Annotated in this window: 28 protein-coding genes (2 of these 28 only partly in view); 7 read left to right on the top strand and 21 right to left on the bottom strand. The window is 60.8% G+C overall.

The window, feature by feature from the left end; all coding sequences use genetic code 11:
* Positions 1-785, bottom strand: the 5' portion of a protein-coding gene (locus ACILSO_RS05960) for a glycosyltransferase family 2 protein (protein WP_395736458.1). It extends 133 nt beyond the left edge of the window; 785 of the gene's 918 nt are visible here — the first part of the coding sequence; the start codon lies at positions 783-785; the stop codon falls past the left edge of the window.
* Between the two features lie 119 nt (positions 786-904).
* Here ACILSO_RS05960 and ACILSO_RS05955 point away from each other — a divergent pair, with 119 nt between their 5' ends.
* Positions 905-1519 carry a hypothetical protein gene (locus tag ACILSO_RS05955; RefSeq protein WP_395736457.1) on the top strand — a complete coding sequence of 205 codons (615 nt, stop codon included), beginning with the start codon at positions 905-907 and terminating at the stop codon, positions 1517-1519.
* On the top strand, positions 1516-2286 hold the full coding sequence (locus ACILSO_RS05950) for an FkbM family methyltransferase (RefSeq protein ID WP_395736456.1): 771 nt from the start codon (positions 1516-1518) through the stop codon (positions 2284-2286). Before ACILSO_RS05955 ends, ACILSO_RS05950 begins: the two co-directional genes overlap by 4 nt.
* On the opposite strand, the gene ACILSO_RS05945 is transcribed toward ACILSO_RS05950, so the two are convergent.
* From ACILSO_RS05945 to ACILSO_RS05915, 7 genes are all read right to left on the bottom strand, one after another.
* Positions 2262-3086 carry a glycosyltransferase family 9 protein gene (locus tag ACILSO_RS05945; protein WP_395736455.1) on the bottom strand — a complete coding sequence of 275 codons (825 nt, stop codon included), beginning with the start codon at positions 3084-3086 and terminating at the stop codon, positions 2262-2264. The two genes, ACILSO_RS05950 and ACILSO_RS05945, sit on opposite strands and share 25 nt — an antisense overlap.
* Positions 3087-3376: 290 nt before the next feature.
* Complete coding sequence (locus tag ACILSO_RS05940; RefSeq protein WP_395736454.1) at positions 3377-4492, bottom strand: polysaccharide pyruvyl transferase family protein; 1116 nt, start codon at positions 4490-4492, stop codon at positions 3377-3379.
* Positions 4493-4515: 23 nt separating this feature from the next.
* Positions 4516-5361, bottom strand: coding sequence for a glycosyltransferase family 2 protein (locus tag ACILSO_RS05935; protein ID WP_395736453.1), 846 nt, complete (start codon positions 5359-5361; stop codon positions 4516-4518).
* A 146-nt stretch (positions 5362-5507) separates the two neighbouring features.
* Positions 5508-6257 carry a thrombospondin type 3 repeat-containing protein gene (locus tag ACILSO_RS05930; protein WP_395736452.1) on the bottom strand — a complete coding sequence of 250 codons (750 nt, stop codon included), beginning with the start codon at positions 6255-6257 and terminating at the stop codon, positions 5508-5510.
* Between the two features lie 51 nt (positions 6258-6308).
* Positions 6309-14111, bottom strand: a complete 7803-nt coding sequence (locus tag ACILSO_RS05925; RefSeq protein WP_395736508.1) for a beta strand repeat-containing protein — start codon at positions 14109-14111, stop codon at positions 6309-6311.
* A gap of 1303 nt (positions 14112-15414) precedes the next feature.
* Complete coding sequence (locus ACILSO_RS05920; RefSeq protein WP_395736451.1) at positions 15415-18741, bottom strand: autotransporter-associated beta strand repeat-containing protein; 3327 nt, start codon at positions 18739-18741, stop codon at positions 15415-15417.
* Positions 18742-19834: 1093 nt separating this feature from the next.
* Positions 19835-20611, bottom strand: coding sequence for a YdcF family protein (locus ACILSO_RS05915; protein ID WP_395736450.1), 777 nt, complete (start codon positions 20609-20611; stop codon positions 19835-19837).
* 272 nt (positions 20612-20883) lie between these two features.
* Here ACILSO_RS05915 and ACILSO_RS05910 point away from each other — a divergent pair, with 272 nt between their 5' ends.
* The 3 genes from ACILSO_RS05910 (at position 20884) to ACILSO_RS05900 (ending at position 23754) form a co-directional block, all read left to right on the top strand.
* Positions 20884-21654 (top strand): hypothetical protein, encoded by a 771-nt coding sequence (locus ACILSO_RS05910; RefSeq protein WP_395736449.1) that lies wholly within the window; start codon positions 20884-20886, stop codon positions 21652-21654.
* 122 nt (positions 21655-21776) lie between these two features.
* Positions 21777-23075 carry a nucleotide sugar dehydrogenase gene (locus tag ACILSO_RS05905; RefSeq protein ID WP_395736448.1) on the top strand — a complete coding sequence of 433 codons (1299 nt, stop codon included), beginning with the start codon at positions 21777-21779 and terminating at the stop codon, positions 23073-23075.
* Positions 23076-23124: 49 nt separating this feature from the next.
* Entirely contained in the window at positions 23125-23754 is a 630-nt protein-coding gene (locus ACILSO_RS05900; RefSeq protein ID WP_395736447.1) for a hypothetical protein, read from the top strand.
* On the opposite strand, the gene ACILSO_RS05895 is transcribed toward ACILSO_RS05900, so the two are convergent.
* The 11 genes from ACILSO_RS05895 to ACILSO_RS05845 form a co-directional block, all read right to left on the bottom strand.
* Positions 23755-26292: a peptidase MA family metallohydrolase gene (locus ACILSO_RS05895; RefSeq protein WP_395736446.1), complete on the bottom strand. Its 2538-nt coding sequence runs from the start codon at positions 26290-26292 to the stop codon at positions 23755-23757.
* Between the two features lie 24 nt (positions 26293-26316).
* Positions 26317-30507: a cytochrome c biogenesis protein CcdA gene (locus ACILSO_RS05890; RefSeq protein ID WP_395736445.1), complete on the bottom strand. Its 4191-nt coding sequence runs from the start codon at positions 30505-30507 to the stop codon at positions 26317-26319.
* Entirely contained in the window at positions 30491-31084 is a 594-nt protein-coding gene (locus tag ACILSO_RS05885) for a DUF4159 domain-containing protein (protein WP_395736444.1), read from the bottom strand. Before ACILSO_RS05885 ends, ACILSO_RS05890 begins: the two co-directional genes overlap by 17 nt.
* A gap of 95 nt (positions 31085-31179) precedes the next feature.
* Positions 31180-33906, bottom strand: a complete 2727-nt coding sequence (locus tag ACILSO_RS05880) for a hypothetical protein (protein ID WP_395736443.1) — start codon at positions 33904-33906, stop codon at positions 31180-31182.
* Positions 33907-33925: 19 nt separating this feature from the next.
* The gene (locus tag ACILSO_RS05875; RefSeq protein WP_395736442.1) at positions 33926-36124 is read right to left on the bottom strand and encodes a hypothetical protein; all 2199 of its coding nucleotides are present in this window, start codon (positions 36122-36124) and stop codon (positions 33926-33928) included.
* Complete coding sequence (locus tag ACILSO_RS05870) at positions 36121-38136, bottom strand: BatA domain-containing protein (RefSeq protein WP_395736441.1); 2016 nt, start codon at positions 38134-38136, stop codon at positions 36121-36123. Before ACILSO_RS05870 ends, ACILSO_RS05875 begins: the two co-directional genes overlap by 4 nt.
* Positions 38133-39020 (bottom strand): DUF58 domain-containing protein, encoded by an 888-nt coding sequence (locus ACILSO_RS05865; RefSeq protein WP_395736440.1) that lies wholly within the window; start codon positions 39018-39020, stop codon positions 38133-38135. Before ACILSO_RS05865 ends, ACILSO_RS05870 begins: the two co-directional genes overlap by 4 nt.
* Before the next feature lie 12 nt (positions 39021-39032).
* Entirely contained in the window at positions 39033-40016 is a 984-nt protein-coding gene (locus tag ACILSO_RS05860) for an AAA family ATPase (RefSeq protein ID WP_395736439.1), read from the bottom strand.
* Positions 40017-40028: 12 nt separating this feature from the next.
* Positions 40029-42896: a hypothetical protein gene (locus ACILSO_RS05855; protein ID WP_395736438.1), complete on the bottom strand. Its 2868-nt coding sequence runs from the start codon at positions 42894-42896 to the stop codon at positions 40029-40031.
* Positions 42897-43051: 155 nt separating this feature from the next.
* A complete protein-coding gene (locus tag ACILSO_RS05850) occupies positions 43052-44350 on the bottom strand; it encodes a DUF1501 domain-containing protein (protein WP_395736437.1) in 1299 nt (432 codons plus the stop codon).
* A gap of 20 nt (positions 44351-44370) precedes the next feature.
* Positions 44371-46536 (bottom strand): DUF1549 domain-containing protein, encoded by a 2166-nt coding sequence (locus ACILSO_RS05845; RefSeq protein WP_395736436.1) that lies wholly within the window; start codon positions 46534-46536, stop codon positions 44371-44373.
* A 188-nt stretch (positions 46537-46724) separates the two neighbouring features.
* Between ACILSO_RS05845 and ACILSO_RS05840 the strand changes: the two genes are divergently transcribed.
* Together ACILSO_RS05840 and ACILSO_RS05835 are read left to right on the top strand one after the other, a co-directional pair.
* Positions 46725-49523, top strand: coding sequence for a zinc-dependent metalloprotease (locus tag ACILSO_RS05840; RefSeq protein ID WP_395736435.1), 2799 nt, complete (start codon positions 46725-46727; stop codon positions 49521-49523).
* 118 nt (positions 49524-49641) lie between these two features.
* Positions 49642-50976: a carbon-nitrogen hydrolase family protein gene (locus ACILSO_RS05835; RefSeq protein ID WP_395736434.1), complete on the top strand. Its 1335-nt coding sequence runs from the start codon at positions 49642-49644 to the stop codon at positions 50974-50976.
* Positions 50977-51053: 77 nt separating this feature from the next.
* Here ACILSO_RS05835 and ACILSO_RS05830 read toward each other — a convergent pair whose 3' ends face one another.
* Together ACILSO_RS05830 and ACILSO_RS05825 are read right to left on the bottom strand one after the other, a co-directional pair.
* On the bottom strand, positions 51054-51920 hold the full coding sequence (locus ACILSO_RS05830) for a tetratricopeptide repeat protein (protein WP_395736433.1): 867 nt from the start codon (positions 51918-51920) through the stop codon (positions 51054-51056).
* 62 nt (positions 51921-51982) lie between these two features.
* Positions 51983-57671: the 3' portion of an Ig-like domain-containing protein gene (locus tag ACILSO_RS05825; RefSeq protein WP_395736432.1), read on the bottom strand. Its footprint extends 4067 nt past the window's final position; the window shows 5689 of its 9756 coding nt (coding positions 4068-9756); its start codon lies off the right edge, out of view; it ends in the stop codon at positions 51983-51985.

Raw genomic sequence — 57671 nt, 5'->3', positions numbered from 1 at the left:
ACCTTAAAATAGACGAGCCCGGGAAGATACCACCAGACTTTCAACCGGCCGAAGCCGCTGAGGATGTCCCACCAGGAAAGGCGAGGATCGGCCCATGACCAGTAAGTGGCGGAGTCGTTGAACTGAGCCACGCTTTGCGCGGCAGGAACGAGCAGCACCGGGATGCCCATTCGATGGGCGCGCAGGGTGTATTCGATGTCGGAAAAGGTCTGCTTCATCCAATGGGCTTCCGGAAGTCCGACCCGGCGCCAGACGGCGGCAGGAATGGCAACCGTGTTTCCATGCAGCCATTCCAGCGGCATGGGGGCGGCCTCGGGGCCGGGGACGTTTGTCAGCCGTTGAGGCCAGCGTTTGTGCATGACACCGCCTGCGTAGACAAAGGACTCGGGAGTGGTGCGCGCGACGCCGCCGCAGATGGCGCAACGCTCCAAGGCGAGACTAACGAGCATCTCCAATGTTCCGCTCTGGGGCAGTGTGTCATCGTTCAACCAGACGACACAGCCGGCGCCCTGCTGAATGGCGGTCTGCATTCCGAGACGGATGGCGCCGCACCACCAGAGCTGGCCATCCCCAGCGAGGATGTGCACGCCGGGAAAGTCATTCTGCAGCATGCTTCGTGTGCCATCGGTGGAGCCGTCATCGACCACCAGGACCTGAGCCCAGGAGAGCACACCGAGGGTGCGCAGGTGAGCGAGACAACGGGCGGTGGTTTCGCGACGATTGTGCACAGGCAGGATAATCCACACATTTGCGGCTGTGACTGCGTGGTCGGATGCGAACTCCATTCTCACTGCAAATAGAAGCTTGCCAGAAGTGTGGCAAGCAGAGATTAATAAGTCAGATGACCCTCATTGAGCGTGCGATCCATCACTTTTTCCCACGTGCTGGCAAAGCGATTCGAATCGTGCGAACCTTGTTTGCAAAACGGGCTCTTTGGCAGAGCATTCGCACGGGAGTGCCTGTGGACGGCCAGGGAAAGCCGGTGCCATGGATCACCTTTCCTGCGCTGGATTACCTTTCGCGCCTGGACTTTTCCCAAGCGAACGTGCTGGAGTATGGCGGCGGGCAAAGCTCGCTGTGGTGGGCGGCACGGGCCAAAACGGTGACGACGGTGGAAGGCAGGGCCACATGGGCTGAGATGATCCGCAGCCAGGCGCCGGAAAATTTGCGGCTGATCGGTCCGGTGGAGGGAACGAGCTATGTGGAGTCGCCGCTGAAAGAGGGGCGCATGTTTGAGGTGATTGTCATCGATGGCTTTCTCCGTCCTGAATGCGCGAGGGCGTCGCTGCCTTTTCTGGTGGAGCACGGCCTGCTGATGCTGGACAACTCGGACTGGAACGCACCCACGTGTGACTGGCTGCGCACGCAAGGGATGATGCAGATCGATTTTCACGGCTTTGGTCCCGTCAATGATTACACCTGGTGCACGTCTGTCTTTGTGCGACAGAAGAGCGCGGTGCCGCATCTGGGCGCAGGCTGGGCAGCGGAGGTGTATGGCAACCTGGAGCAGACGATGTGAAACCTGAGCCCCTGCCCTACCGCTCCATCTACTCGCGGCGTGACCGGCTTTTCAATCTCGTCCGGCCGGTGCTGGAGTGGTGCCGAATCGACTGGCTGTCGCGCCCTGCGCTGAATGGACTGGACCGTCAGCTCGAAGCGCTGCTGCCGAGGCGTGGAGGATGGTTTGTGGAAGCGGGCGCCTATGACGGGTTTCAGCAGAGCAACACATACTTCTTTGCCAAGATGAAGGGCTGGCGCGGTGTGCTGATCGAACCGCTGCCACCGCTCGCGAGGCGATGCGAGAAACGGCGCAAGGAGTCGAAGGTGGTGTGCTGTGCGCTTGGCGCTCCTGAAAATGCCGGGAGCACGGTGAGGCTGCGTCACGCGGGTCTCATGACGATGGTGCGTGGTGCGCTGGCCGATGATGCCACGGAGCAGGCGCGTGCCAGCAGCGGGCTGCAGGGACAGGGCCTGCCGCCGCTGGAGCAGTTCGTCGAGGCGACGGTGAGAACTCTGACGGACGTGCTGGTAGAAACTGGCACACCCTGTGATTTCGATCTTTTGAGCCTGGACGTGGAAGGCTTTGAAGTCGATGCGCTGCGGGGGCTGGATTTGTCGCGGTTTGTCCCACGAGCGATCTGCGTGGAGGTACGGCATGAAAATCTCGCGGCCGTGATGAAGATGCTGGAAGGTCACTATGAAAAGCCGATCACGCTGACGACGAATGCAAGCTATGCGGACTGCTTCTTTGCCGTCAGAAATCACGGCGGGCCTGCCGCGGCATGAACGGCCTGTAGAGCGGCAGCTACGGCAGAGGGCTGAATGTGCGTGATGCAGTACGGCTCGGAATGGATGCAGCGCCACTGACAGTGATAGCAGTCCATGGCATGATGCAGCCAGACCTGGCGCTGACTGCGCTGCCAAGGGCCGAACATGCCGTACTGGCCACCGCCCAGCAAAAAGACGCCGGGTTTGTCCATGGCGGTGGTGAGATGCGCAGGCGCTGAATCGGGCGCCAGCACCATGTGCGCGGAGCTGATGGCTTGAATAAGTTCTTTAAAATCTGCCGGGTGCACCCATTGTACGGAGGAGACGCCTGCGTCCTGCAAGGGCTGTTCGTATAGGATGTGGTTGACGCCAGGCGGCAGACAAAAAGTGACGCGCATGGCGGGAGCGGATTGCAGAAATAAGGCGATGGCCGTGGCGAGGGTTGCAGGGGGATACTGGCGAATGGTATTACCTGCCAGCGGGCAGACCAGCAGCGTGGGTCCGGTTTCAACGGTGCTGGAAGGCAGGACTGGAAGCATTTCGTGGAAGTCCACCGTGCGGTGAAGGACGCTTTCAACCACGCGGCGGTGGGCTTCGAGTTCGAGACAGCCGTCCGCGGATTCGACGGGATAGGTAACGCGCTGGCAGCGGGGATAGGTGAGGCACACACGCTCTCCAGGTTGGATCCACTCCGAGGCATGGACTTGGCGGGCCTGAGTGAGAGCTGCAATGGCGTGAAGGTAGTCGGAGGGCTGATGGCGGAGGCAGACGAGATGATCGGGTGTGATGGCACGCAACCGTGCGGCATGGCGGACCATGGTTTGCACGAAATCGGGCCAAAAGGATTCACAAAAGGGCGGCAGAACCAGCAAACCCACGGTTGGAAACTCGCGTCGATAAAGAGGTTCAGCAACGGTGGAGACGATCAGAAGGGTTTGTTCAGAGCCGAATTCTCGGATTAGGACGCGAACAGCACCTAGTGAGAGGACGGCATCGCCGAGGCGGTCGAGTTTCAGGATGACTAGACGATAGCAACGTCCCCTGCCCCGCGGCATGAGCCGCAGAAAGGCCAGAACCAGCCAGTAGCAAAGGTGTCGGAGCCAGCGGGTCATGCAGACAGAATAGGGCGCAGGAGTTCCAGATAGCGTGACCTGGTGGTTTCGAGAAAAGCTGCGGGCTGTTCTCTGGCAGGCAGGCGCAGCAGGTCAGCCACACGTTCATCGAACGAATCCCAAACTTCCTGCACAGGATGGACGGTGACGCCCGGGACTTCGGCGGCCATGAGCAGGCGGGTGTCATTTCCGGTGAGCAGCACCTGCTTGCCCATGACGGCGGCGACCACGGCTCCGTGAACGCGATTCACCACGGCCGAGGAGCAGCGCGAGTAGGCGTGCAAGTAATCACGCCAGTCGTCGCTGTGGAAACGAGGGATTTCAGGCAGCAGGCGCTGGGCAAGCTGCAATTCTGTGCGGTCGTGGCAGATGAGGAGGCACGCGTGCTGGCGCGCCAGATCATGGGCAGTTTTGCAGAAGACGGTCTCCCACTTTTGACGCGCCTCAGCACCGCGGTCGGCGAGATCGTAGTGTCCACCATAAGGCATGTAGTTGAGTGCGATGTACTGCCCGGGCCGGCCTTCGATGTTCAATGCGCCAGGCGCAAAGATGGCGGGACATGGAAGCAGAGGAACGTCATGCCCACACTGACTCACGATGCTGTGCGCGAGTTTGTCCCGCACGGTGGTCAGAGAACTCCACCGGGTGAAACGGTCAATGAAGGAGTGACAGTCTGGATCTGAAACGATCTCCGAGCCATCGCTGCCCCAGGCCTGGCAGGAGCCGGCACCGAGATTGAGAAGCGGCGCACGCAGCGAGATCTGTCGCCAGCGCTTTTCGACGAGCGGAGCAAACCATTCGGTTTGTGCGCAGGTGGACCATCGATTTTTCCAGTACATGGGGGCGCCGGATTGCACGAGGAGATCGCAGCTGAGAACCTGGTCTCTTGCGGCATTGGAGGGAAGGAAGTCCACCACGCGGGATAAACGAGCGCGCCAGTCGAATCGGTTCGAGAGGCCACGAGTCATGCGATCGATCTGCTGCCAGAGGCGGCCGCGCACGGCTGCCGGGAAGTGTTTGTGGATGACCGTGGTGTGGAAGTCGCCGAGCACTGACTGCAGCAGGCTGATGATCCCCATGCGCACAAAGTCGTCGCCGACATTATGATTCACGGTGGATATGAAACAGACACGCTTCATCGTTTGAGAAGAGACCGGCACCAGCGACGCAGGCCCTGAAGGGAGAGTGCTTTGGAAGGAAGTCCCACCACCTGAGTAAGATAGGCGCGATCTGCCTCCAGCCAGCCGGTGATTGCGGCAGGATGCTGCAAGGGCGTGGGCAGTTCCCGGACAGCGAGGTCTGCGCGAGGGTCGGCCGAGTTAACGGTATGTGTGGCGTCCGGGCCGAAGCCGATGTTGGAGATGAGATTGGCGGAGGGAATGATGTTCAAACCGCCGAGGCGCAGTTTGGCGAAGGCCCACTGATAGTCCCAGGTGTCAACCTCTCCGCGATAGACAGCGCCTAGAACCTCGCGGCGCCAGGATGCTTCGAAGGGTTCGGGACAGAGCTGACGGAGCAGTGAAGAGTCACGCACTGCGGGCCAGTCTTTCATGGTGACATCGTATGACTGCCAGGCACGACGCCAGGAGGCCCAGCCCCAGATTGGGCCGAAACGGGAGAAGTAGTAACTCTGCCCCGGGGGCTGCATGGCGGTGAGATTGCTGCCGCAGATCTGCATGACTTCCGGATTGTCTTTATAGCGGTCAAGCATGGAGGAGCAGAATGCAAAGAAGCTTGGATGAGGCAGGCAATCGTCCTCGAGGATGATCAACTGCTCATGCAGGCCGAAGGCCCAGTCCAAGGCAGATGAGACTGCTTTCCGGCAGCCTTGGAGTTCGTCCAGAAAACGGGTCTGCACCTTGCAGGGCCAGTCGATGCCGCTCAGGACCTGTTCACGGACCCGGGTGCAACGGGGGTCATCACCCGGGCCATCAGCGGCGACCAGCAGGATCTGGGGACGCGCCTGCTTCAATGCCGCCATGACGCGAGTGGTTGGCCCGAGACGGCGGTGAATCAAAAAGAGCACCGGTATTTGGCATGGAATGCCTGATGACATGAAAGGCTACTCTTCCCGCGAATGATCCGGAGGGAAAGCGCAAGATGATGCCATGGGCGAACACCGCTCCCTTATGGAAGACGGGTGCGGAAGAAACGGCTGGGCTGGCCGTTGGAGAGCACGGGAAACTCCGCGCTGAGATTCTGCATGACGCCGTCATCGCTGATGACCTGTGGTGTCGAACCTGTGACTTCCCAGGTTTGCAAATCACTGCTGAACTCATAGATGTAGTTCACACCCGTGGTGAGGTAGTCGCTGCGGCGGCGGAAGATCGCGCGCATCTTCCCACTCTCACTGTCCTGCGTGGTGCGGTTGCCCACGTCGCTGCTGCCAGCCTTCGGATTGGTCCCAAAAGCAAACTCTGCGTAGTTGTTCAGGCCGTCGCCGTCCGGGTCCGCGCTGTTCACGGCCGCTCCGCTGTTCTGGCTGCTGCCAAAATACGTCTGACGCCACTGCTGCACAGGAGTGGCTGCCGTGATCTGGAGAGAAAATGACACCACAGAACTCGCCCCAGCAGGGTCGGTCGCAATCAACTGCACCATATTGCTGCCGGGTTGCAGCGGAGTGGTGTCGCAGGTCCAACTCAGATTGCCGGTGCTGTCGTCGCGGACAAACTGGCCGATGTTCTGTCCGCTGGACACATGCAGGGCGCGCAGAGTCACGCCGGAGTTGCCGTCGGCGTCAAAGAACTGAGCGCTGAAGGAGGCTTTGTCTCCCTGGATCACGCTCAGGCTGGGGCCAGCATTGATGATCTGGGTGGCACCGGCCCGGGCTCCGAGAAGCAGCAAAACCAGCAGGGCTTTAAGTGGCAGTGTGTTCATGAGATGTATCAGAGTTGAAATTATAAAGGAAAAAGGATGTCTCAACAAGGATTAGGGAGTTGGGATGTCGCGCAGGACGAGGACTTCCAGAGCGCCGCCGGCCGTGGTGGCTGATCCCGTCATCCAGACGACTCCGTTAGGGTCAACCTTCACTTTCTTGACGCTGTCGTTTTTGTTGTTGTCGCCATCAAAGGTTTTCTGCCAACGGATATCGCCAGCGCCCTTGTTGTGCTTGGCCAGATACACGTCCGTGGTTGAGTCGGCATTGGTGGTGTAGCCGCCGATCACTGGATTGCCGATGCCATCGAGAGAAATGGACGTGTTTTCATCATTGCCGCCGCTTGATCCGTTATAGCGTCCCTCCCACAGGAGAGTGCCATCCAGGCCGGAATACTTCAGCGTCATGCCATCGCGCACGCTGGCTGAACGGTAGGAAGTACCGGTGACGAAGACGTTGGCGTCCTCATCCACCACCATGTCCCACGGAGCGTCGGAAGAATTGAAGCTGCTGTTGTAACGCTTGCCCCAGATCAGAGTTCCGTCTTGGGAGGCATACTTGGCGGTGTACATGTCGTAATTGGCGCCCTGTGAGTAGGCGGCGATGATGACGTTGTTTGCGGCATCCATGCCGATGCCGCGGACGGCATCGGGCTTGCCAGCAAAGTTATAAACAACACTCCAGACCTTGGCACCGGAAGCGGCGGCGAGTTTGACCGTCCAGGCGTCGCTGCCGGTGATGCCTCCGAGCGCCACGCTGCCATCTGTGCCAACGACTATTTCGGCCGGAACATCTGAGGTGGTGGTGGTGCGGTTTTGCGTGCTGGTCCACACCACGGAGCCGTCGGTCTGGGCAAGCTTGGCAGCAAAGAAATCATTGCTGGTGGTGGTGCCGAAGGTGTAGCCGCCCACCACGACGTTGGAGGTGCCTTCAAGGTCCAGAGAGACGCCGACATCGTTGGCATTGCCCGCGCCATTGACGGTGTAGAACCAGATCCTGTGTCCATCGGCGCCACTGTGCTTGGCCACATAAAGGTCCTGGCCAGTGCCAGCGATGTAACCGGCGAGATAAACGTCGCCGCTTGCGTCCACCTTAACCGCCATGGCCTCGTCATCGCCAGCAACGGCCTGAATGTAAGTCCAGACTTTGGTGCCATCAGACTGGTATTTGGCCAGATAGATATCTTTGTTGGCGGTGCCGCCTGTGGTGCCGGTGGTGTAACCGCCCACAATACCTGCGATGGCATCGTTGCCACTGAGCTGGAGCGCGATGTCGTTGCCGACGCCAGCACCGGTGCCCGCATAACGGTCACGCCAGTTTTCAGTGATGTTGTCGAAGATGGTGACCGGCGTGTGATTGACGGAAGTGACGGTGGCGTCAACATCCGCCGCCGCAGTGTACATCGAGTCGCCCGCCTGGCTGGCGCGCACAACAACCGCCCCGGTGCCGCTGAAGGTGAGGATTCCGCCGGCGATGCTGCCAGGGCCGCTCTGCACACTGTAGGTGACTGCGAGACCGCTGGAGGCCACTCCCGTGAGAGGCCACTGCGCCGTGGAGTTCAGGCTGGATGGCAGAGTGAAGCTGATGGTCTGCGAACTTGGATTCACCGTGAAGGTTTGGGTCACCGACGTTGCAGCTGCAAAGGTGGAGCTGCCGCTTTGTGAGGCGCGAATCGTAACGCTGCCAGAGCCGGTGAATTTAAGCAGGGTGTTGCTGCTGTCATCGATCTGCGCGGCGCCGCTGACCACGGAGAAACGCACCGTCAAGCCGCTGCTGGCAGTGGCGGACAAAGTCACTGGAGTGCCAGCGCTTTGCGTGCCTGGGTTGGCGAAGGTGATGGTCTGTGCAGCCTGAGTCACCGGCTTGAGCGCCTCGTAGTTTTTCACCAGGAAGTCCGTCGTGTCGCCCGCAGCAGTCGAGTAGCCGCCGACGAAGATGTTGCCATCCGGAGAGATCGCCACCGCATAACCGTAGTCATGCTTGTCCGCGGCGCCGTTGAAGCGGCGCTCCCACAGAAGGCCGCCGTCTGCAGCGAGCATCTTGGCGGTGAACACATCGTAAGTTTGGGAAGCGTTCTCCGAGTAACCGGTCACGACGACGTTATCAAGCGCGTCCAGGTCCAATGAGGTAAGGCTATCCTGCAAGCCAGCGGGTCCATTGAAGCGACGGTCCCAGACCAAGGCACCCGTGGAACCGTTGTACTTGGCCGCATAGCCGTCCTGTACACTGGCGGAGGTATAGCTCGCACCTGCCACGACCACATCGCCAGCACTGGTCACCGCCATGTCAAAGGCCGCATCCGAAGAGCCATACGGGCTGTCCCACTGCTTCTGCCAGACGGGGCTGCCGCCGCTGGTGAGCTTCACTACAAACATGTCGTAGCTGGCGGAGTGAACCGTTCCAGCTGCCACCACTTCTCCAGCGGTGGTGAAGGCCACCGAGTAGGCCTGGTCGTCGTTGCTGGTGGTGCCGTCCTTGTTCCATGTCCACAGGGTGGTGCCATCGGCTGCAGCCAGCTTCATCACACGGAAGTCCTTGTTGCTGTTATTCGTGGTCTTGCTGTATCCCGCCACAGCCACGTTGCCTGAAGTGTCGATCGCCACAGATGTGGCCTGGTCAACGTAGTAATAGCTGCCACCATCGATGAGACGTTCAAAGTAAGTGGTGCTGCCGTCTGAAGAGTATTTGGCGACAAAGAAGTCAGTACCGATGTTCTTGCCATAGCCAGCCACAGCGACGTTGCCGGCCGCATCAACGGCGATGCTGTTGCCCATGTCAGCAGCCTGGCCGGGTCCGCCATAGATCTTCTGCCACAGCAGGGTGCCGTCTGCTCCGGCATACTTTGCCACATAGACATCGGCGTTGCCGAAGCCATTGGTGGTGTATCCGGTGATCAGCACGTCGCCATTGCCATCAACCACGATTGCGTTTGCGTCGTCCGTGCCGTTGGCCGTGCCGTTGTAAGTCTTCGACCACAGCAGAGCGCCCGTCACCGGTTCATACTTCGCGGTGTAGATGTCCGTGTTGCCTGAGGCATTGGTGGTATGTCCGGTGGCAAAGACGGCCACTGCCTCGTCGCGGGTGGTGCTCTTCTGGACTGCCACGGCGGTTGCCAGGCCATTGCGCGGTGTCGCCGGCGCGGTCGGCCCGCTATAGGTGTAAGTCCAGCCGTCCAGCACATCACGAGCGATGGATCCGACCCCGGTGATGGCGAGGTTGAAGGGATTTTCGTTGAGGTCGTTGCTGTCGATCACAATGGCCGCATTGCGGGTGCCGATGCGGCTTGGGCTGAACGTGAGAGTGAAGGTGGTGCTGGCTCCAGGAATGAGAGTGGTGGCGGTGCCGGTCGTGTCCAGCGTGTAATCGGAGGCAGCCGGACCGGTCGGCGCATGCACCAAGATTCCCATGAGATCCACTTCCCCATCGTTCTTGATGGTGAAGGTCTTGGTCACCGGCTCAGGAGGCATCAGTTTGTCAACGAATCCATAGTCATAGGTGCCGCCGTCGGTCTGGTCGTTGCCAGATTCGGTGACGGTGATTTCAGGAGTAACAATCTTGAGCGTGATGTCGTTGCCGGTGGTGGCCAGAGTGCCGGGTGCGCCAGAGCTGCCGGAGTAGTTGATGCGGCCGTAGTAGTTTGAGCCGAGCACATTCTCCACGTAGTCCACGCCGCTAAGCGTGATGACCTTCGTGCCACCGAAGGTTCCTTTGGCGAACTGCCCGGTGATGGCATCCGTCAGATCGTTGCTGACAAGCGTGAATGCGTTGTTAAGGGTCGCGTTGTAACTGCTGATAGCATCCAGCACAAGCTTGGCCCCGGCGCCACCTGCCGCGAGATTGATCGTGCCGGTGGTGCTTATCTGGTCATAGCTGCCGGTGCCGCCGATGTTGAAGTGGAGCTGACCGTCCACGATGGAAATGTTGCCCGTGCTCAACGTGCCTGCGGTGGATGCGCCGCCAGGATTGATAGCACCGCCGCTGTTGAGCTGGATGGCACCGACATTGCCGGTTCCCATCAGGGTTCCACCGTTGATTGTTGTCAGGCTGCTGCTGGCGATGCTGCCATTGACCGTAAGATCCCCTGCGCTCAGCAAGGTGGCTCCGGTGTAGGTGTTGATACCGTTCAGTGTGACTGCGCCCGCAGTGGTTTTGGTCAAACCGACACTGCCACCCAGGATGGCGCCCACGGTGCCGTTCTGCATGTCGTATGTGGTGGTGCTGGTCAGCACACCGGTGGTGCCCGAGATGCTGCCTGAGGTCAGCTGGACACCAGCAACGGTGTCGCTGACAGATCCGATGTCGAAAGTGCCGCCGGAAACAACAAGCGATGAGCTGTCAGAGAGCTGGCCAGCGCCACTCAAGGCCAACGTGCCGCCATTGACGGTCGTGGTTCCCGTGTAGGTGTTCGAGTTTGACAGAGTTACCGTGCCACCTGTGGATTTCGTCAATCCCACCGAGCCGCCAAGGACAGCACTCACGCTTCCAGAGCGCACGTCGTAGGTGGTCGTGCTGGTGAGCGTGCCGGAACCGGTGATGCTACCGGAAGAAAGCTGCACAGAGGCCACCGTGTCGCTGTTGGCTCCCATGGCCAAGGTGCCGCCGGAAACCGTCACCGCTGCGCTGTTGCCAATCTGATTGGACGCACCGAGTGCCAGGCTTCCGCCGCTGATGTTCACGGCAGTGGCGCTGTTGATCGTGCTACTGGCTCCCAGCGTCAGAGTGCCTGCGGTCACATTCACCGTTGCCGCGGCTGCGGTGCCGTTCAGGGCCACAATGCCAGAACTGTTGATGGTGCCGGTGCCGAGGTTTGCGTTCACCGTGCCACCGCTGAGGCCGTAGGTCGTTGCGGTCAGCGTGCCAGTGCCGGAAAGCGTGCCGCTGCTCATGTTGAAGATGCTCACCGTGTCGGTGAATGCACCCATGGCGAGAGTGCCGCCGGAGACAGTCACCGTCGCGCCATTGGCCAGACGGTCGGAACTGCCGAGGGTCAGTGTGCCGGCGGTGACGTTCACGGTTCCCGCAGCTGCGGTGCCGTTGAGAGCGACGTTGCCGGAGCTGTTGATGGTGCCAGTCCCCAGGTTTGCGTCCACCGTGCCGCCGCTGAGGCCGTAGGTGGTTGCAGTCAGCGTGCCAGTGCCGGAAAGCGTGCCGCTGCTCATGTTGAAGATGCTCACCGTGTCGGTGAATGCACCCATGGCGAGAGTGCCGCCGGAGACAGTCACCGTCGCGCCATTGGCCAGACGGTCGGAACTGCCCAGGGTCAGTGTGCCGGCAGTGATGTTCACCGCTGTTGCGCCAGCGGTGCCGTTGAGGGCCACGTTGCCAGAGCTGTTGATGGTTCCTGTGCCGAGATTGCCATTCACTGTGCCACCGCTGAGGCCGTAGGTGGTGGCCGTCAGGGTCGATGAACCGCCGATGGTGCCGCTGCTCATGGTCAGCGTGCCAATCGTGTCTGTTCCGCCGACGGTAAGCGTGCCTCCGGACACGGTCACTGCGGCAGTGTTTGCCAGTTTGTCAGCCCCGCTGGTGGAGAGCAGTCCGCCAGAGACAGAGATCGTCGCGGAGCTGTTGATGTCACCTGTGATCGACAGAGTGCCCGCGCTCACGGTCGTCGTGCCGCTGTAGCCGTTGCTGGCGCTGAGAACCTGCGTGCTGGCTCCGTCCTTGGTCAGACCGCCCGTGCCCCCAATGGCTCCGGCGAAGGTGGTGTTGCTGGAGGCATCTCCCACGGTAAGTGTGTTTGAACCAAGGGTAATGGTCGCGGCGCCCGCAGCGGTCAATGAGGCCACCGATTGGTCCGCGCCCAAAGTCAGAACCGAAGTGCCTGTGCCATCGAAGGTCAGTGCTGTGCGGGTAGCCGTTGGAAGCGCACCTGCCACGTTCGCGTTGAGAGTACCGCTGTTGCGGATGAAGGTCGGGCCGTTGTAGGTGTTAGCCACGTTAAGATTCACCGTGGTGCCATCAATCACCAAGTCGGAGTTGGCCGAGGCGCCGCTGATGCCTGTTGTGTTCACGTTAATGGTACCGCCGCCATTGAAGGTGGCGACCGTGCCATCCTTGATCACACCACCCGTAAGGGTCAGAGTAGAACCGCTGGCCGCGGATATCGAACTGCTGGAAGCCACGGTGACCGCGCCGCCGAAGGTGTTGCTGCCGCTGACGTTGACCAAGGCTCCGGTCTGGCCGCTGGCGGCACCTCCATTGAGCGTGAGAGCCTCCGCACCCACGGTGATGTTGCCCTGAATCTGCAACGTCGCGCCGCTGGCAACGGATGTGCCGCCCGCCGTGGTTCCGAGAGCCGTGGCATTTCGAATGTTGAGGATACCCGCGCTGACGGTTGTGGCGCCGGTGTAGGTGCTGGCTCCGCTCAGGGTCAGAGTCGAGGCCGCGTTGTTCATCGTCACAGTCTTGCCGCTGCCTGCGATGATACCGCCGAAGGTGCTGCTGCTGGCGCTGGTGTAGTTCAGGCTTCCGGTGATCGTGCTCGTGCTGCTGCCGCTCGCAATCGATCCGCCAGTCACATTCAGGTTACCATTGGCCGTCAGGTTGGCACCGCTGCCGATGGTGAATGTGCCGCTGCTGGAGGTAACAAGGCCGCTCACGCTTCCAGCGCCGTTCCAGTTGCCGCCGGTGACGCCCAAGGTGCCGGCAATGGTGCCGGGGTTGGTCAGATTGATGATGCCGCTGCCGGTGAGGGTGGCGTTGCCATTGACGGTGCCAGAGCCGGCCAACGTGCCAGAGGTGCCCACGCCGACCGTGCTGCCGGCGGCGAGCGAGCCATTCACCTGCAGGGTGCCTGCGGTGATCGTTGTCGCGCCAGTATAGGTATTCGTACCGCTCAGAATCAGGGTCCCCGCTGCGTTGTTCATCGTCACGGTGTTGCCGCTTCCTGCGATGACACCGGCAAAGGTGCTGCTGCTGGCGCTGGTGTAGTTCACGCTGCCAGTGATCGTGCTGGTAGCGTCGCCGCTGGCAATCGTGCCACCCGTCACGCTCAAGCCGCCATTCGCAGTGAGATTCGCGCCGCTGCCGATGGTGAATGTACCGCTGTTGGAGGACACAGCACCGGTCACGCTACCGGAGCCGTTCCAGTTGCCGCCGTTCACGCCCAGGGTGCCGGCAATCGTGCCACTGCTCAGATTGATGATGCCGCTGCCGGTGAGGGTGGTGTTGCCATTGATCGTGCCTGAGCCGCTCAACGTGCCTGAGGTGCCCACGGCAACCGTGCTGCCGGCGGCGAGCGATCCGTTCACCTGCAGGGTGCCTGTGGTAATCGTTGTCGCGCCGGTGTAAGTATTGGTGCCGCTCAGAGTAAGAGTCGCCGCAGCGTTGTTGAGGGTCAGGGTCTTGCCACTGCCTGCGATGACACCGGCAAAGGTGCTGCTGCTGGCGCTGGTGTAGTTCACACTGCCAGTGATCGTGCTGGTGGCGTCGGTGCTGGCAATCGTGCCGCCCGTCACGCTCAAACCGCCATTGGCGGTCAGATTGGCTCCGCTGCCGACAGTGAATGTACCGCTGCTCGAGGTGACCAGGCCGCTCACGCTTCCAGCGCCGTTCCAGTTGCCGCCGGTGACGCCCAAGGTGCCGGCAATGGTGCCGGGGTTGGTCAGATTGATGATGCCGCTGCCGGTGAGGGTGGCGTTGCCATTGATGGTGCCCGAGCCGGTCAAAGTGCCTGAAGTGCCGACGCCAACGGTGCTTCCGGCAGCGATCGATCCGTTCACCTGCAGGGTACCTGCCGAAATCGACGTCGCACCGGTGTAGGTGTTCACTCCGCTCAGGGTGACTGTGCCTGCGGTCGTCTTGTTCAAGCCCGCAGTGCCACCCAGAATGGCGCTCACTGAGCCGGCCTGCATGTCAAAGGCTGCTGTGCTGGTAAGCACTCCTGAGGTGCCGGTGATGCTGCCAGAGGTAAGCACGACACCGCCCACCGTGTCGCTGTTGGTGCCCATGGCCAGAGTTCCTCCGGAAACGGTCACCGTGGCACTGTTGCCGATCTGGTTGGAGGCTCCAACTGTCAGGCTGCCGCCGCTGATTGCGACCGTGGTAGCGCTGTTGATCGCGCTGCTGGCCCCGAGAGTCAGCGTTCCGGCCGTGACGTTCACCGTCGTTGCGCCAGCAGTGCCGTTGAGAGCCACCGTGCCTGAGCTGTTGATGGTGCCGGAACCGAGATTGGCGGTCACCGTGCCGCCGCTCAAGCCGTAGGTCGTGGCGGTCAGAGTACCGCTGCCGGTGATCGACCCGCTGCTCATGTTGAAGACGCTTACGGTGTCGCTGTTGGTGCCCATGGCCAAGATGCCGCCAGAGACGGTTACCGTGGCGCTGTTGCCGATCTGATTGGAGGCTCCCAGCGCGAGGCTTCCACCTGTGATGTCCACCGTGGTGGCACTGTTGATCGCGCCACTGGCCCCCAAAGTCAGCGTGCCTGCGGAGACGTTCACCGCTGTCGCGCCCGCAGTGCCGTTGAGAGCCACCGTTCCCGAGCTGTTGATGGTGCCTGAACCAAGGTTTGCAGACACCGTGCCGCCGCTCAAGCCGTAGGTCGTGGCGGTCAGGGTACCGCTGCCAGTGATCGAGCCGCTGCTGATATTGAAGACACTCACCGTGTCATTGTTGGCACCCATGCCCAAAGTCCCTCCGGAGACGGTCACCGTGGCACTATCGCCGATCTGATTGGAGGCTCCCAGCGCCAATGTGCCGCCAGTAATGCCGACAGTGGTGGCGCTGTTAATCGCGCTGCTGGCCCCCAAGGTTAGCGTGCCGGCAGAGACATTCACGGTCGTTGCAGCTGCCGTGCCGTTGAGAGCCACCGTTCCCGAGCTGTTGATGGTGCCGGAACCGAGATTTGCCGTGACCGTGCCGCCGCTCAGGCCGTAAGTCGTCGCGGTCAGGGTACCGCTGCCAGTGATCGAGCCGCTGCTGATATTGAAGACACTCACCGTGTCATTGTTGGCACCCATGCCCAAAGTCCCTCCGGAGACGGTCACCGTGGCGCTATCGCCGATCTGATTGGAGGCTCCCAGCGCCAATGTGCCGCCAGTAATGCCGACAGTGGTGGCGCTGTTAATCGCGCTGCTGGCCCCCAGGGTGAGCGTGCCGGCAGAGACATTCACGGTCGTTGCCGCTGCTGTGCCGTTGAGGGCGACGGTGCCCGAGCTGTTAATCGTGCCAGAACCCAGATTGGCGGTCACCGTGCCGCCGCTCAAGCCGTAGGTCGTGGCGGTCAGTGTGCCGCTGCCGGTGAGGGAACCGCTGCTCAGATTGAAAGTGGCAACCGTGTCGTTGTTGGCACCCATTGCAAGAGTGCCGCCGGACACGGTCACCGTCGCGCTGTTGCCGATCTGATTGGATGCGCCCAGGGCCAGAGTGCCACCGGTAATGCCCACGGAGGTGGCGCTGTTGATCGCGCTGCTGGCTCCGAGGGTCAGCGTGCCGGCCGAGACGTTTACGGTTGTCGCGCCGGCGGTGCCATTGAGGGCGACATTGCCGGAGCTGTTGATGGTGCCGGTGCCCAAGTTTGCGTCCACCGTGCCGCCGCTGAGGCCGTAGGTGGTTGCAGTCAGCGTGCCAGTGCCGGAAAGCGTGCCGCTGCTCATGTTGAAGATGCTCACCGTGTCGGTGAATGCACCCATGGCGAGAGTGCCGCCGGAGACAGTCACCGTCGCGCCATTGGCCAGACGGTCGGAACTGCCCAGGGTCAGTGTGCCGGCAGTGATGTTCACCGCTGTTGCGCCAGCGGTGCCGTTGAGGGCCACGTTGCCAGAGCTGTTGATGGTTCCTGTGCCGAGATTGCCATTCACTGTGCCACCGCTGAGGCCGTAGGTGGTGGCCGTCAGGGTCGATGAACCGCCGATGGTGCCGCTGCTCATGGTCAGCGTGCCAATCGTGTCTGTTCCGCCGACGGTAAGCGTGCCTCCGGACACGGTCACTGCGGCAGTGTTTGGAGACAGAGATCGTCGCGGAGCTGTTGATGTCACCTGTGATCGACAGAGTGCCCGCGCTCACGGTCGTCGTGCCGCTGTAGCCGTTGCTGGCGCTGAGAACCTGCGTGCTGGCTCCGTCCTTGGTCAGACCGCCCGTGCCGCCGATGGCTCCGGCGAAGGTGGTGTTGCTGGTGGCATCTCCCACGGTGATAGTGTTTGCACCCAGGGTGATCGTCGCGGAACCCGCTGCTGTCAGCGAGGCCACGGATTGGCTCGATCCCAGGAAGAGCACCGAGGTGCCAGAGCCATCAAAGGTCACAGCCGTGCGGGTGGCTATGGGCAGGGCGCCGAACACATTGGCATTGAGCGTGCCGCTGTTGCGGATGAAGGTGGGGCCGTTGTAAGTATTGGCCACATTCAAGTTTACTGTGGCGCCATCCACCACAAGATCGGAGTTGGCCGAAGCACCGCTGATAGCCACACCACTGACGCTGATGGTGCCGCCACCGGTGAAGGTGGCTGTGGTGCCATCTTTGATCACGCCACCGGTAAGGGTGAGCGTTGAGCCACTGGCTGCGGAGATCGAGCTGTTGGAGGCCACGGTGATCGCGCCGCCGTAGGTATTGCTGCCACTGACGTTGACCAGAGCCCCAGATTGACCGCTGGCTGCACCGCCATTGAGCGTGAGCGCCTCGGCACCTACGGTAATACCACCTTGCAACTGGAGCGTCGCGCCATTGGAAACGGACGTGCCGGAATCCGTGGTTCCGAGTGCCGTGGCATTCTGAATATTGAGGATACCCGCGCTGACTGTTGTAGCGCCAGTGTAGGTGCTAGCACCGCTCAGGGTTAGAGTCGAGGCTGCGTTGTTCATCGTCACGGTCTTGCTGACGCCTCCGATGATACCGCCGAAGGTGCTGCTGGTAGCGCTGGTGTAGTTCACGCTGCCAGTGATCGTGCTGGTGGCGCTGCCGCTCGCAATTGATCCGCCAGTGACATTGAGATTGCCATTGGCGATCAGGTTTGCCCCGCTGCCTATGGTGAAGGTGCCGCTGCTGGAGGTGACCAGACTGGTCACGCTGCCGGCGCCGTTCCAGTTGCCGCCGGTGACGCCCAAGGTGCCTGCGATTCTGCCGCCGGCGCTCAGATTGACAATACCGCTGCCGGTAAGAGTCGCGTTGCCATTGATCGTACCCGAGCCAGTCAATGTACCCGCCGTGCCGACGCCAACCGTACTGCCAGCATCAATCGAACCGTCCACCTGCAAGGTGCCTGCAGTGACGGATGTTGCGCCCGTGTATGTATTGGTGCCGGTAAGGACCGTTGTGCCGCTGCCCACCTGGGACACTGCGCCGCTGCCACTGATGACGCTGGCGAAATCAGTGCCCTGGGTCAGCGTGTTGTTGCGATTGAACTCCAGTGTCGCGTTGTTGGTGATAGCACTGCTGGCGGAAAGAGAACCCGTTGCGCCGCCTGCGCCGATCTGCAGGGTGCCGTCGCTGATTGTCGTATTGCCGGTGTAGGTATTTGCACCGCTCAGGCTCAGTGTTCCCGCACTGTTTTTCACCAAACTCCCTCCCAAGAATTCCGACGAGATCACGCCAGAAAGGACTGCACTAACGCCGCTGTCCACCTCTACACTCAAGGTGGAGGCACTGGCGATCACTACGTTGTTTGTCACGTTGGACACATTTGCAGCCACGCGAAGCGTGTCGGTGCCTCCATTCGCCCGAAGGCCGCCCGTCCCGAGAGAGGTGTTGTTGTCAATCGTAACGCGGGCGTTGTTGCCAATGGTCACGCCGCCTTGGAAGGTCTTCGCGCCGGAGAGCATGAGTCCCGGTGTGCGCATGATACCGCCACCGGAAGTGACCGAGAATCCGCCCGTTCCGGAGACGCCAGTGTTGATCCAGACGTCGTTGTGGCCAAAGAAACTGACATCTACATTAACCATGCCACCACTGAGGACGAAGGCGTTTGGAAGGGCTCCGGCGACGCTGTTGCCTTCAAAACCCGAGGTGCTGAAGTTTACGCCACCGGCCAGTGTGACGGTTCCAGTGCCAAAACCGTTCTGATTGGCCAAAACAATGGATCCCGAGGTGACATTCGTGCCGCCGGAGTAAATATTTGAACCCGAAAGTGTGAGAGTGCCGCTGCCTCCGATGGAAAGCCCCGTGGTGCCGTCGAGCACTGCGCTGATGGTGGCATTCGTGTTGAGCAGGATGGTGGTATTGGAGAGTGTGAGATTATTCCCCCCGCCCGCAATGGTATAATTGGCATTGAAGGTCATGTTTCCGACCGTAATTGGACTGCCCAAGGTGATCGTGCCTGCCGTACCGCCAAAGATCGCGCTATCGGGTGTCGCATTGCTCCAGTTCACGTCGGTGACACCGTTGTTCCAGTTACCCGATGCATCAGTCCAGATTCCCGTGCCCCCGGTAATAGTGGCGCCATCACCTTGCGTGATGTCCCAGGTGAGAACAGCTGCTTGCAATGAACCGCTACTGCAGAGCACGGCAATCAAGATGGCAGCAAGTGCGCGGTTTAAAGTATGGATGCTTTTCATGAGAAGGAAGGCGGAACAGGGGTCCGGGAGCAGGATCAGATGTGGTGTGAACGAAAAAGCGAGGGGAGGCACGCAGAAACAATGCCTGGCATGAGCCTTTCTAAGGGCCAAAAACTCGTGGGTGCGACTCCTCCATGTGCCAGCAGGAACTCGAAATCTCGCCGAGTTCTGAAGCTAAACAGATCTTTAGAAATGGAATCAAATAAGGGGAGGGACATACGACATATCAACCTGCCGTCTGGAAATATGAGGGAAAGTTTAGGTCTTAAAATAAAGCGGAACCTAGTCAAAACTTGCGCAATAGGGGTGCCAATTGCCATAAAAACGGCGGATTTCCTCCAAAATTTTTCACAAAATTCGACTCTCCCATGGTCATGGGAGGGACAAGGCTTGTGAAAAGTTCAGGATCATAAGTGAAAGAACAGCACAGGGCGCTTACCTGAAACCCTTTCAATCCTTTAGCAAAAAAAGGGGATAAGCCCCTCTTCCCTAGCGAAACAACTCCCCTTATTCAAGAGAAAAAGCTGTAATATCAGGTTACGTAGCGTATTCGCAAAAAATGGGAAATCTCAAGGATGTCGCACGAATCAATCCCTAAAATGCCACCTCGACCACGAAGGCATTGAACAACAATGAGTTCCTTTCGCAAGGTGGCTGGGAGGGATCGGCGCGGGAAATATGGACCGTTTGCGAAACGCCTGTGAATCGCCCCCCTTGTTCAATAACGCCTTTCACGGCCTTTTTCCTCCCTGAGGGGGGGGGGAAGGTGGGGAAAAAGCTGCTGAGATGGCCGGTGGAAACCACGGGAAGCTCGGCGCTCAGGTTCTGCATTGCGCCGTCTGCACTGATCACCTGTGGCGGTGAACCACTCACTTCCCATGTCTGCAGGGCGCTGCTGAAACTCGTAAATATAGGTCACCTCGACGTACAGGAACGTCGCTGCGCCGGCGGAAAACCGCCCTCATCTTCCCGCTCTGAATGTCCTGCATGATGCGGTTGGCCACATCGCTGCTGCCAGCCTTGGGATTGGTCACGAAGGCAAACTGCGCATCGTTATTGATGCTGTGACCATTCCAACTTTCCCCCCGTGTTTTCAGACCCAACCGCGAAAATAGTAAACCCATGAGCCGACGGTCTCATGCAGCCAAGCACCAAACACCTCCAGGCCGCGGGAACTGGGCAGGTGGAACCAGTGCTTCTCCCCCAGTTGGTTCAGGCTATTGAGGTAGTTGCAAGGCACAGGCACGGCATTGATGCCGACTTTTTTAAAGGTGGCGAGCGTGCGAGGCATGTGATTGGCGCTGGTGACTAGAAGCAGACGGGAAAACCCTCGCTCCTTGCTCAGGGAGGCCACTTTCACGGCTTCGTCATGGGTGTCCTTGCAGACTCCCATGCTGAGGAGTTCGGATTTAAGGGTGACATGAGAACGGAGGTAGTCGCTCACGGCATCTGCCTCGGAGTAAACCCGGCCCTCATGGGGGTAGCCCCCCCCTCCCAGGATCAGCAGCGGGGCCTTGCCCTCGGCCGTCAGGGTGAGCGCAGTGGTGAGCCTGTCGGCACCTGCCTGCAGTTTGAATCCTGCGGGCTCCACCAGTGATGGCTCGAAACCGCCGCCAAGGCAGACGATGGCCTCTGACTGGGGAAGTTCAGCCAGCCGGACTCTGGGGACTTGATCTTCGAGACCGGAAATAAGCCAGGATGCAAAGGGGGTGCAAGTGAGCAGGGTGAGGAGCAGCCAAGCCCCTCCCGGAAACCACAGATTCAGGGAACGCCGCCGAAAGATCATGCGCAGCAGCCACAATCCGATGACCAGCCAGACGATGGACAGGGGCTGAATGAGATGGAGCAGCGTCTTCAAAATCAATGTCATATCTAACGCTACAACGTTTCCAAGCATCTCCGCAAGCTTTGAGACGAGAAACCGCCATCTATAAGAAAAAAGATGCTTGGCAGGTGTGGTTTCCACATGACTCGCCAGACCGCCATGTGTGAGTTATGGTAGCACCTAGCACGCCGAATTTGAAGCCCCCATTCCTCCATACCATCACCTGCATGGCCGTTTTAGGACTGGCCTTCCTGCTGTTTTTCCTGCCGCTGCCGCACGGCTGGGCGGAAGGCTGGCGTGGGGAGCTGACCAACCGGTTGCATGCCCCCCTGATGGCGGTTTGCACGGCGACGGCAGCGCGACTGTTCGGCCAATACTTGAAACCAGCAACGAGCCTGGTGATGGCTGCGGCTGGGGCGATCGCCTTGGCGGCACTGGTCGAGTGGGTACAACCATGGTTTGGCCGCACGGCCAGCATGGATGATTTTCTGTGGGGCATGGGTGGCATTACGGCCGGCTGCGCCTGGCAGGGCGCAGGATTGATCCCATCGATGCCGTCTCGCATGGTAGCCTGGATCCTGGCGGCGATAAGCGCTGTGGGTCCGCCATTGATGTGGTGGACACAGGTGATGCTGGTCCAGGCAGAAGCGCGGCGTGTGTTTCCCGTCCTCGTCCTAGACACGCAACCACGCATGCATTTGCTTTGGAAGATTGCCCCCTCCCGCAGAGAAGTTCTGCAAAATGAAAATGCTCTGGTTCTTTCACGCAACGCCGATCATCCCGGCAGCATGCACCTGGACACCCTGGATCGAGACTGGACCGGATATGCTGGGCTGGAGATTTCCGGCACATTGCACGCTGAGTCCGCAGTGGAGGTGGGAGTGAGACTGGACGTGGGTGTGGATGGAGGCAAACGGATCCGTGCTGGAGGATGGATGAAGCCAGGACGCGGCGTTATCCAGATCTTCTGGCCAAAAGAAGCACCCACGCCCCAAGTCCACCAGTTGGTCGTATTCCTCGCCTTGAATCCTGCAGCTGCTGAATTGGAAATCCACCACCTGCGTTTGATCGAGACGAAGGAAAGGTAGCCGGAGAGGGCGAGCGCCCGCAATTCCGGCACAAAAAAAATCTCGGCTGCTGGTTTACAATCTGCGAGGTTCGCTCAATAAGCAGGATTCCACCTATTTCTTTTTATCGCAGTCCCATTCGCATGAACATTTCTGTCTTTGGCCTTGGTTACGTAGGCGCAGTCACCGCAGCCTGTCTGGCCCAGAAGGGACACCACATCATCGGTGTGGATTTACATCCATCCAAGGTGGCGGCTTTCAACGAGGGCATCTCACCGATTGTAGAGCCCGGGCTGGACGCGCTGCTGAAAGCAGGAAGCAGCAGCGGGCAAATCACCGCCACGCAAAATGCGGCTGATGCCGTGGCGAAGTCGGATGTAAGCATCATCTGCGTGGGCACCCCTTCCCTGCCTTCGGGCAGCCTGGACCTGAATTATGTGCTGTCGGTGGCCAGACAGATCGCCGGGGCGCTGACAGCATCGAAGAAGCAGCATGTGCTCATCTTTCGCAGCACCATGCTGCCGGGCAGCACGCGGCGGATTGTGGGTGAGGTGTTTGCGGAGCTGGTGCAGGCGGGAAGTTTACAGATCTTCTACTGCCCGGAATTTTTGCGGGAAGGCACGGCGGTGCGCGATTTCGACGAGCCTTCGCTGGCGGTGGTCGGAACGGAAGATGGAAGTTCGGTGCCGGAGGAGATCGCCGGACTGCTGGGAGGCAAGCCCGAACTGCTGCGCTGGGAAGGAGCGGAGATGATCAAGTATTCCTGCAACTACTTCCATGCGCTGAAAGTGGGCTTTGCCAATGAGATCGGCCGCCTGTGCAAGCAGCTGGGCGAGGACGGAAAACGGGTGATGCAGGTGGTGTGCGAGGACAAGAAGCTCAACATCTCCAGCTACTACATGCGTCCGGGCGCGCCCTTTGGCGGCTCCTGCCTGCCGAAGGATGTCTCCGCGCTGCATGCCTTTGTGCGCCACGAGGGCATGTCCCTGCCGCTGCTGGAAAACACGCTTGCCACCAACGCGGCGCATCAGCAGCTGTTTGTGCAGCTCATCGAGAGCAAGCAGAAGCGCCGCATCGGATTTCTCGGCCTAGCTTTCAAAGCGGACACTGACGACCTGCGCGGAAGCCCGCTGGTGGCGGCCGCCGAGACGCTGTATGGTCGCGGCCATTCGCTGAGCATCTTTGATCCTCAGATCAATCTGTCGCGGCTCATCGGCTCCAATGAGCAGCAGATCCAGCAGCGTATGCCGCACCTGGCGCAGCTGATGAAGTCCACGGCCAATGAGGTGCTGCAAAACAGCGACGTCATCGTGATCTCACAAAAATGCGCCACGCTAGAGGCGCTGCTGCCAGATGTGCGCCCAGATCACCACATCATCGACATGAACGGCTGGGACGAGCTGAAAGGCTTGCCCTGCCAGTACGATGGGATTTGCTGGTAGTGCGGTTGAATGTTGCGGCGCTCTGGTGCGTTGGTAGCATTCCTCAACCATGAACCGCCGCCTCATTCTCGCCCTTTCTGTCAGTGCCTTGTTCACCGCAGCATTGCCTGCTGCCGATGATTTGAAGAAGATCGCCGCCGAACTCGACGGCTACCGCTTTGAGTTTCCCTGCAAGGATCCGATGCCCGAGAATCCCAAGCCCGGCGCGGACGGGATCTCGGCGCGCATGACGAATGATCCCGCGACGAATGACAAGTTTACCGATGTGAAGAAATTCGGCGGCGAAGCCGGTAAACGCTACAAGGTAACGCTGCGTGTGCGCGGCGTGGTGGAGCCGATGATGTACAAGGACGGCCAGCAGGTGGGCGAGCGCTTTTACATCGGAGGTGCGCCGAACAACGCCACCTACAACATCTACAAGCTTTCCGTTTCGGCACCCGCCTCCCACTTCTTTTTCAATCGGGACGACAAGGTGGGGCATCGCATCTTCACCATCGACTATACTGCCACCATTGAGATCGAAGGCGGGGCCACGCTGACATTGCATGGCGACGGCCAGAACGGGCACATGATCACGAACTTCGCCAAGCTCGTCGTGCCTGAAATCGCACCAGCACCGCAGCCTTATAATGGGCAGTTCATCCAGCTCAATGTGCTGAGCGTGGAAGAGGTGAAGTGATCACTTCCATTCGCGAAGCATGGCCAGTCCCTCGCGATTTCGGGGTGCGAGGGCCAGGGAATCTAGCAGGTGCCTCTTGGCTTTCGCGGCGTCCGTGGTGCGCAGCATGCCGGCGAGCTTGAAATGGGTCTGCGCACCGCCGCTGGGATCGAGAATGAGCACGCGCTCGTAGGCGGCGATGGCTGCGGGGACTTCGTTCGTGGCAGCACAGGCGTCTGCCAAAGCCTTCTGCGGTGTGACTAGGAAAGGATTCAGGGCCATGGAGCGCAAAGCGTTTGCCTTCACTTCCGTCCAGCGTTTGGCTGGCATGTCGAGTTCGATCAGGCGCAGGAAGGCGCTCTGAGCGCTGGATGATTTCGCGGCGATCTGGCGCAGGACGGCGATCTCGTCATCCGTGCGCTTCAGCTGGCGAAGGGCCTGCACCTTCAAGGCGTAGCCGCTGTCGGCATCATAGCTTTCGGGCAGAAATTTGATCAGCGCCTCGGCGATGGGGAGCACCTCGTTCCACTTCTTGGCCTGGCTCAGAGTGTCCGCCTCTTTGCGCAGGGCCCAGAGATTGGACGGATGCTTTTTCAAAAACTCGGCGAATGAGCCTGCATCAAACGGATTCAACTCCTCGGACTTTGGCTCGTCCCACTCCGCTTTGCCACCAAAGGCTTTTGCTTTTGCGGTGATGTATTTGGCAAACTCCTTCTCCACTGACTCGATGTCGCCCGCGTTTGCCGAGATAGCATCATTGATGCGCTTTCCTGCGGCGAGATCCGTGAGGACACCCTGGAACTTTTCCTTGCCGAAAGTGGTGAGCAAAAACTCCACCGCCTGGCTCGACTCGTAGTAAGCGAACATCAGATGCTCCTGAGTCTTTGGCGCCATGAAGGCCCCGCTGAGACGAGACATGGGTGTGAGCGTTTCTTCATCGAGCACCATCTCGCGATGCTTTTCGTCCATCGCCATGCCCCAGGCGGGATCGCGCTGGCGCTCTTCATAAACACTGATGCCTTCGCTCAGCCAGCGCGGCATGCGATTATTCGTCACAGTAAGAGTGATCACGTGACAAAACTCGTGCCACAGGGTGCTCTCCCAGTTGTTGCGGCCATGGGCCAGGCTGCCGGGGCTGTTCATCGTCACCACGGTGCCGAAGCATACGCCGAGCATACCCTGACCACCGAGGGCGCCAAAGGTGCGGATAGCAAAGTCCTGCTGCGCGCCGAAGAACTCCACCAAGACGGGGCGTTTCAAGTCCGCACCATACTTCGTGCCCAGCACCGCTTTGCCATCGCGCAGCAGCGCCAGCGCACGCTCGCCGTAGATGGGCCAGTCACGCTTCGGCATTTTCAGGATGAAATCATCGAAGGTCTTCGTGACGTAGCCGTTCATCTCCTTTTCCAGCAACGCGAGATTGTGAGCCTGGATGTTGTAGCCGTCCTCCTTGCGGATGACTTCCACGAGCTTCCAAGCCTCCTCTTCCTCACCGAGGCGGAGCAGGTCATGGCAGAGCTGCATTTTGGCCGGCAGGTATTTCGGATCAAACTCCAGGGCTTTGCGCTGGTGGGCGGCACTCTCAGCAAAACGGTAGGCTCGGGACAGGCAGCGACCAATGGTGAGGTCCACCTCGGGATTGCGATCCCACCGCTTCAGGGCCTGCAGCCGCGCCTCATCCATTTTCTTCGCATCTGCCTGGAACAGGTAGGCAACCACAGCGCGCAAGGACCACGCCACTGGCTGCTCGGCATCCAACTCGATCACCTGCTGGATGGCGGCTTCTGCTTCGACGAATTTTTCACCACCGATGAGCAATTCAGCCCGCAGCAGGTGGGCAGCGGCGTGGTGGGGGTTAAGCTCCAGCGCTTTCTTCAAGCTGTCCGCCGCCTTTTCACGATCACTCGACTGAAAGGCGCGAGCGAGCCCCATGCGCAGATCGGCTGTTTCTCCATGCGCTTTCAGGCCGGCACGAAACACATCCGCTGCGCGCTGCGCGTCATCCTTCTGCAGAGCGAGATTTCCCTCCGCAAGGTAGGCCGCCTCCAGCTTGGCGTCCTTGCCTTGTGCGACTTTGAAGTATTGCGCGATCACCTTTTGCGCGTCCGCACCCAAGGCCACGGCGGCGCGACCAAGAGACACGGTCTCGATAGCGGTGCGGTCTTTGGAGGGCTTGGCCTTCGCGGCTTCATTGATGCCCTTCAGGGATTCGGCAGCTACATCCTCTTTGCCCAGCAGCCTCGCCAGATCATGGCGCAGCATGAGGATTTCAAAATTCCCCGGATACACCACCAGCGCCTTCCGCGTCTCGTCCAGCGCGGTCTCGATCTGCCCCATCTCGCGCAGGGCTTTGAAGCGCAGGATTCGCCAGTCAGGCGCCTTCAGCCCCTTCTCCACCGCCGCCTCGCCGATGCGGGCAACCAGTTCGTAATCCCCCTTTGCCAGCAGTTCGCCCACCGGCCCTAGGTTGCGCTCCTCGAAGATCTTTTCGAGATCAATCTGCTGGGCGTGCAGTGACGCGGCAATCAACAGGATGGCGGAGGCAATCGTTCGGATCATGATGACAGAGTGGAGGCGCAAATCTCACGCCATCAGCAAAACGATCCACAAGGCCAGAAATAGCAGAGCGGTCAAAAATCGTACCGTCACGGTGTGGCGCTTTTGGAATTCGATCAGGGCGTCGCTTGTCATGCCCAGCCAGGCGAGGATGAAGATGGCGATCAGGGGCAGGACGAAGGCTACGTTGTAGAGCAGTAGATAGGCGACAGCTCCAAGGCTGCCCTGTTTCATCATATAAATGATGGTGGGCAGATAGACCTGCCCGGTGCAGGCCAGCTCCAGCAGGCTGATGACGATGCCGCTGACAAAGGCGGCGATGACAAAGCGGGAGCTTTTGGTCTGAGTGCGGATTACGCCACGGATGCGTGTTTTCAGAAACTCGGGCAGTTGCAGAGTCGCGTCGCCAATCCTGCCGCGCCATGCCCGCAGGCCATCGCGGAAGCTCAGCCATGCCAGCACCAGCGCCACGAGAGCCAGGAGGCGGTTTAGCCAGATGCGCACCCAGGCGAAAGCGGTCAGTTTGGACACAAGCTGGCTTAGACCCAGCCCGACGGCGAAGTAAGCGATAAATACCGCCAGAATGAATGCGGCGCCCACCATGAGGATTTCGCGCGGACTGCGGCGTGCGATGCGCAGATAGCTCAAAAAGAAGATGATGGTGGCAAAGGCGCAGGGATTGATGCCATCCAGCAGACCCGCCAGAGCCACCCAGCCTATGCTGAAGCGATCGTAGCGCTGAGCGATTTCCTCGCCCGCCTTGCTTCGCTCGCTGTCTTCAACCCGATACCATGAATCATCCGGCGGCAGTTCCGTGGTCTTTTCAATGAGCCGCTGCAGGGCGTTGTAGGTGACCGCTGTTTTCACCAGCGCGCCTGCTTGCGTAAAAACGGCGGGCGTCACCTGATGGAGCTCAGGCGTGACCTTAAACCGCACGCACAGCGCTTCATTGCGCTCCGCGCCATCGCTGAGTTCCACATTGTGCTCTTCCAGCGCCAGCGGCTGGGCTTCGTGAATGGTGCGCAGCATGTCGCGGATGCGCTCGCAGTCCTTGCAACCGGGCTTGTAAAAGAACAGCACACGCACAGGTCCGGTCTGGCTGACGGGCGCTGCGACCGCGGCAACAGCTGGCACGGCATCTTTCACGGCCACGGTGGCAGCGGCACCGGTCTGCACCAAGGAGGCGAAGCTGGTGAGCGCCTTGCCCGACTTTTTCTGAGCCCCGGGGTTCATGAAGGCATTCATCGCCTTCCAGTCGTCTTCTCCGAACCACTGCCTTTCCACCTGGTCGAGCAGGAAGCCATACTGCGGCGAGAGCGAGCGATACGAGCTCTCCAAGAACGGTTCCAAATAACGCCTGCGCTCATTGTTATCAGACAGGCCGGCCACGGCCTCACGCAGCGCCAGAGGCTCCACGTTTTGCCCGTGACTGAGGAGAGTCAACATCGCCGGAAGCTTGACTTCCGGCTCGGGATCGTGCGAGAGCTTTGCCAGTTGCGGCGCAACCTCATCTGGTATGGCATAAACCTTTGAACGCTGCCTGTACGGCATGGTTTCCTCCTCAAAGTCGCGCTCGCCAAACCAAACGCGCCAGTTGTCATTGCTTCGATTGCTCTTTTGATAGGCGGCCGCCAGCACCTCGCGAACGAGGGGCGAACTGTCGCCTGCCAGCATCGCGGCTTTGGCGGCGAAATCATCACGATCCAGTTGCAGCAGCGCGCGCCATGCCGCACGGCGCTGCCACACGTTGGGCGCCGTCAGCGCTGCATCGACAAGCGGCTTGTTCTCCTGCTTTGAAATGGTGCCCAGCAGCACCAATGCCAGCGTTTTGGCATCGTCCCTGCCCTGCGGCTGGGACAGCATCTCGGTGCTCCACGCCTGCATGGCGGACCTCATCACAGGCTTTTCGGTCGCGTTTGCCAGCGTGTAATTATAGACGTCCACAGCCTTGAGGTTTCCGTCCGGCCTGCCAAGCTCTTCCAGCAGCATTTTGAGGCGATCTGAAGTGTCTGCCCGCAGCACCGCCTCAACGACATCGACGCGGACTTCGGGTGATTCATCCTGCAGCATCGTGCGCAGCAGGGCGGATCCAGACTTGTTCGAACTGAGGCGAAACGCGCCCAGAGATGATGCCAGACGCGCGCGCTGATGCGGCTCCAGCTTGGACAGCAGGCGCAGCAGTTCTTCGATCGCGCGCCGCTGGCCGCCACAGGCTAGCTGGAGGGCCGCATTGAACATCAGCTCGGGGTTGTCCTTGCTTCGCATCTCTTCCTGAAACAGATCGCGGAATTCCTTTTCCATCGGCCGCCATTCCCGATCCTGTGGCGAAGAAGCATTTGCGACCGCAGCCTTGGGTGAGCCCGGAGGCGCTGCGACGGGGACGCCAAACGCGGCATAGACCGCTTCCTGGGCGTGATTACGAGGAGGTGGCTCCCGCAGAACCTGGCTGAAGACATCGTTTTCCTCGACAGCAGGTGCAGACGCATCGGCATTCTCCGTTTCAGCATCGGCTTGGGAGTCCATGAAATTGAAGTTGCCCGGCCTGATGCTCTCAAGGATGGCGATCTTGCCGTCTGCATCGGCCTGCTTCAGGGCTTCGAAAACGCGCTTTTTGTCCTCGTCTTCAAGCATGAAACCTGCGAGCAGATGGACCGCGAGCGCACGCACGTCAGGATCCTTGTGGGTGGAAAGAGTGCGAATGATGCCGAGGGCCTGAGAGGCAGTGTCGTGGCCGCGGTCTCCTCCAAAGCTGCCGCCACTGGACTTGTGTGCTCGGGACAGGTCGATGTGTTCGCCATCATGACCTGCCTGCTGGCCAAATGCACGCAGTACGCCGAGCAAGGATTCGCCGGACTTGGATGGCAGGGCATCCACCAGTTCATCCGGAAGCAGGCGCCCCATGCGCACGATGGCATCTGTCGCAGGACCAAGCAGGGTGTCATCTGACAGCGCCATCTTGGTGATAAGCGGCACAGCGTTGCTGAGATTCATGTCCGCAGCCGCCTTCATGGAGGCGTAACGCACGAACTCATCTTTATCGCTGAAGCCAGCGATCACCGCATCTCCGGCACTGCTGATTTTCAGCTTTCCGACGTACTCCAGAGCTGCCACCCGCACACGCCAGCGTGGGTCGCTCAGGCAGGCCCTCACACCTTCCTTTCCCGCCTTAGACCGGCCGTCTGAAAGAGCGTTCAGAGACGCCACCAGCAGATCCTCGTTCTTTGAAGTCATGAAGCTCGCGATCAATGCCGCGCCGCGATCCGACTTGGTGCTAACACGCCGCAGCACGGCATGGATCACATTTTGATCTGTCTCCACTTTGAGCCGCTCCTGCACAAGATCATAGACCGCCTCTTCGCCAGCCACGATGAGCGCATCCATGGCGGCCTCGCGAATGAGCGCATCTTCATGGGGCAAAAACTCCGCCAACATTGGCACAGCTTTTTCGCGGCAGCGTGTCAGAGGCTGCATGGCGGCGAGCTTTTGATCCCGCGTGCCGAAGACGAGATCGCGGGCGATGCGCTGCGCGTCCTTGGGCAGATTATCCGCCATTACGAGGCGATACTGGGCCTGCTTCACCTTGGCGCGCACGCCATCGCTGAGCTGCGGCGTGTCATGCAGGTACTGTTCCAGAAACTTCACTGACTGCATGCCGGACTTGGCCATAGCCTCAAAGGCGCGCTCCTGCTTGCCGACGTCATTGCCCACGACATCCACCAGATAGACACGCATCCGGGCTTCATCAAAAGCGGGCACGGCCTGCGCTTCCGCAGGCGTCTTACCGGTGGCCCAGGCCTGCCACAGTTTCAGGGCCTCCTGGCTTTTGGGGTCCTCGGGTGCCCAGGGATCAAACAGCGAATCCTGATTGGTGCGCTCCTCCAAAATTTCCAGCGCGCCCATGCGTACGGCGAACATCGGATGCGTGAGCAGGCCCACTGTGATCTCGGATGGAAAAGGCTTCACCATGGACGCATAGCTGCGCAGGCTCACATGCAGCCCGCATGCCTCGCAGACGACCGCCCACTGCTCGGGCGTGGGTTTCAGACCATCCTCGCGCATGGCATCCAGCGTGGCGGCGGCGGCGCGCAGTTTGGGATTCAGCTCGCTGGGATCAATGTGCACCCGAGGCGGCCCGGCATCGAGCACAGGGCCGTTCTGGGCCTGCGCAAACAGGCCCGCCAGCAGCAGCCATGCGGCGATTTTAATGCAGCAGCGCATAAGCGACGATGTTCACATTCACCTCAAGTGAGTTGCCGATCTCGTTGCCACCGCAGCAGCAGCAGCCGCTGGTGTTGGCGGTGTTGTTCAGCCCCTGTCCGGAATAGACGACCACCAGCCGGCCATTGGACTCCACCCCTTCGAGCTTGGCTTCACCGGAAGATTTGGAGAGCTTCATCTTGTCCAACTGAAACACGGTGCGGAAGAGCGCATGCGTGCTGGCGATGCCTTTCATCGGCGTGTCCGCCATGACCTTTTTCATCTCGCGGCGGAAGGCGTTGTCCCAGTCCTTGTTGGAGCAGCCCGCGCTGGCCAGCAAGAAGCCGCCATTGGTGAGATACTTCTTCAAATTTTCGCGCTCCCTCTGACTCAGGGTGAAGTCCCCTTCCCCCGTCATGACCACAAACGGAAACGCGAAGAGATCATCCGTGCCCATCTTCACAAACTTGAAACGCCGCTCCGTGGCGATGCTGGTCTTCTGCTGCACCGTGCTGAGAAACTCATCGCTGAAACAGCGTGAGGTTTTGGTGCCTGCGTAAATGAGCATGCCGCATTGGATGGCACCTTCTTTGGCCATGAGGGGCTGAAGAAAAATGACGAATGCAGAATGCAGAATGACGAATGTCATCCACCAGTGCCTTTGCGTTTTCTTCCAAACATTGGTCATTGCATTCATGGTTTTGCCTCCTTGGAACTTGAAGTCTCCAGCACAGCTTCCTCGCCGTAGAATTTTCTCACGGCTTCGCGATAGCGCTCCGGCACATCGCGCAGCGAGATCTGGCGCTTGGCTTCGGTGCGGACGGTTGTGGAGGAGATGGTGTCGGCGTGCTGCGGGGTGACGACTGGCTTGCCCTGCCCGCTTCTGCCGCGTGAATTGTGATTGCCGCGCATGGAGCTGTCTCCGCCAAAGGCCATGCGGTCAGGGCCATAGACCGGTGCGTTCATCATGGGATCGCCCTCGGTGCTGAAACCGTCTCCGGAGTCTCCGTCTCCACCGCTGCTGCCCTGCCCTGGCTGTTTTCCCTTGGAACCGCGGCGTTTGCACATGCCTGCGAGCATCTGGGCCAGCGTGTCAGACATTCCTTCCTTCGTCATGAAATGGATGCCGCCGTTTTTGCAGCTTTTGCACAGCTTGTTGTCGCTGTTCATGAGCGTGTCCATGCCCACGAGGGCGAGCTGGGAATTGACGAAAGTGTTGGGTGTATTGTCCTTTTTGGCCTGCTGCATGGCGGTTTCCATGCTGCGCTGAATGCCTGCGTTTTCGGCGGCATTGGCGAAATCGAGCGCTTCCTTTTTCAGGTCGGCCTGATCGGCAGGCAGGGCCTCGGCGGCAGCGCGCAGTTCGGGCAGCCACTCTTTCCAGCGGTCCAGCACGGCCTGCTGCTGGCGGGCCAGCTTGTCGAGCCTGGCCGCATTGCGCATGTCCCCGAGCATGATCTGGCGCGCCAGTTCTTCGAGCTGTTTGGTGAGCTGCTGCTGCTGCGCATGCATGGCTTTGAACTCGGCGGCCATTTCCAGCACGCGGCCGATCTCCGCGAACTCCTGTCCCTTCTTCTTGATCTCATCGGTTCGTTTGGCCGCCTCTCCCAGTTCCTGCTTCATCTTTTCGATGTCTTCCTTCGAGGCGTTGGCGAGACGCTGCTGCATGTCCTGCATCGTCTGCGCGATTTTTTGCGCTTCTTCGGAGACCTGCTTTTCCGCATCGAAGGCCTGGAAATCTTTCGCCATCGCCTCAGCCAGCTTTTGTGCCTGCTCCATGGCTTTTTGCGCGGCAGCGCGGTCCTCTTTGGCAAGAGCTTCACGCACCTGCTCCACGGCCTCGTTCAAAGCGCTGAAGCGTGCTTGAAACTCCTGCAGTGAGGTCCGTGCGCGCATGACGTTGGCATAGTCCTCGGTGCTGATGATCTGAATGCGGCCCACGCTGGAGCTCGCGATGCCCATGAGGGAGGGATTGTGATCATGCGCTTCCGCGTGCAGTTCCAGCATCTGGCCCGGCTCCACGCCGAGGGTTTTCATCTGGAGCTTTTCGTCCACCGCAAAGGCCTGCTCCTCGGCATCCTCCGTCAGGCGGCGACCGCGGTCACGAAAGCCGGTGAGCTTGCGCACGAGATCGATCCGCGCCAGCCCGAGATCATCCTCCACTTCCACCTTGAGCGGCACTTCGCTCTCCGGCGTGGCGAGTGTGACACCGGCGGGCGACTCCATCGAGACGATGGGCGGATTGTCCGGCAGCATCTTCTGCTCCAGTTCCACGGGTGCCGCAGAACTCGCGCCAGTGATGTCCTTGAGGTCCAAGTGCACAAGGCAGGGCGACTTCACCTTCCAACGCAGCACCACCTCTTTGCCACCGCTGGCGCGGGCGACGACGGTCTCCGGCTTTTCGCGGGTGAGGCTGCGGGCAGGAGTCAGCGTGACCTCGCCACCGCTGAGCGGGCGGTTGCTCGTCACTCGTGCTTCGATCTCCGAGCCTGCCAGCGCCACCAGTTCCGAAGTGCCCAGCGCAAACTCACGCGCGGGTCGGCGGGAATAAGCTGGCGGAATGATCTTGAGCATCACGCTCTCCACGCGTGGCTGGCGCATGACGTCCACCGTGAGCCACGGACTGCGCGCACCGCCTGTGGCAAAGGCCACCTGCAGCGGCTGCGTGACTCTTTGCAGGCGCTGGCCAAAGCGTCCGCCGCCCATGGCAAACGCACCCGATTCAGACTGCGGTGCGGATTCATCCTCACGTGTCAGCAGCACCACGCCTTCCGGCACCGGTCCGCCGGTGATGCGTACTTCGAGCTCTGCATCCGAGCCATACACGACTTTCGGCTGCGAAGGCGTGACCTCGAACTTCAGTGGTGAATACGGCGGCACATCGGCATGCGGATGAAGCAGACGCGCGGCGATGGTTTTCACCGCGTCAAAGTTCATCACACACAGTCCCACGAAGAACAGAAGCACCGCGAAGCTGATCCAGACCGCTTTCCGAATGGAGCGCCAGGGCAGCGTGGCGGGAAACTTCAAGGCAGTGAGCTCCTTCCCGCCCTGCCAAAGGGCCTTTTCGATCAGGAAGGTGCGCAGAGGTGTGGGCTCCTCTTGCTGCTGGGAGACTTCAAGGGCTGTCGTGACGGGGCGGCGCTCAGACAGAGTTTCGTCGGCGTGCAGCGCGGCGGCTTGACGATTCAAACGGAACAGCGGCAGCAGCCAGCTCAGCGCCAGCAGCACGACGACGCTGCTCCAAGCCAGGAACACCACCGGGCGCACGGCATCGCTCAGCGGCGCGACGTAATCAAAGACACCCAGCAAGATCAGCAGCAGCCAGCCCATGGCCGCCGTCATCAGCAAGGCCACCAGCAGCAGGCCGCGCCGCCAGCGTGCGGCGAAGCGGGAAAGTGCAGAGTCAAAGGTGTTCATAGGATGAAGGAAATCAGATTTACAGCAGACCCAGACGACGGCGTGACCACCACTCCAATGCCAGAAGAAAAACGAGCGGCACCAGCAGCCATGACTGCGGCCACCATGGGTGCCAGGTGGCCTGCTCGCGCTCCTGCACCTGATCGGGCGGCGGTGCGAACAGATGCGTGACAAGTTCCGCGGCCTGGGCAGGTTTCCAAACTTTGCCACCCGTGGCGCTGGCGAGCTGCTGGAGGAAATCAGGATCGGCGGCGAGGGCTTCCTGCTCGGACGGCGGAGCGAGCACATTCAGCACGGCCTCGGGGCCAGGCTTGTCTCCATTGAAAGCCTGCACGCGATAGGTGCCGGGAAGTTCGGGCTGGATCAAGGCGCTCCAGGAGCGGCGGCCATCGGCATCGCTCTCCGCTTCGCTGGCGTTGATGTCGGGAAGCTGACCGCCATCATGATACACGCGAATTTTTGGCTGCGGCACGTCCTTGCCACCGCGCCAGCCGATGCTGGCACGCACGCCGCGCCCGAGCTTGGCGTTCGATTCACTGAGCCGCAGAGACAGCTCCTGACCGGGCAGGAATTCGGCGTAGCTGGCGGTCCATTGCAGCAGCTGGGTCCAGAACTCTTCATACATGTTGCCCAGCTTGCGGGCCTGCGGATCGAAGTCCCACTTCCACAGGCCGTCGGCATTCAAGGCCACGACCACACCACGGCCGAAGTGCTTGGCGGCAAGCAGTGGCACGCGCTCCTCGCGGCCCACGGCGGGCTTGACGCCCATGGCCATCACTTGCGTGAACGGCTTGAGTTTGGCAATCGTCACGACATCACTCAGCGGCGGAAGCTGACGCCAGAGCGGATCCTGAGCCTCGGGCAGCGCCTGTCCAAACAGACCGGCAGCTTCGCCGACACTGCCGGGTTCAAAGCGGAACTCGCCATCCATGGCAGCGCCCCATTCAAGCGGCTCCAGCACCTCAAATTCAGAGAGCCTTTCCGCATACGATTTGCCACGCGCGAGCAGCAGCGCACCGCCGCGATCTCGCACAAAGCTCTTCAACGCCTCGATGCGCTTCGCATCGAGAAATCCTTCCGCGCCCTTGCCCAGAACGATGAGATCGATCTTGGCAAAATCGTCTGCGGTTTCGGGAAAGGTGGACTCACCGCTGACCACCGGCTCGGAAGTGCCGGCATCCACGCGGAAGTAGCGCTCATCATTTAGGCGGTAGATCGCGCGCACGTCCATGAAGCCCTGCTCACGCAGCAGCTGCGCGAGGAATTTGCTGTCCCAATACGGTGCTCCTTCGGCGATGAAAACGCGGGTGCGGCTGGTGAGCTCCTGCACACGCACGCGGTCCTCGTTGTTGCGGGTGATGTCCTCTCCCTGCTGCGTGGCAACGACGACGCGGTAGTCGCCACCGGCGAGTTTTGGCACTTCGATGCTGAGGGTCTTTCTGCCGCCGCTGTCGAGTTCGACATCCCTTTCCGCCTGCGTCTTGCCTGCGGCATCCACGATCTGAACGCGGGGCTTGATGAGGCCGAGGCCGCGATTTTCCAAACTCACACCGATGGCCACGGGCTTGCCGGGCAGTGCCATGACCAGACGACGAGTGGCATGCAGGATGAGATCGCGCCCGCCCCACTCGCCGCCGAGCGGCACGACGTGCAATGGCACGTGCGAGGCGCGGGCACGCAGGATGAGTTCCGCCGCGGCGTCCTCACGTGTCTGGTGGCCATCGCTGATGATGGTGATACTGGCGAGCTTGCGGCCAAGCCCGGAAGCACCGCTGAAAAGCGCATTGCCGCTGTGCACGATAGCGCTCGCCTGCCCGTCCGCTTTCAGACCGGCCTTGAGGGCATCTCCTTCGAGTGCATCGCTGAAGGCAAAGGCTTTGACCTGCTCCCCTCCGGCTTTGGCAATCACCTGCGTCAGGGCCAGTCCGCCGGTCCAGCGTGTGGCATCGCCCACGTCGCGCACGTCCATCGAGGCGCTGCGGTCCAGCAGCACGGCATGCAGCTTTTCCTCCTTGTGCTCCGGCAGCTTCCACTCCCCGGGGTTGAGCAGCAGCAAAGCGAGTGCGATGAAGACAAGGCCGCGCAGCAGCATGAGGCCCCAGCGTGTGGCGGCAGGCAGGGTGAGGCCCGCGCGCCACGCCAGCCACAAACCAGCCAGTGGCAGCACCACCAGGACGATCCAGGGCCAGGGTTCAGGAATGGCGGGTGCGAAGGTCATGCGGCGGATGGGGTGCGAATGGCACTGCGGGCCACGAGGCTTTCGAGAATGAGCGCGCAGAGTGCGACTCCCACGCACCATGGCCAAAGCGGCAGGCCATCGCGCTGAGCAGCCAGCGCGGCTGCGGCGCTGAGCGTGAGAGACTTGCCAATGCCGAGTGATGCGGGATCAAGCGTGCGCAGATCGCTCTCCGCGTCGGCGGGGAAATTCACGCTGGCGCGTTCAATGGGCTGGCCGTCGAGCAGCCACTTGTAGTTGCCGGGCGGCAGCGCCTCATTAGCACGAAACACGGCGGGAGACTGCGCGGCATCATTGGCATAGGTGTGCTCCGCGCCGCCATCATCCTGCAGGCGCACCTGATCCGCGGCAACGGGCTGCTGCGGCTGCCAGAAGATGTTCTGCGGTGGTATAAACTGACGCAAGGCCCCATGCCCTCCGGCTTCGCCATGATGCAGCAGCAGCTCGCCCAGCAGCACAAGAAAGGCAGGCTGCTGCACGCGATCACTCACGGCTTCATCAAGCTCGATGTTCCAGAGGATGATCCAGCCTTTGCCCACGCGCTGGGCAGCCAGTGCCGGGACGCCATCGGTGTAGCGAAGCTGAGTCTGCTCAGGGCTGACCTTGAGATTGATGCGCTTCCACACGCTGCCGCCGGCGGGATCGCCATACTCGCCGCTGCGAAATACCTGCCACAAAGGCTGATCATCCTGCACCGTCTGCATGGTCCAGGGTTTGTCCTTGTCCCGATTCAACTGCTCGGTGCGCAGCGCTGCCTCTTTGGCACCAGCATTCCAGAGAGCCATCCAAGCGCTGCCGTTCCAGTCTTCGCCCGGCTGGCAGATCACCACGGCGCCGCGTTCGGCGGCGGCACGCAGTTCTGTCGCACGATCCGGCGCGGCATGAATGGCCAGGCGCACTTCGGGATCTGGCGCAGTGCTTTTTAAATCAAGCCAGCCAAGGGAACCCAGCGCACGCTGCCAGAGCACGAGCGAAGCATCCTGCGGCGGGCCTTCGATGGCCACGCGCCAGTTCTCACGAATTTCCACGGTGGCAAAACGGCGGTCATCTGCCGGGAAGGCATCCTCCGGCAATGACGCGGAGATGCTCTGCAGTCCAGCGGCCCCGCAAGGCACACGAAACTCGGCCACGCCCTCGCCCCAGGCGGGCAGTGTCACGGCGCGTGTCTGCCGCACCTCGGCAAAGGCAAGTTGCACGGTCGTTTTAGATTCCGCTGCGCTGAAGTTGCGCACACGGCAGAGGATGCGCGCCTCGGTGCCGCTGACAGGGCGCTCGGGCTGCACGACGAGGCTGGTGAGCGCTGCATTGGCGGCATCGGTGGTCGCAACGGGAATGGTGAGGAGCTTCACGTTTGGCGGGATGCTCAGCGAAGCCTGCTTCCAGGCTGCGCTCTGGAAATCGCTTAGCACATACAGTTCCTTCGCGCCTTCGCCTCGGCCCAGCTGCTCCATGGCGATGCGCATGGCTTCATTCACCTCTCCGGGTTCCAGGGTGACCTGTGCACGACGCAGGGACTCGCGCAGCGCATTCACATTGACTGCGGGATCGGGAAACTCTGCGTCAGGCGCGGCATCCATCCAGACCACATTGGCCAGTGTTTGAGAGCCTGCTCCTTTGAGCACATCCTCGGCCTGGGCGGTGGCACGCACAAAGCGTGACTGGCCCTGCTCGACGAAGCCCATGGAGGCGGAGCGGTCCACCACGAGGACGATGGTTTTGCGCGCATTGGCCGCCGTAAGCTGCGCTCCGGTGAAGAGCAGCGGTTGCAGGAAAGCACCGATGACAGCCGCGACGATGAGCGTGCGCAGGAGCAGCAGCAGCCAGTCCTTGGGCTTGCGGAGATTCGTGGTCTTGCGCTCCACCTGACGCAGCCATTGCAGCGAGGGGAATGGAAACTCACGGGGCTTCGCCTTGGCAAACAAATGCGCCAGCACCGGCACGGCAATCAGGGCCGTGCAGGCGAGCAGCGCAGGGTTGAGCAGGGAGAAGTTCATCCGTGATTTTGCGTGAGGCGGTCCAGCAGCGCGAAGTAGCTCTCATCCGTGCGCGCGAGCATCCAGTCCACACGACGGCTGACGGCGAGCGTGCGCAGCGTCTGAATGCGCTGGCGCACGGCTTCGCGGTAACTTTCGCGCACCTGCTGGCTGTGAATGGTGAGTTTCTCGCCGGTTTCGAGATCGGTGAAGCGCGCGAGGCCGACCTCGCCGATGTCGAGTTCCATCGGCGTGAGCACTTGAAAGAGGTGAATGCGGAAGCCGCGATGGATGTAGGGATTGAGCGCTTTGAAAACAGCGGCGGGGTCTTCGTAGAAATCGCTGAGGATGACGAGCGTGCCGCGGCGGTTCAGCACGGGCAGCGAGCGCTCAAGAGCGGCCGCGAGAGAAGTCTTATTACCGGGCTTGTTGTTCTCCAGCGCATTAAGGCACTGATGCAAATGCGTGCGTGTGCTTCCCAACGGGAACGACGCACGGATGCGGTCATCAAAGAGATGCAGACTGACCTTGTCCGTCTGCCGCACGACGAGCCAGGCCAGACAGGCGGCGAAGAAGGAGGCGTGATCGAGCTTGGTGACACCATCCGCCAGCGGGAAACCCATGCTGGCGCTGCTGTCCACGAACAGGTGCATCTCCATGTTCGTCTCCTGCTCGAAGGTTTTCAGAAACACGCGGTCGGTGCGCGCAAAAACACGCCAGTCCACCAGCCTCGGATCATCGCCCGGACTGTAGCCGCGATACTCATGGAACTCGATGGACGATCCGCGCTGGTGCGAGCGATGCCGTCCGCTGAGCCAGCCCTCGACCATGAGCCGCGCCGAAAGCTCGTAGTTCTTGAGCTTGCGTACGTCCTCGGGCTTGAGGTGCTTGAAGGTGCTGGCCACGGCGGTGTGAGATCAGAGTTTGCCAAGCAGATGGGTGATGATCTGCTCGACGGTGATGTTGTCTCCTGTGGCGTTGTAGTTTGGCAGAATGCGATGACGCAGCACGGGAGCGGCCACGGCTTTGACTTCCTCAATGGAGGCAGCGGCCTGACCACGGAGCAGCGCGAGAGCACGGGCGGCACGCACGAGCGACTGCGAGGCACGTGGGCCTGCGCCCCAGGCGACGTAGTTTTTGATGTAGTCATCCGCCAGTTCGCCGCCAGGACGTGAACGATGGGTGAGCTGCAGGATGGCCTGCGTGACGTGGTCCGGCACGGGCACTTCCACCACCGCCTCCTGAAGCGCCATCAAGCTCGCGGAATCCAGCACTGCCTCGACGGCTGCCGAGGCTTTGCCGGTGGTGCGGGCCAGCACTTCGGCCTCTTCCGCCATCGTGGGATAGTCAAGACGGATCTCGAAGAAGAAGCGGTCGAGCTGAGCTTCCGGCAGCGGGTAGGTGCCTTCATGCTCGATGGGATTCTGCGTGGCGAAGACAAGGAAGGGCTCTTCAAGCGAGCGAGTTTTTCCGGCCACCGTCACCTGCTTCTCCTGCATGGCTTCGAGCAAGGCGGCCTGGGTCTTTGGCGGCGTGCGGTTGATTTCATCGGCGAGGATGAGATTGGCAAAGATGGGGCCGGGAACGAAATTGAAGCTGCGACCGCCGCCTGCCGTCTCCTGCAGCACTTCGCTGCCCAGAATGTCCGTGGGCATCAGGTCAGGTGTGAACTGAATGCGTTGAAATTTGAGGCCGAGGATTTTTCCCAGCGTCGAGACCAGCAGCGTCTTCGCCAGCCCCGGCACACCGACGAGCAGGCAATGGCCGCGGCAGAGCAAGGCGGTGAGCATCTGTTCGACGACGGCATTCTGGCCGACGATGACGCGTCCGGTTTCCTCGCGAATGCGAGCGACTTGCTGGAGAACGTGCTCCCAGGAGGGTTGTGGAAGAGGTGGAGGCATAGGGTGAGGTGGTTAGTCTTCTTTCTTGACGAGTTCGGCCGTGGGAGCGCTGATAATGACAAACGACAGTGGAAGCGCCCGGGTCTCAGCAGCGGCGTTGCTCAGAGTCCCCCAGGCGTCTTTTTCGTTCTCGCGGAGACTTCGGATTTCTTCAGCGGCATCTTCGTCATCACCGGTGGCTTTGGGAGTTTCCTTGGAGGGTTCAGCCATGGGAGCATCCAGCCAGTGCCAATTCGCATTCATCCGCTGCTGCTGAAAGTAGGCCATGGAGAGGCGCTTGCCGAGTTTCGGCAGTTTCTCGCCAAAGTTTGAGGCGATGTTCTGCAAGTTCTGCAGCTCCCATTTGTTCGTGCTCTTTTTGGAGTCACTGACTTGCAGCTTGAGGCCGAGGATCGGAACACTGCGTTGCAGCTGCACGGTGACCGGCCCGCCGGTTTGGGCGGAGATTTGTCTGGCGAGCTCCAGCATGGTCTCCTTGGTAAAGGTTTTGCCACGAAACGCCTGCCAGGGCGCGGCATCGGCCAGGTCTTTGACCTTCACCTCGTTGATGGTCGCGATGTAGGTCTTGAGGCTATCGGAGATTTCGGCGTCACGCTGCAGCGCTTGATTGAGGGCAAGCAGCTTGTCCACCGAGATCGTTTCGAGTTCCTTGCCAATCTCAGCCACGGTTTTCCTGCCCAGTTCATCGAGAAGCTTTTTGCGCTCGTCCGAACTGATGGCGGCGGCGCTCGGCAAAGGTTTCACTTCCTGGCCTGAGAGCAATGCACTGGCGCGCTCCTTGAGAAGTCTGGCTCCGTAGTCTCCCAAAGAAGAAAGGTCGTACAAGTCTCGAGACTCTTTCTTCCCAGTCACCATTCTCTCCAGGCTGGCCACAAGTTGGACGAGCATGCGATACGAGTCGTCCTCGGCCTCCTTGGCATTTAGAAGCCTCTGCCAGTGCGGGCGGGTACGCTCCAGCAAGGCCTGACGTTCCTGCGGCTTGCGACTGTTGTTCTCGTCTCCGTTTTCATCATTGATCGCCATGCTCAGAACGTGTTCGGCGAGCTGAGGCGATTTGAAATCTGGCAGCAGGGGCAGCAGCATGTCCAGCCGTTCCGTCACGGGCAGTTTGATCAGCAGAACAGGAAAGCTCGCATAGATCTCGCGTGTTTCCTGCTGATCCTCGTCTTCTGCCTTTGAATCGTAAGCGGCCAGCATCGTCAGCATCTCCTTCAGATCCGGTTTTTTCTGCTCTCCTTTGGCAGCCTTTTCGAGCCGCTTCAGACCGGACTCCATCTGCTTGCGCTGCTTTTCCTGATCGGTGGCGCGGAAGCCGTTGATTTCAGCTTCCAGCTTCAGCCGCACCTTGGCGATGAACGCCGGAGCTTTTTCCGGCCCGAGCTTTCGGACGAAGGTCACCAAGTTGCCCGTGTCATAGATGTTTGCGCTTTCGAGCATTCCGTTTTCAAGGCGGGCAAGCTTTTTGGGATCGGTAATCGTCAGCGCCTGGGCGAGGATTTCCTCGTCCTCCTCGCCCGCCTCAATGTAAGCGAGTGCGATCTCACCCGGCGTGGCATCCTTGAAACCGGCATACCACGCGAGAACATCCGGCGCCACATCCGCCACGTTTTCCGAGCCGCCGGACCGAAGATCCTGGGGCAGCACCTGCTGCAGGAGATCCCAGGCAAGCTGGGAACGGGTTGGGGGAGTTTGCAGCCTGCCGTAGGCTTCGCGAAGCAACTCGACGGCATCTGCATGGCCTCCAAAATGGACACGGCCACCCAGACCGAATGACTGGCCCTGGAACGCATTCAGCCCCACAAACGTCAGGGTTTCATCCCCCAGGATGGCCGCGAGCAATGGCACGGCGGCGATCCCGTAGTTGCGCGGGAAGGCGGCCTGACTGCCTTTGTCCTCCTGAGCATCCGGACCATCTTCCCCCGAAGGCAGGGGCAGAGTCCAACGGGATTGATCGGAGCTCTTGCCAGCATCGAGTTCCTGCAGCCATGCGATCAGGACGGCTTGCTCCTTTTCCGAGAGCGGACGCGACGCTTTGATGGGCGGCATGGCAGGGAGCTTGGCACGCTCGTCGACTTTGTGAATGAACACACGCACCGCATCGCGCTGCTCCCAGCCGAGAGGAAACCGATTCACCACTGCCGTCAGCGCCGCACTTAGCTTGGCCCAGTCATGATGTTTGGCGAAGGCGCTCATCGCCTCCTGATAGGCGGACTGCGCCTGCCGATCAAAGAACCCGTCGAGCAGCTGCTTGCGGAGCTTTTCTTCGGCATTGCCGAATGCCGCGCGGGCGAGAGCGAGGGACTCCGCCTCATGGCCGGTGCGCACCAGCAGCGCGGACCAATACAACGCGGTCTGCCGATGCTGGAGCAACTGGCCGGCCTCCTGGTTCATGCGTCCACGGCCACTGAAAGGGTCTGAGGAGGAGACTGCCTGATTGACGCCGGGTTTCTTGGTTTCCTTGGTCAGCCACTCTATCGCCGCGGCCACATCCTTGGAGACATCCGCATCCTTCCAGGTGGCGGCATATTCGCCCCGGCGAGCTCCCTTCAGTGCTTTTCCAGACTCTGCCTTGGCGGTGAAAAGAGTGCCCGAATTCAAGACGACGAGCCGTGCTTCCACCCCCGGCTTCTCATCGAAGAGGAATGCGTTGCCCTCGGTGCGAAAGACATCTTCCTCCCGGGTGAAAATACCGAAGCGCTGCCCCTGGCTTTCAACCTGCACCCAGCGGGCGTTTTTCGGCACCTCCTTTCCCAAGAGTGCTTCGAGCTTTGCAACTCCATCGCGAAGCTGTGCGTCCGTGAGGTCAGCGCCCATAGTCGGCACGGCGAATGCCAGACAGGCAAGAATCTCAAGGTGAAGCAGCACTTTCCCGATTCGCATGATTTTCGGGCATCATGCGCAATAGAGAAAATTTTGTCGATCAAAAGCTCTGTGAAATCTGCTTGAGACTCAGACTTCACCAACCTCCCGACCAGCGCCGGATGAATCCGGTGCAAGCGTGAGGAGAGCCAGTTGCGGCGCAACTGGGCAACTTTTTAGCCGAACAGACTCGTGATCGGCTGGCCTTTGTCCGTGACGGTGAAGGGACGCTTCGTGCCGGAGTAGAGGACGAGATCGAGAGGGAGGCCGAGGGCGTAGGCGATGGTCGCGTTGAAGTCGGGGACGCCGACTTTGTTTTCGGTGACTTCGATGCCTTTGTCCGTCTTGCCGTAGATCTGACCACCGGCGATGCCGCCGCCCCAGAGGACGGAGCTGAAGGCTTTCGGGTAGTGGTCGCGGCCGTCGTTCTGATTGATCTTCGGCGTGCGGCCGAATTCGGAGGTAAGCACGACGAGGGTGTCATCGAGAAGGCCGCGGCGTTCGAGGTCGGTGAGCAGCGTGCCGAGGGCCTTGTCGAGGTCTCCGCAGCGTTCTGGCAGACGGGCACCAATATCCTGATGCATGTCCCAGCCGCCGAGGTTCACCTCCACGAAGCGCACGCCATGCTCGACCAGACGGCGGGCAAGGAGGCAGCCCTGCGCGAAGTTTCCGCTGCCGTATTCGGCATGCGTTTCCTGCGATTCCTTGCTGAGGTCGAAGGCATCGAGGTCTTCGCTCTTCATGACCTTGATGGCGTCCTTATAGACGTCCGCGTAGGCTTTGACGTTTTTGTAGTTGTAGGCCTGCTGGAAGCCCTGATCGAGACGGGCGGAGAGACCGAGGCGGTAGTCGAAGTCGCTTTCGCTGAGGGCAGCGGGACGGTGGCTGTTTTGCAGGCCACGTGCGGGATCGTTCAGCACGAGGGGCTGGCAGGCGGCCTCGAAGAAACCGCCGCCGGGGTGCTTGCTGTCGCTGGTGATGATGACGGAGCCGGGCAGGTCCACATTGCCCTTGCCTTGGAACTTCTGCATCCAGGCACCGAGCGTGGGGTGCCGTGTGGCGCCACGCATGGTGTAGCTGGTGTGCTGGAAGTAGTTCCCCTGCGCATGCGCGCCCTGGGTGGAGGAGAGCGAATTGATGATGGCACCGCGGTGCATCATCTTCGCGGTGTGCGGCAGAAGTTCGCCGATCTGCACGCCATCGGCGCTGGTGGCGATGGTCTTGGTGCCGCCCATGGTATCCGCGCCGGGGACGCAGCCAAAGGTGTCCAGGTGCGTCATGCCGCCGGACATGTACAGATAGATCACGCGCTTGGCGGTGGCGGCTTGCTTCGCCTTGCTGGAGCCTTCAAAGGGCGCTGCAAAACCGCGCGGCGCGAGAGCGCTCATCACGGACACGCCGAGGCAGGTCTTGGCGACGTTTTTGGCGAAGTCACGACGGGTTACATCGTCACAGGAATGGAGGAGAGTTTTCATGAGGATGGGGGCGTGAGGGATTACTGGACAAAGAGGAACTGGGAACCGGTGAGCAGCGCGTGGGTGACGTCGGCGACGGCCTTGTCGCCACGCTCCTTGATGACGCCGTCGAGCACGGCCTGCTCGTTGGCAGTCGGTGCGCGGCTCAGCAGGGCCTGATACAGGGTCTTGATCTTTTGGGCGGGTGAATCGGCCTTGGCGATGGCCTGATTGAGCTTGGAGGCCGGGTTGTTGATCACGTCAGCGGCGGGGCCGTTCAGCAAGGTGAGAGCCTGCGGCACGGAGGCGTCGTCGCTGGCGTTTTGAATAAGCTCGCGATCGCTCTGGCCGAAGGTGCGCAGGAAGGTGCCGGGGCGCGCAGGGCTGGGCTGCTCCGAGGCACGGGAGGTCAGGCCCAGGCCATCCTTGCGGCTGGTGCTGCGCTGATAGGCCTGCATGAATTCCTTGCGCTGTTCCTTGGTCATCGACTCGAGCGTCTTGCGGTCGATGTCAGGGCGCTGCTCCTTGGGCTTGTTGCTGGGCTGGTAGCCTTTGCGGAGGTCATCCGCGCGCTCCTTGCCGAGCAGGGCGACGAGGATGTCCTTCTCGGTGGATTTGCGCAGGGCGCTGGCTTCTTTGGCGAGCTGCTTGGCGGCGGCGGTGGTGTCCACGCCCTTTTCCTTCTCAGCGGCGAGCTTGGCCTTCATTTCGTCGATCCGTTTCTGATTGGCGTCGAGCTTGGCGCGGCCGTCCTTGGCCACCTTCACCAGACCTTCAGCGCCCTTGGACTTCACCGTGCCGAGGAAGGAAGAGAGATCGTCGAGGTATTGATGCAGGCGTGCGTTCTCTTCATCGACGGTGTCATCGACATTGCCTTTGGAAAGAGTGACAAAGGAATCCCAGATCTGCTCGGCGCTCATGCGGCGGAGCACCGGACCGGTGAAGTGGTAGGTCTCACCGGCGGGCACTTCCTGGGCGGTGGCGGCGCGCTGGTAGGTGTCGGTATTGTAGAGCACGCGCAGGAAGGATTTGAGCGAGTAGTTTTTCTCGACCATCAAAGTGCTGAGGTAGTCCATCAGCGCCGGGTTGCTGGCGACGGTGCTGTCGGTGATTTCATCGACAGGCTCGATCAAGCCGATGCCGAAGGCCTTCTTCCACATGCGATTGGCAATGACGGTGGTGAAGCGCGGATTTTCCGGGCTGGCCATCCAGTCGGCAAAGGCCTGGAGCTTGGTCTCGCCGGGCTTGGCTTCGGCGTCTTTGCCAAACATGGTCTTGGCCTCGATCTTCTGGCCGGGCTTGGCATCAGGGTACTTATAGTCAGAGGGGAGGCTGGGCAGCCTGCCGTCCTGCCACTCGGCGCTGGTGTAGCGCAGGGGTTTCATGACGTCCTGCATGGCGCGTTTGACCTGCGCCAGGTCTTCCCGGCTGATCTTGGAATCATCGGCCTTGCGCTGGGCCGCATACTTCTCGCGGTAGGCTTTCTTCTCCTCGTTGGTCATGGCCTGGATGGCCTTTTTGTCGAGCTCGACGTTTTTCATGGCGTCGGTCTTGAAGTCGAGACCGCGGCTCTTGGTGTCCATGCCGTAGGTGAAGGCGGCCATGTGGTAGTAGTCCATCTGGGACCACTTGTCGAAGGGGTGGTTGTGACACTGGGCGCAGACGATGCTGGTGCCCAGAAAGACCTGCACGGTGTAGGCGAGGTGGTCGAGCTTGTTCTCATCCCGCTGCCAGAAACCGATGCTGCCGCTGTCCCACACGCCGCCGTCGGTGGTGAGGAGGTTCTTCACGAACTTGTCATAGGGCACGTTTTCTTTGACCTGCTTCTTGAGCCACTCCTCGTAGGCCTCGGCGGTGATGCGGCCCTTCACATTGTCCGTCAGGCGCAGCACGTCGGCCCAGTAGTTGAACATGTGGCTGGTGTAGCCATCGGAGGCCAGCAGCATGTCGATGAGCTTGAGACGTTTCTCAGGGTCCTGAGATTTCATGTAGGCCTGCGCTTCGTCCAGGGTGGGGATGCGGCCGGCGATGTCGAGATAGAGGCGGCGCACCAGCACTTCATCGCTGGCGGGCGGGTTGGCTTTGAGACCGGCTTTCTGCCAGTCCTGGCTGAGCAGTTGGTCGATTTTCTGGCTTTCTGGCAGGTTTGCCGCTTGGAGCGTCGCTGCTGAAAGTAAGCTCGCGAGGAGAAGGCGGGGGGCGTTCATAGTGGGGGGCGGAAGGGCTTCCTGCCGCGAAAACGCAGGCTTAGAGCCTATCTTATCGCAAAATTGATTATTTGAGTTTTCGGCCCTTCAGCGGCGCACTTCACAAATTTATACAATGATCTCGCAACTGAGACGTTGTGTTCGGTAATATCAGACCCCTGATGCCGTCACCAGCCATTTCCCTGATCATGTCCCGCCGCCTCTTGATTGCCTGCTCAGCCCTCATTCTGCCTCTCACCAGCCTTACTGCCGCCCCCGAGCGCAAGCCCGAACCGAAGCCCGCTCCCGCAAAGCCGGAGCCTGCCAAGCCGGAACCGAAACCGGAGCCAAAGCCCGAGCCCAAACCCGAGCCTGCGAAGCCTGACCCGGCGAAGCCCGAGCCGAAGCCGGAACCTGCGAAGCCAGAGCCGGCCAAACCGGTGCCCGCGCCGACGCCTCCCCCTGCCCCGTCCAATCCGCCAGCGCCTTCCAATCCACCTGCCGCGCCTGCGGCTCAGGTCCAGGGACCGACGCATACGCCACCGCAGACGAACGCAATTACCCGCAGCGATGACAACAAGCCGAAGCGCAAAAGCGTGGCCGAGTTCACCAAGGGCTTCAAGCGCATCGACGGCCTGTTCCGCACCTACTTGGATTTTGAGCATGGCAATCCCTGGCTGTTTGTCTCCAAGTCGCAGCTCGGCCCTGAGTTCATCTATTTCAATCACAGCGTGGACGGCCCCGTGGCCTCCGGTCACAATCGCGGACGCTACGGCGACTCGCTGGTCTTCAGCATCCGCCGGATCTTTGACCGCATCGAGCTCATCGAGCAAAACACCAAGCTCTACTTCGACCCGCAGAGCGCGCTGAACAAAGCCAACCGGGCCAACACTAGCAACGCCATCCTCACCAGCGAGGCCATCATCGCCGAGGACGAAGAGGGCTACCTCATCCCCTGCACCAATCTTTTCCTGCGCGAAAACCTCACCCAGGTGAAGTTTGGCAGCATGGGCGGAGACCGCTCTGTGCTGGGCAAGCTCTCCGAAGCCAAGACCAAGGTCCTCCGCATCAATGGCTACCCGAAGAACACCGCCATCATCACGGAGTATGTGTTTGAAAACCCCACGCCCAGCTGGGAAACGCAGGCCGATGTGGCCAACGCACGCTACATCACCGTGCAGGTGCAGCACACCCTGATCGCCATGCCGGAGAGTGATTACAAGCCGCGCATGGACGACCCGCGCCTCGGCTATTTCACCCATCAGGTCACGGACATGACCAGCACCGATGCCGCGCCCTACCGCGACGTCATTCACCGCTGGCGCCTCGTGAAGCAGAAGCCCGGCACCGCGCTGAGCGAGCCTGTGGAGCCCATCGTGTTCTGGATTGAAAACACCACGCCCGTGGAGTTTCGCGACACCATCCGCACTGCGGTGCTGAAGTGGAACGAGGCCTTTGAAACCGCCGGCTTCAAAGACGCCGTCGTCGTCAAGCAGCAGCCCGATGACGCGAAGTGGGACGCGGGAGACATCGAGCACAATGTGCTGCGCTGGACCAGCAGCGTGGCCCCGCCCTTCGGCGGTTACGGCCCCAGCTTTGCCAATCCGCGCACCGGCGAGATCCTCGGCGCGGACATCATGCTGGAGTACAGCTTCATCACCAAGCGCCTGCTGACCAAGAAGCTCTTCGCCGATCTCGGCGCGGCGGCGGAGCCTGCGCCGGGCCAGACCAAGGCCTTTGATCCCAACTGCTGCGATGCCTGCAACAACGCCCGCAACAGCCTCATGTTTGGCCAGACCATGCTGCGCCTGCAGAAGAGCGACCGCGTGGAAGTGGACCGCATGATCAAAGAATCTCTCTACTACCTCTGCCTGCATGAGGTGGGCCACACGCTGGGGCTGAACCATAACTTCCGCGGCAGCACGCTGCACAGCCTGAAGGACATCCACAATGCCGAGCTCACCGAGAAAACCGGCCTGACCGGCTCCGTCATGGATTATCCGCCGGTAAACATTGCGCCGAAGGGCGTGAAACAGGGCCAGTATTTCACCACCAAACCCGGTCCCTACGACCACTGGGTGATCAATTACGGTTACAGCGAATCCTTGGAAGATCCCGTCGAAGAAGCAAAGCGCCTCGAAGCCATCGCCGCGCTCTCGCACAAGCCTGAGCTGTCCTTTGCCAATGATGCCGATGACATGCGCGCCCCTGGCAAGGCCATCGACCCGCGCGCCATGCTCTATGACATGAGCAGCGATGCCATCAGCTACGCCGAGCAGCGCTGCGAGATCGTGCGCGTGGAACTGGCCAACATCATGAAGGATGTGTCAGATCCGGGCAAGAGCTGGCAGGAAGTGGCGCAGGCTTTTGCCTCCCTGACGAAGGAAGCCAGCAGTTCGCTGAACGCGGTATCCCGCTATGTGGGCGGCGTGTATGTCGAACGCCCCGTGCAGGGCCAGGCCCCGAACGTGACCCCGTTCAAACCGGTCGAGGCTGCCAAACAGCGCCAGGCCCTTGCCGTGCTGGCCAAGTACGCCTTTGCCCCAAATGCCCTGAGCGCGCCGCCGGAGCTCTACACACATCTGCAGCTGCAGCGCCGCGGCTTTGACCACCACGACGAAGGAGAAGACCCCAAGCTGCATGAACGCGTCTTCAGCATTCAGCGCGCCCTGCTCGATCACCTGCTGCATGCGCGCACCCTCCAGCGCATCGAAGACTCGACCCTTTATGGCAATCAAGTCCCGCTGGATGAAGTGATGGACTCCCTCACCACCGCCATCTGCACGGGAGACGATCCCGCCAAACCGGTGAGCATCATGCGCCAGAACCTCCAGCTGGACTACATCAACCGTCTGCTGAACGTCGCTCACAACGGCGGCTACTATCATGCCGTGCAGAGCGTCGCGCTGCTTCAACTGGAGCGCATCAAAGGCATGACCTTTGCCAACTCCCCCGCCCACCAGCTTGCGATCAAGTATCGCATCCGCCGTGGGCTGGATGAGAAGTGAGGGTAATCACGCGTCCTTGTCGAATCGGAAAGCTCTAGATCTGAGGGAGCTTTCCGCATTCCGTTTTGCTGACCGGCGCTAAATCGGCCCTGCCGCAGCGTATTCATGTCCCTCCACCATGAAAACGTTGCTGCCGCTTCTCTGCCTGTCTCTCACCTCGTGGTCTTGGGCCGCGGATCTCAAGGCGGAATGGGATCTTTGGTCCCCACGCATCGAAGCGATGCCAGAGGGCAACATGAACGTGTCCGATCCCCCGCATCCTGAAGAAACGCTGACTTTGAAAACCGGCGAGGGGGAGCATTGGATCGGTGCGTGGACCAAGACAGTCCCCGTCAACGGCGGCATGCACTACCGCTTTTATGCCCTGTGCAAGTTCAGTCCGATGGAAACGCCGCGCCGCAGCGTGTATGCGCGCATTCTCTGGCAGGACGAGAAGGGCAAGCCTGTGACCTGGGAAGAACCAGCGAAGCAGGGCTACGCCAAGGGCACCATCCCACGCGCCGAACCTGAGTACCCGCACATGCCTCTCGCCGAGGCCAATCAGTGGACGACGTGCGACAGCGTTCTCCGTGCGCCCGTGAAGGCCAGGCAGGCGAAGATTGAACTGTACCTTCAGTGGGCGGCGAATGCCCGTGTGGACTGGAAGAGAGTCTCTCTCTCCGAAACGGAAGCCCCTGCCCCGCGCAAGGTGCGGCTGGCTGCGGTGCATCTGCAGCCCAAGGAGGGCAAGAACCCTGCCGACAAACCACCGCAGTATGCGCCGCTGATCGCCGAGGCTGCGAAGCAGAAGGCGGACTTTGTGGTGCTGGGTGAAACGCTGACCTACTACGGCACCAACAAGACCATGGAACAATGTGCGGAGCCCGTGCCGGGGCCGAGCACCGAGTACTTTGGCAAACTGGCCAAGGAGCACAACCTGTACATCGTGGCCGGGTTGGTGGAACGCGAAGGCAAGACTCTCTACAACACCGCCGCGCTGCTGGGACCCGATGGCGCGCTGGTGGGCAAGTATCGCAAGATCACGCTTCCACGTGGCGAGATCGAGGCGGGCATCACTCCCGGTCATGATTACCCGGTGTTTGAAACCCGCTTTGGCAAAGTGGGCATGATGGTTTGCTACGACGGTTTCTTCCCGGAAGTCGCGCGCGCGCTCACAGTCAAAGGCGCGGAGGTCATCGCGTGGCCGGTGTGGGGCTGCAATCCCATGCTCGCCGCCGCACGCGCCTGTGAAAACCACGTGTACATCGTCAGCAGCACCTACACAGACGCGCGCAAAAACCAGTGGATGATCTCCGGCATCTTTGACCACTACGGCGATGTGCTGGCCAAGGCCGATGTTTTTGGCACCCTGGCCATCGCGGAAGTTGATCTCAATGAACCCACGCACTGGAACAGCCTTGGTGACTTTAAAGCACAAATTCAGAGCCACCGTCCGCCGGCGCTGAAAGAGTGAGTTGATGTTCCCTGTGTAACCGTTGTCGTTTGTTCCATGGCGGGCCCCCGGCCCAAGTTGGACGTCCCCATATTCACCTATTTTGCCCGCCTTTTGATCCGCCCTGCGTTGATTGTATTCCGCAAATCTTGCAATTCGTACGATACTTCAGACAGCCAAGGTTCCATCTCAGGGGTGTCTGCCTGCAGCCACTCGATCTCACGCACAAATTCCAAGGCTTCATTCCGCTTGCCCTGAGATGCGAGGCACATGGCCAGCTTGCCCATGTTCCGCACCAACATCTCTGCATTGCGCTCGCCCTGCTTTTGAACAAGAGCCTTCACCACGGAACGCAGTTCAATTTCAGCCTCAGGGTATTTTGATTGCACCACCAGTTGATCCGCAATTCTTGACTGGGCGTGCAACACCTGGAGATCCTCTTTTCCCAAAGTAGCGACCTGCTTCCCGTACTCCCAACGCCACTCCCGCTCCTCCGCTTTTGACCGGGTCAAAATCTGCATCACTCGTGCCACATCTTTCTGAAGCGATGTTGTCTCCGGCTCGTCCGGACCCATGACTCGCTGATAGACCTTCAACAGAATCTGATACTGCTCCGCAGCTTTCGCAAAGCGGCCTGCCTGTTCTAGGTAATGCGCCAGTTGGGTGCGACAACTTACCGCTTCGGGATGCTCTGGCGGCACGTATAGCAGGAGCAGATCTAGCAGCTTCCGAAGATTCGCGTCCTCGTTCACAGAATACTGCGGCATTCGTCCCACCCAAAATTCGTAGCGCTTGCTTTCCATCCCTAAACACTCGATCTGCAGCAACTCATCCAAGGTGGGCATGCGCACATGTCTGGACGGGGCGTGAGCGGCGTGTGCGCGACGATGCTCCACAAAGAACGCACCAAGGCCCATCAGCAGCAGGGTGTGAATGCAAAGCGTCCGGTAGAGCGTGAGCTGCATGACACCGCGAAGCGTGGCAAACCACCAGACGAATGGCAAGTCTAAAAAGCGCTGTCATCCCCTCAAGGGGCGGGGATCATCCACACCGGCCGGTTCGCCTTCGCCTGGGCTTTGATGAAAGTGGCTCTTCCTGCCCGCAGCAGCAGGACGTTGTTTTGGGAGGCCAGAGTGGCATCTCCGCTGGAGATCCAGGTTGGAGTGAGCTGGCCCGCCTTCTGAAACAGCCAGTATCCGGCATAGCCGCTGCCAACCACGGCGGCGTCTCCCTTCCAAAGCTGCAACTGATCGGCGCTCGAAATGCTTGTGGAGGAGACGAATGCACTCGCGGAGATCATGCCGGCCTGCGCAGGCGCCACGTCGAGCGGCCAGGGATTGGCGAGCAGATTGTAGCCCGCCTGCAATGGCCGGGCAAAGGCAGTGGTGCGTACACTGCCGGTGGCAAGCAGGGGCGCGGGGGAAGCATTGGCGATCTGCAGCATCACGCCCGTGCCTGGCGGAATGAGGGTGTCGTTGACGCTCGCAAGCGGTGCGCCGTTTTGCACCCAGCACCGCACGCCGCCGGAGGCATAGATCCAGCAGGTGTTGTACCCGGTGGAAGTGTAGAACAGGACCTGATCCGCACTGGTCGCCTCGGTCGAGCCTTGGAACTGCCATGGGTCAAACACGGTGCCCAGGGTGCGATGCGGACGCATGCTGACACGGGCGCCCGACAGGCCAGAGATGGCCGAGGCCGATAGCGTGGTGTTCGGTGAATCATCCGCAATGGCACACTCCGCAGCGGTGATGCTTTGAAGTTCGATGCGATGCCCTGCCTGCGGACCGCTGACAATCTCAAGGTAGTAATGCTGCGCTGGATCCATGGCAGACACCAGCGCATCCTGCTCGCTGAGGGTGATGCTGTTGCCGCTGGCCGAAGTGACCGTGCCGGCCAGCAGCACATCGTTGCAGAGATTCAGACCATGGCTCTGCGTGCCCGGTTTCAAAACCACCTGCTGCCATGCTACCGGCGTGCTTGCGGACGTTCCACCCAGCGTCTGCGTGACTCGCAGGCGGACGATGCCCCGCGCAAGACTCTGGCCGGGAAGATTCTGAAGATCTGGCCAGGTGATACGCTCCCAGCCGGTGCTTTGAGTGACCACGGTGGGTGTAACGATCAGCGGGGTCCAGTTCACGAGATCACTGCTGCTTTCGAGCGACAGCGCAAAGAGGCTCTGACCCGAAGGATGAAGAAGTGTGGCATCCACACTGCTGCCGTTTCGGGTGACCAGTTGCAGTCCCATTCCAGGCAGTGTGATGCCACTGGTGAGGGAGGTGCCAAACGTCGTCTCAAGCAGATCTGAGGCACCATCGCCATCCGTGTCTGTTTTGGCGAGATTGTAGCCGAGCGAGATCGTCACTGGGATGACGGAGGTGAGGGTCAGGCTGTTCGCCGAAGAGGCGCCACTGGCCGGAGGCGGATTGACGAGCCACTGGCTTTGCGGGATCACCTCGCGCACCTGGCTTGGGCTTTCCCACAGCAGACGCGCCGTGGCACCGCCGGTGTTCTCGTAGTACTCCATTACCACAGGCACGGTCACTCCCGCCTGCAGGGCGATCACGCCGTTGTTCCAGGTGTCGCCATGGTTGTTCCAGTCATTGACGACCTGCTTGCCATTCACCCAAAGGCGCACGCCGTCATCAGTCACCGGGATGATGGTGTAGGTCTGGGAGTAGCGCGGAGTGATGTAGCCATGCCAGCGCACGCTGAAGCCATCCGCAGGAATGCGCGCATCCGGGCTGCCGGTGCCCCAGGTGTTGTTGATGGTGGACTCCACGCGCGTGAAGCTGAACTGCTCGAAATTTTTGCCGATGTAATAATCACCCGTAACTCCGTTCGTTGTCACCGCTGGCGCATAACTGACGGTGATCAAATTGGACGCCGTGTTTCCATTCCCCGCGGCATCCTGTGCCACTCCGGCGGGGATTTTCACGGTCACATTGCCAGATGCCGCAGGCGTCACGGTGGCGGACCATATGACTCCGGTGAAGGAGAGCGCGGTGACGCTGCCATTGGTCACGGTAAATTCCGAAGCGAGCAGTCCGCTGACGCTTTCGCTGAAGGTGGAGGTGACCACGAACGGCCCTGAGACACTCGTGGCCGCAGTGGTCAGCACCACGGAGGGCGGCGTGGTGTCGAGCGGTTGATACGTCACGGAGAGAAGATTTGAAACGGTATTGGCCGCGCCGGTGGCATTGGTGGCGGCGCCAGCCGGGATGCGGATGGTGACAGTCCCTGCAGCAGTCGGCGTCACAAGAATGCTGTAAGAAGAAGAACTTCCGCTGAGATTGGAGGCGACACCATTGGTGATAGTGAAGTCGTTCAACGCCACGCCGGTGACGGGGAGGCTGAAGACGGCATTCACGGTGAAGCTGCCGGTGACCGTGGATGTTGCGGTGCTAAGCGCCACCGTGGGCGCGGGAAGAGGTGCCGTGTAGGTGACGCTCAGTGTGTTGGAGATGAGGCTTGGGTTGCTGGCGAGATCCAATGCTGCGCCGGCGGGCATGGCCACGGTCACAGCACCGGTGGCAGCGGGAGTGATGGTGACGCTGTAGATTTTGCCACTGCCGCTGAGATTTGAAGCGGCTCCATTGGTGACGCTAAAGCCGCCCAAAGCCACGCCGGTGACGTTTTCGCTGAAGGTGGCGCTGACCACAAAAGGCGCGGTGACGCTGCTCGCAGGTGTGGTGAGCGCCACCGTGGGCGGCGTGGTGTCGGGTGGCTGATAGGTGACGGAGAGGAGATTCGAAGCAGTGTTGCCCGCGCCAGTGGCATTGATAGCGGCATTGGCGGGAACAGTGATGGTCACAGGGCCTGCTGCGGTGGGTGTCACGAGGATGCTGTAGTTTGCTGAACTGCCGCTGAGGTTTGAGGCGACGCCGTTGGTGACAGTGAAGTCATTGAGAGCGACGCCGGTGACGGGCAGGCTGAAGACAGCATTCACGGTGAAACTGCCAGTGACGGTGGATGCTGCGGTGCTGAGCGCCACGGACGGCGCGGGCAGCGGCGCGGTGTAAGTGAGGCTCAGGGTGTTTGACGCCAGGCTCGGATTTGAAGCCAGGTCCGCCGCAGCAGCCGCAGGCATGGCCACGGTGACGGCACCATTGACCATGGGTGTGATGGTGACGCTGTAGGAGGCACCGCTGCCGGTGAGCGCGGAAGCCACGCCATTGGTGACAGTGAAATCTCCCAGAGCGACTCCCGTGACGGCTTCGCTGAAGGTGGCGTTCACCGTAAAGGGCGCGGAGACATTTGACGATGCGGTGGCAAGCGTCACGGATGGCGGTGTGGTGTCCGGCGTGGTGCTCACACTGATGAACTCCATCCAGTTGAAGTTCAGATTGCCATTGGGGAACTCGATGCGCACGACTGCAGGGCCTGAGGTGGGCACATTCAAGCCGGTGACGGAGTACGTCTTCCACGCATAGTAGCCAGTGCCGTTGGTGAGGCTGAGCGTCGTGGCCAGGGTGCCATTGATCAAAACACGGACCGGCACCGGGCTGGCAAACGGAGTGCCAGCACGGAAGTTGAAGTTGTAGGTCCCGGCGGAAAGAACCGTGGTGTAACGCAGCCATTCTCCTGAGGTGATCCAGCCAATGGAGGGCGTGCCGTCGGTGTCCTGCGAAGGCTCGATGTCCACGCCCGTCGTGCGATAGTGCAGACCGCTGACGAATTCGCCGAGATTGATCTCCTCCGCATCGTGATAGGCCACGCCTTCACCGCCTTCGTCGAAATCCTCCGCCTGAATCCGCAGCGGCTGTCCTGTGATCAGCGGCGCATAAGTCACAGGAAGCACGCTGGAGGCGATGCTGAGATTTCCTGACGTATCCTGCGCCACTCCCGCAGGGAGAGACACGCTCACGGTCCCCGCCGCCGTAGGGATGATGGTGGCGGACCACACCAAGCCAGAGGAGGTCAGGGAACTCACGCTGCCATTGGTGACGGCAAATTCGGAGGCCAGCAAGCCGGTGACCGTTTCGCTGAAAGTGGCCGTGACCACAAAGGGCGCGGACACGCTGCTGGCGGGAGTGGCCAGCACCACCGTCGGCGGCGTGGAGTCCGTGGGAGCATAGGTGACGGCGAGCAAGTTCGAGACTGAGTTGCCGAGGTTCGTGCTGTCCGTGGCAGAACTCGCAGGAATGCTGACAGTGACCGCACCCGGGTTGTTCGGTGTGACTTTGAAGGTGTAGGCGGCTCCGCTGCCGCTGAGGGTGGTGGCAGAACCATTGGTCACGACGACATCGCTGAGCGTGAAGCCGGTGGCTGAGGCATTGAAGGCCACGGAGACATTGAAGGCACCGGTCACGGTGGTAGCACTCGTGCTGAGCGCCACGGTAAAGGGCAGCGGCGCGGTCGTGGGAGCGTCATCGATGCTGCCGACAAACGCAGCCAGATTGGCCAGATCCGTGGCGCTGAGCGTCACGCCATTGTGCGCGGTGATGGCGTCTGAAATGGTGGCGGCGGAGCCATCGTGCAAATACGGTCCCGTGGCCCAGGTGCCGCGCAGAGTTGGTACGTCGAGGCCAGTGAGTGCCGCACCGAGACGCTTGCCGCTGGAGGGTTTGAGGGTGCCGATGTTGGCAAAGACATTGAGGGCGCTGTTGGTGAAGTTCACGCCGCTGTGGCAGGACGCACAGTTTTGAGCGCGGAAGATTTGCTGGCCCGCCGCGGCTGCCACGCTCAGTGCGCCAGCCGTCGTGCGGTTCGGGCTGCTTCCATTCGTAGTGAGAGATTTCACATACGCAGCCAGCGCATCGAGGTCCGCGCTCACCCCCGCCTTGGGATCTCCCAGCGGCTGGTTGCGCGTGCCGGTGTTGAACTGCGTGTCGGTCATGAGACCGGTGCCTCCGGCCAGAGTCCTGATTTGTCCTTCGAAATCCTGCACTTCATCAAAGTTCCCCGTCCAGTGCAGCATGCCATGGTTGGCGTGGCCCTTCAGCGTGATGGTGTTGCGCAGACCTTCCCCGAAGCCGGTGAGGTCCCACACGCGGCCATCCTGCCCGCCGTCATTGTGGCAGACGGCGCAGCTGATGTACTGCTGCAGGGCCAGGCGTGGGTCCTGCGCATCATAAAAGAGCTGCTTCCCCTGAAGCACCTGAGCAGTGAGTTTTTCCGTGGTGACGGCGCTGAGCGTAGCCGTGGTCACCGGTGCCGTATTGCCGCCCTGAGTGATGGCGTGCACGTCATGCACCGTGATGGAGCGGTCCATGAAATTCTGCACATAGAGCGTGTTGCCATCCGGCGAAATCACGACGCCCTGCGGCGCGCGACCGGCCGGCACGCGGATGATTTCCTGATGCGACCAGGCATCGATGATGGCGACTTCGCGGCTGGCTTCCATCGCCGTGAAGAGATAGATGCCGAAGGGATCGTAGGCTGCCGCGCTCGGCATGCCCGCGTTGTCGATGTCCACGCGCGAGGCGAGATTTTCCGTCTGTGCTGTGAGGTCGATGCGGGACACAATGGCACGCACGCTGTTTTCATGGTTCAAAGGCAGGCCGTCGCGAAAGACTCCGCGCTGAATGTTGTCCTGCTTCGAAGGAACCCATGCGGAGAGGCCGTCCGGCGAGATGACCGCTGCACCGAGATAGTTCGGCAGCCCGCGCGCCGAAGTGGAGGTGTCTGCCGCCGTGCTGGGATTGAGCAAAATGGTGCGCTCCACGGCCAGCGCCGCTGTGCCAATGACGACCACCTGGCCTCCTGCGCCCGTCAGC

The organism is Prosthecobacter sp. (assembly GCF_044226605.1).
Lineage (GTDB): Bacteria > Verrucomicrobiota > Verrucomicrobiia > Verrucomicrobiales > Verrucomicrobiaceae > Prosthecobacter.
Note: the sequence above shows the minus strand (reverse complement) of the source record. Positions and strands in the feature narration are given on the sequence as shown.

What these genes read in the sequence shown, in the direction of transcription:
- ACILSO_RS05870 (WP_395736441.1), bottom strand. Translation starts at nt 38,136, where the DNA reads ATGAACTTCTCCCTGCTCAACCCTGCGCTGCTCGCCTGCACGGCCCTG.
- ACILSO_RS05850 (WP_395736437.1), bottom strand. Translation starts at nt 44,350, where the DNA reads ATGAAAACTCTCCTCCATTCCTGTGACGATGTAACCCGTCGTGACTTC.
- ACILSO_RS05895 (WP_395736446.1), bottom strand. Translation starts at nt 26,292, where the DNA reads ATGATCCGAACGATTGCCTCCGCCATCCTGTTGATTGCCGCGTCACTG.
- ACILSO_RS05930 (WP_395736452.1), bottom strand. Translation starts at nt 6,257, where the DNA reads ATGAACACACTGCCACTTAAAGCCCTGCTGGTTTTGCTGCTTCTCGGA.
- ACILSO_RS05935 (WP_395736453.1), bottom strand. Translation starts at nt 5,361, where the DNA reads ATGGCGGCATTGAAGCAGGCGCGTCCCCAGATCCTGCTGGTCGCCGCT.
- ACILSO_RS05835 (WP_395736434.1), top strand. Translation starts at nt 49,642, where the DNA reads ATGAAAACGTTGCTGCCGCTTCTCTGCCTGTCTCTCACCTCGTGGTCT.
- ACILSO_RS05875 (WP_395736442.1), bottom strand. Translation starts at nt 36,124, where the DNA reads ATGACCTTCGCACCCGCCATTCCTGAACCCTGGCCCTGGATCGTCCTG.
- ACILSO_RS05880 (WP_395736443.1), bottom strand. Translation starts at nt 33,906, where the DNA reads ATGAACACCTTTGACTCTGCACTTTCCCGCTTCGCCGCACGCTGGCGG.
- ACILSO_RS05905 (WP_395736448.1), top strand. Translation starts at nt 21,777, where the DNA reads ATGAACATTTCTGTCTTTGGCCTTGGTTACGTAGGCGCAGTCACCGCA.
- ACILSO_RS05860 (WP_395736439.1), bottom strand. Translation starts at nt 40,016, where the DNA reads ATGCCTCCACCTCTTCCACAACCCTCCTGGGAGCACGTTCTCCAGCAA.
- ACILSO_RS05845 (WP_395736436.1), bottom strand. Translation starts at nt 46,536, where the DNA reads ATGAACGCCCCCCGCCTTCTCCTCGCGAGCTTACTTTCAGCAGCGACG.
- ACILSO_RS05840 (WP_395736435.1), top strand. Translation starts at nt 46,725, where the DNA reads ATGTCCCGCCGCCTCTTGATTGCCTGCTCAGCCCTCATTCTGCCTCTC.
- ACILSO_RS05915 (WP_395736450.1), bottom strand. Translation starts at nt 20,611, where the DNA reads ATGACATTGATTTTGAAGACGCTGCTCCATCTCATTCAGCCCCTGTCC.
- ACILSO_RS05885 (WP_395736444.1), bottom strand. Translation starts at nt 31,084, where the DNA reads ATGGCCAAAGAAGGTGCCATCCAATGCGGCATGCTCATTTACGCAGGC.
- ACILSO_RS05925 (WP_395736508.1), bottom strand. Translation starts at nt 14,111, where the DNA reads ATGCAGGCCGGCTCAGTGAGCGCCATTCTGGGTGGCACTGCGGGCTTG.
- ACILSO_RS05890 (WP_395736445.1), bottom strand. Translation starts at nt 30,507, where the DNA reads ATGCGCTGCTGCATTAAAATCGCCGCATGGCTGCTGCTGGCGGGCCTG.
- ACILSO_RS05855 (WP_395736438.1), bottom strand. Translation starts at nt 42,896, where the DNA reads ATGCGAATCGGGAAAGTGCTGCTTCACCTTGAGATTCTTGCCTGTCTG.
- ACILSO_RS05945 (WP_395736455.1), bottom strand. Translation starts at nt 3,086, where the DNA reads ATGGTCCGCCATGCCGCACGGTTGCGTGCCATCACACCCGATCATCTC.
- ACILSO_RS05920 (WP_395736451.1), bottom strand. Translation starts at nt 18,741, where the DNA reads ATGAAAAGCATCCATACTTTAAACCGCGCACTTGCTGCCATCTTGATT.
- ACILSO_RS05900 (WP_395736447.1), top strand. Translation starts at nt 23,125, where the DNA reads ATGAACCGCCGCCTCATTCTCGCCCTTTCTGTCAGTGCCTTGTTCACC.
- ACILSO_RS05830 (WP_395736433.1), bottom strand. Translation starts at nt 51,920, where the DNA reads ATGCAGCTCACGCTCTACCGGACGCTTTGCATTCACACCCTGCTGCTG.